General features: G+C 68.7%; 47 protein-coding genes, 1 tRNA gene and 1 pseudogene. 22 read left to right on the top strand and 27 right to left on the bottom strand.

Annotated features, from left to right (window positions below; genetic code table 11):
• Positions 1-1,649 (bottom strand): AfsR/SARP family transcriptional regulator (locus tag E1294_RS27015; protein WP_132512825.1); only part of this gene is annotated, 1,649 nt, incomplete at its 3' end.
• A gap of 409 nt (positions 1,650-2,058) precedes the next feature.
• Between E1294_RS27015 and E1294_RS52965 the strand changes: the two genes are divergently transcribed.
• A complete protein-coding gene (locus tag E1294_RS52965) occupies positions 2,059-2,256 on the top strand; it encodes a hypothetical protein (protein ID WP_165977496.1) in 198 nt (65 codons plus the stop codon).
• Between the two features lie 548 nt (positions 2,257-2,804).
• Here E1294_RS52965 and E1294_RS27010 read toward each other — a convergent pair.
• Entirely contained in the window at positions 2,805-3,566 is a 762-nt protein-coding gene (locus tag E1294_RS27010; protein ID WP_132512823.1) for an rRNA methyltransferase, read from the bottom strand.
• Positions 3,566-4,417, bottom strand: coding sequence for a TrmH family RNA methyltransferase (locus E1294_RS27005; RefSeq protein ID WP_132512821.1), 852 nt, complete (start codon positions 4,415-4,417; stop codon positions 3,566-3,568). The genes E1294_RS27010 and E1294_RS27005 overlap by 1 nt, the downstream gene beginning before the upstream one ends.
• Positions 4,418-4,602: 185 nt before the next feature.
• On the opposite strand from E1294_RS27005, the gene E1294_RS27000 reads away from it, so the two are divergent.
• Positions 4,603-5,526 carry an endonuclease/exonuclease/phosphatase family protein gene (locus E1294_RS27000; protein ID WP_132512820.1) on the top strand — a complete coding sequence of 308 codons (924 nt, stop codon included), beginning with the start codon at positions 4,603-4,605 and terminating at the stop codon, positions 5,524-5,526.
• On the opposite strand, the gene E1294_RS26995 is transcribed toward E1294_RS27000, so the two are convergent.
• Both E1294_RS26995 and E1294_RS26990 read right to left on the bottom strand, forming a co-directional pair.
• The gene (locus tag E1294_RS26995; protein ID WP_165977495.1) at positions 5,508-6,527 is read right to left on the bottom strand and encodes a phosphotransferase family protein; all 1,020 of its coding nucleotides are present in this window, start codon (positions 6,525-6,527) and stop codon (positions 5,508-5,510) included. The genes E1294_RS27000 and E1294_RS26995 overlap by 19 nt on opposite strands.
• Positions 6,528-6,595: 68 nt before the next feature.
• Positions 6,596-7,237, bottom strand: coding sequence for a LysE family translocator (locus tag E1294_RS26990; protein ID WP_132512817.1), 642 nt, complete (start codon positions 7,235-7,237; stop codon positions 6,596-6,598).
• 95 nt (positions 7,238-7,332) lie between these two features.
• Here E1294_RS26990 and ypfJ point away from each other — a divergent pair, with 95 nt between their 5' ends.
• Positions 7,333-8,274 carry a KPN_02809 family neutral zinc metallopeptidase gene (ypfJ, locus tag E1294_RS26985; protein ID WP_132512815.1) on the top strand — a complete coding sequence of 314 codons (942 nt, stop codon included), beginning with the start codon at positions 7,333-7,335 and terminating at the stop codon, positions 8,272-8,274.
• A 134-nt stretch (positions 8,275-8,408) separates the two neighbouring features.
• Complete coding sequence (locus E1294_RS26980; protein WP_132512813.1) at positions 8,409-8,705, top strand: type II toxin-antitoxin system VapB family antitoxin; 297 nt, start codon at positions 8,409-8,411, stop codon at positions 8,703-8,705.
• A 75-nt stretch (positions 8,706-8,780) separates the two neighbouring features.
• Here E1294_RS26980 and E1294_RS26975 read toward each other — a convergent pair.
• The 4 genes from E1294_RS26975 to E1294_RS26960 form a co-directional block, all read right to left on the bottom strand.
• Positions 8,781-8,870 (bottom strand) — tRNA-Ser (locus tag E1294_RS26975).
• Positions 8,871-8,880: 10 nt separating this feature from the next.
• Entirely contained in the window at positions 8,881-9,336 is a 456-nt protein-coding gene (gene tadA, locus E1294_RS26970) for a tRNA adenosine(34) deaminase TadA (protein WP_220447961.1), read from the bottom strand.
• The gene (locus E1294_RS26965; RefSeq protein WP_132512811.1) at positions 9,333-9,809 is read right to left on the bottom strand and encodes a tRNA adenosine deaminase-associated protein; all 477 of its coding nucleotides are present in this window, start codon (positions 9,807-9,809) and stop codon (positions 9,333-9,335) included. Before E1294_RS26965 ends, tadA begins: the two co-directional genes overlap by 4 nt.
• Before the next feature lie 17 nt (positions 9,810-9,826).
• Positions 9,827-10,342 carry a tRNA adenosine deaminase-associated protein gene (locus E1294_RS26960; protein WP_425465227.1) on the bottom strand — a complete coding sequence of 172 codons (516 nt, stop codon included), beginning with the start codon at positions 10,340-10,342 and terminating at the stop codon, positions 9,827-9,829.
• A 166-nt stretch (positions 10,343-10,508) separates the two neighbouring features.
• On the opposite strand from E1294_RS26960, the gene upp reads away from it, so the two are divergent.
• From upp to E1294_RS26935, 6 genes are all read left to right on the top strand, one after another.
• Positions 10,509-11,147: a uracil phosphoribosyltransferase gene (gene upp / locus E1294_RS26955; RefSeq protein ID WP_132512807.1), complete on the top strand. Its 639-nt coding sequence runs from the start codon at positions 10,509-10,511 to the stop codon at positions 11,145-11,147.
• Between the two features lie 166 nt (positions 11,148-11,313).
• Positions 11,314-11,538: a hypothetical protein gene (locus tag E1294_RS26950; protein WP_132512805.1), complete on the top strand. Its 225-nt coding sequence runs from the start codon at positions 11,314-11,316 to the stop codon at positions 11,536-11,538.
• 96 nt (positions 11,539-11,634) lie between these two features.
• Positions 11,635-11,793 (top strand): hypothetical protein, encoded by a 159-nt coding sequence (locus E1294_RS52960; RefSeq protein WP_165977494.1) that lies wholly within the window; start codon positions 11,635-11,637, stop codon positions 11,791-11,793.
• Positions 11,790-12,323: a PH domain-containing protein gene (locus tag E1294_RS26945; protein WP_132512803.1), complete on the top strand. Its 534-nt coding sequence runs from the start codon at positions 11,790-11,792 to the stop codon at positions 12,321-12,323. The genes E1294_RS52960 and E1294_RS26945 overlap by 4 nt, the downstream gene beginning before the upstream one ends.
• 96 nt (positions 12,324-12,419) lie before the next feature.
• A complete protein-coding gene (locus tag E1294_RS26940; protein WP_132512801.1) occupies positions 12,420-13,763 on the top strand; it encodes a helix-turn-helix domain-containing protein in 1,344 nt (447 codons plus the stop codon).
• Positions 13,764-13,862: 99 nt separating this feature from the next.
• Complete coding sequence (locus E1294_RS26935; RefSeq protein WP_132512799.1) at positions 13,863-14,537, top strand: FadR/GntR family transcriptional regulator; 675 nt, start codon at positions 13,863-13,865, stop codon at positions 14,535-14,537.
• A 25-nt stretch (positions 14,538-14,562) separates the two neighbouring features.
• On the opposite strand, the gene dnaN is transcribed toward E1294_RS26935, so the two are convergent.
• From dnaN to E1294_RS26920, 3 genes are all read right to left on the bottom strand, one after another.
• Positions 14,563-15,660, bottom strand: a complete 1,098-nt coding sequence (dnaN, locus tag E1294_RS26930; RefSeq protein ID WP_132512797.1) for a DNA polymerase III subunit beta — start codon at positions 15,658-15,660, stop codon at positions 14,563-14,565.
• An 85-nt stretch (positions 15,661-15,745) separates the two neighbouring features.
• Positions 15,746-16,399, bottom strand: a complete 654-nt coding sequence (locus tag E1294_RS26925; protein WP_132512795.1) for a response regulator transcription factor — start codon at positions 16,397-16,399, stop codon at positions 15,746-15,748.
• Positions 16,399-17,826: a sensor histidine kinase gene (locus E1294_RS26920; protein ID WP_220447960.1), complete on the bottom strand. Its 1,428-nt coding sequence runs from the start codon at positions 17,824-17,826 to the stop codon at positions 16,399-16,401. Before E1294_RS26920 ends, E1294_RS26925 begins: the two co-directional genes overlap by 1 nt.
• A gap of 108 nt (positions 17,827-17,934) precedes the next feature.
• Between E1294_RS26920 and E1294_RS26915 the strand changes: the two genes are divergently transcribed.
• The gene (locus tag E1294_RS26915) at positions 17,935-18,840 is read left to right on the top strand and encodes an ABC transporter ATP-binding protein (protein WP_132512791.1); all 906 of its coding nucleotides are present in this window, start codon (positions 17,935-17,937) and stop codon (positions 18,838-18,840) included.
• Between the two features lie 5 nt (positions 18,841-18,845).
• Positions 18,846-19,568, top strand: coding sequence for an ABC transporter permease (locus E1294_RS26910; RefSeq protein ID WP_246083308.1), 723 nt, complete (start codon positions 18,846-18,848; stop codon positions 19,566-19,568).
• Between the two features lie 2 nt (positions 19,569-19,570).
• Here the strand turns inward: E1294_RS26910 and E1294_RS26905 are convergent, their stop codons facing one another.
• On the bottom strand, positions 19,571-20,485 hold the full coding sequence (locus E1294_RS26905) for an SMP-30/gluconolactonase/LRE family protein (RefSeq protein WP_132512787.1): 915 nt from the start codon (positions 20,483-20,485) through the stop codon (positions 19,571-19,573).
• Positions 20,486-20,541: 56 nt separating this feature from the next.
• Here E1294_RS26905 and E1294_RS26900 point away from each other — a divergent pair, with 56 nt between their 5' ends.
• The gene (locus tag E1294_RS26900) at positions 20,542-20,973 is read left to right on the top strand and encodes an Lrp/AsnC family transcriptional regulator (RefSeq protein WP_220447959.1); all 432 of its coding nucleotides are present in this window, start codon (positions 20,542-20,544) and stop codon (positions 20,971-20,973) included.
• A 9-nt stretch (positions 20,974-20,982) separates the two neighbouring features.
• Entirely contained in the window at positions 20,983-21,477 is a 495-nt protein-coding gene (gene soxR / locus E1294_RS26895) for a redox-sensitive transcriptional activator SoxR (RefSeq protein WP_132512785.1), read from the top strand.
• Between the two features lie 19 nt (positions 21,478-21,496).
• On the opposite strand, the gene E1294_RS26890 is transcribed toward soxR, so the two are convergent.
• Positions 21,497-21,949 carry a universal stress protein gene (locus E1294_RS26890; protein WP_132512783.1) on the bottom strand — a complete coding sequence of 151 codons (453 nt, stop codon included), beginning with the start codon at positions 21,947-21,949 and terminating at the stop codon, positions 21,497-21,499.
• 258 nt (positions 21,950-22,207) lie between these two features.
• On the opposite strand from E1294_RS26890, the gene E1294_RS26885 reads away from it, so the two are divergent.
• Together E1294_RS26885 and E1294_RS26880 are read left to right on the top strand one after the other, a co-directional pair.
• Positions 22,208-22,843, top strand: coding sequence for a TetR/AcrR family transcriptional regulator (locus tag E1294_RS26885; RefSeq protein WP_220447958.1), 636 nt, complete (start codon positions 22,208-22,210; stop codon positions 22,841-22,843).
• A 4-nt stretch (positions 22,844-22,847) separates the two neighbouring features.
• The gene (locus E1294_RS26880; protein ID WP_132512781.1) at positions 22,848-24,026 is read left to right on the top strand and encodes a GDSL-type esterase/lipase family protein; all 1,179 of its coding nucleotides are present in this window, start codon (positions 22,848-22,850) and stop codon (positions 24,024-24,026) included.
• A gap of 36 nt (positions 24,027-24,062) precedes the next feature.
• Here E1294_RS26880 and dnaB read toward each other — a convergent pair whose 3' ends face one another.
• On the bottom strand, positions 24,063-26,921 hold the full coding sequence (gene dnaB, locus E1294_RS26875; protein ID WP_132512779.1) for a replicative DNA helicase: 2,859 nt from the start codon (positions 26,919-26,921) through the stop codon (positions 24,063-24,065).
• Positions 26,922-27,202: 281 nt separating this feature from the next.
• On the opposite strand from dnaB, the gene E1294_RS26870 reads away from it, so the two are divergent.
• Positions 27,203-28,504, top strand: a complete 1,302-nt coding sequence (locus E1294_RS26870) for an MATE family efflux transporter (RefSeq protein WP_132512777.1) — start codon at positions 27,203-27,205, stop codon at positions 28,502-28,504.
• A gap of 65 nt (positions 28,505-28,569) precedes the next feature.
• The gene (locus E1294_RS26865; protein ID WP_246083306.1) at positions 28,570-30,042 is read left to right on the top strand and encodes an APC family permease; all 1,473 of its coding nucleotides are present in this window, start codon (positions 28,570-28,572) and stop codon (positions 30,040-30,042) included.
• A 1-nt stretch (position 30,043) separates the two neighbouring features.
• Here E1294_RS26865 and E1294_RS26860 read toward each other — a convergent pair whose 3' ends face one another.
• The 7 genes from E1294_RS26860 to rpsF form a co-directional block, all read right to left on the bottom strand.
• Complete coding sequence (locus E1294_RS26860) at positions 30,044-30,787, bottom strand: amino acid ABC transporter ATP-binding protein (protein WP_165977493.1); 744 nt, start codon at positions 30,785-30,787, stop codon at positions 30,044-30,046.
• On the bottom strand, positions 30,784-31,623 hold the full coding sequence (locus tag E1294_RS26855; protein ID WP_132512775.1) for an amino acid ABC transporter permease: 840 nt from the start codon (positions 31,621-31,623) through the stop codon (positions 30,784-30,786). The genes E1294_RS26860 and E1294_RS26855 overlap by 4 nt, the downstream gene beginning before the upstream one ends.
• A gap of 7 nt (positions 31,624-31,630) precedes the next feature.
• A complete protein-coding gene (locus E1294_RS26850) occupies positions 31,631-32,482 on the bottom strand; it encodes an ABC transporter substrate-binding protein (RefSeq protein ID WP_132512773.1) in 852 nt (283 codons plus the stop codon).
• 278 nt (positions 32,483-32,760) lie between these two features.
• On the bottom strand, positions 32,761-33,207 hold the full coding sequence (rplI, locus tag E1294_RS26845; protein WP_132512771.1) for a 50S ribosomal protein L9: 447 nt from the start codon (positions 33,205-33,207) through the stop codon (positions 32,761-32,763).
• A 14-nt stretch (positions 33,208-33,221) separates the two neighbouring features.
• Positions 33,222-33,458, bottom strand: a complete 237-nt coding sequence (gene rpsR / locus E1294_RS26840) for a 30S ribosomal protein S18 (RefSeq protein ID WP_020543048.1) — start codon at positions 33,456-33,458, stop codon at positions 33,222-33,224.
• A 71-nt stretch (positions 33,459-33,529) separates the two neighbouring features.
• Positions 33,530-34,075 (bottom strand): single-stranded DNA-binding protein, encoded by a 546-nt coding sequence (locus E1294_RS26835; protein ID WP_132512769.1) that lies wholly within the window; start codon positions 34,073-34,075, stop codon positions 33,530-33,532.
• A gap of 89 nt (positions 34,076-34,164) precedes the next feature.
• Positions 34,165-34,455 carry a 30S ribosomal protein S6 gene (gene rpsF, locus E1294_RS26830; RefSeq protein WP_026214314.1) on the bottom strand — a complete coding sequence of 97 codons (291 nt, stop codon included), beginning with the start codon at positions 34,453-34,455 and terminating at the stop codon, positions 34,165-34,167.
• Between the two features lie 191 nt (positions 34,456-34,646).
• Here rpsF and E1294_RS26825 point away from each other — a divergent pair, with 191 nt between their 5' ends.
• Complete coding sequence (locus tag E1294_RS26825) at positions 34,647-34,964, top strand: hypothetical protein (RefSeq protein WP_246083305.1); 318 nt, start codon at positions 34,647-34,649, stop codon at positions 34,962-34,964.
• 60 nt (positions 34,965-35,024) lie between these two features.
• Here E1294_RS26825 and E1294_RS26820 read toward each other — a convergent pair whose 3' ends face one another.
• Positions 35,025-35,204, bottom strand: coding sequence for a hypothetical protein (locus E1294_RS26820; RefSeq protein WP_132512767.1), 180 nt, complete (start codon positions 35,202-35,204; stop codon positions 35,025-35,027).
• A 72-nt stretch (positions 35,205-35,276) separates the two neighbouring features.
• On the opposite strand from E1294_RS26820, the gene E1294_RS26815 reads away from it, so the two are divergent.
• Complete coding sequence (locus E1294_RS26815; protein WP_181958557.1) at positions 35,277-36,020, top strand: deoxyribonuclease IV; 744 nt, start codon at positions 35,277-35,279, stop codon at positions 36,018-36,020.
• A 62-nt stretch (positions 36,021-36,082) separates the two neighbouring features.
• Here the strand turns inward: E1294_RS26815 and E1294_RS26810 are convergent, their stop codons facing one another.
• From E1294_RS26810 to E1294_RS26795, 4 genes are all read right to left on the bottom strand, one after another.
• A complete protein-coding gene (locus E1294_RS26810; RefSeq protein WP_132512765.1) occupies positions 36,083-37,147 on the bottom strand; it encodes a mannosyltransferase family protein in 1,065 nt (354 codons plus the stop codon).
• A complete protein-coding gene (locus E1294_RS26805; RefSeq protein ID WP_132512763.1) occupies positions 37,144-38,466 on the bottom strand; it encodes a glycosyltransferase family 87 protein in 1,323 nt (440 codons plus the stop codon). Before E1294_RS26805 ends, E1294_RS26810 begins: the two co-directional genes overlap by 4 nt.
• Entirely contained in the window at positions 38,463-40,922 is a 2,460-nt protein-coding gene (locus E1294_RS26800) for a transglycosylase domain-containing protein (protein WP_165977492.1), read from the bottom strand. The genes E1294_RS26805 and E1294_RS26800 overlap by 4 nt, the downstream gene beginning before the upstream one ends.
• A 232-nt stretch (positions 40,923-41,154) precedes the next feature.
• On the bottom strand, positions 41,155-41,541 hold the full coding sequence (locus tag E1294_RS26795; RefSeq protein WP_132512759.1) for a DUF5318 family protein: 387 nt from the start codon (positions 41,539-41,541) through the stop codon (positions 41,155-41,157).
• 133 nt (positions 41,542-41,674) lie between these two features.
• On the opposite strand from E1294_RS26795, the gene E1294_RS26790 reads away from it, so the two are divergent.
• Positions 41,675-42,259, top strand: a complete 585-nt coding sequence (locus E1294_RS26790) for a PadR family transcriptional regulator (protein ID WP_132512827.1) — start codon at positions 41,675-41,677, stop codon at positions 42,257-42,259.
• Between the two features lie 13 nt (positions 42,260-42,272).
• Positions 42,273-42,414: pseudogene (locus tag E1294_RS56080) on the top strand (inositol-3-phosphate synthase); the annotation flags it as partial.

Here is a 42,414-nt window from a genome sequence, read left to right as displayed (position 1 = left end):
GGGGTGTGGGAGGGCAGGTCGAGCAGGCCGAGCAGGGGCAGCAGGTGGGCGGCGTCACGGCCGGCGGGTTCTTCTTGCAGCTGATGATGGCTGACCGCGACGCTGGCGCGAATGGCCAGGTCGGCGTACTCCAGCACGTCCAGGCGGCGAGTGGCGTCGGCCAACCGCACTTCCAGGTCGGACAGGGCCCAGTCGGGGCGGGCGGCCAGGCGGGCGCCGACGATCTGCAGAGCGAGGGGGACGCCCCCGCACAGGTGAACGATCCGCTCGGCCGCCTGCGGTTCGGCGTTTACCCGGTCGGGTCCGGCCAGCCGCGACAGCAGCGCGGCGGCGTCGGCGGCATGCAGCGCGCCCAGGTGGAGGTGGCGGGCGTTGTCCAGGATGACCAGCGGGTCCCGGCTGGTGATCAGGACCCGGCAGCCCGAGCCGGCGGGGATGAGCGGGCGGATCTGGCGGACGTCCCGGGCGTTGTCCAGGATGACCAGCAGATCGCTGGTCGCGGTCAGGGACCGATAGCGGGCTGCGGCCTCGCCGGGGTCGGCTGAGACTGCGGCGCCGTCCAAGCCCAGGGAGCGCAGCAGATGGCGCAGGGCTTGGGCGGGGGTCAGAGGGTCGAGGCCGGGGGTGGATCCGTGCAGGTTGAGGTAGATGACGCCGTCGGTGAATCGGGCGGCCATGGCGTGGGCGACGTGGACGGTCAGGGCGGATTTGCCGATGCCGCCGGGTCCGTCGATCACGGTGACGAGCGGCCCGCGGGCTGGGCTACCGTCGAGGCCGAGTGCGGTGCGCAGGCGGTGGGTCTCGGCGGCGCGGGCGGTGAAGGCGCGGGTGTCGGCAGGCAGTTCGGCCGGGATGTACGGCTCGCGGACCGTGACCTGTTGGGCCGGGGTGGTCAGGTCGAGGGCGGGGTCCTTGGCCAGGACGGCCTGGTGCAGGCGGCAAAGTTCGATGCCGGGTTCGATGCCGAGTTCGGAGATCATGACCCGGCGGGTGTCCTGGTAGACGGCGAGCGCTTCGGATGGGCGGCCGGCGCGGTGCAGGGCGAGCATGAGCTGGGCGGCGGCGCGCTCGCGTAGTGGATGGGCACGCACGTGGACGGCCAGCTCGGCAGCCATCGCGTGGTGGTCCCCTGCGGCGAGGCGGAGATCGGCGTGGTCTTCCAGGACGTTGAGGTGTTCTTCTTCCAGGCGGGCGGCTTCGATTCGTGCCCAGGGGGCGGTCAGTTCGGCCAGTGGTTCGCCTCGCCACAACTGCAGCGCTCTGCGGAACAGGGCGTCCGCGGCGGCACCAGCCCCCTGTGCCTGGCCAGTCCGGGCTCGTTTGGCCAGGCGCAGGAACAGGTGGGCGTCGATGTGGTCTGGCACGAGCGCGAGCCGGTAGCCGCCGGGCACGGTCTGGATGATCTCTTCGGCGGTGTGGGGTCCGAGAGCTCGGCGTAGTTTGGAGATCACGATATGGAGCTGTTTGGCCGCGGTCGCCGCGGAGCTGTCTCCCCATATGTCGGTGAGGATCCGCTCGGCGTGGACGGGCTGCCCCGCGTTCATGGCGAGTCTGGCCAGCACACCGATGCGTCGATGCCCGACGAGCCGGACCGGTGCGTCAGCGGCCAGGACCTGCAACGGGCCGAGGAAACTGATCTCCAGCGTCACGAGGAGCGCTCCCCCCTCAACGAAATCGGCAGTTCAATGGGATGAGGGCTTTTCTCGCCGATGGCGGACGAAACGCTGTCTGTGCGTACTTCCGGCATCGTGGGTCACCTGTGCATGTATAGACGTGCAGGCTTACAGGTGCCTTGCACATGAGCCACCAGGCCACTGATCACGGCGCTTGGAGCGTATGAGTGCGACCAGCGCAGTCTCCTGGGCGGGCGGGCTGTAGAGACCCATCCTCGTGAGCGCGTCCGCCCCTCGACCTCATGCCTGAAGATGCCGCTCCTCAGAGATGTCGCGCGCTTGTCCAGAGAGACCAAAATAGTCGGGTGTTCACCTGACGCCGTCACATTCCTGCCGTACATAGGCTTGAACCCCGGCCTCACCTGGTGGAGTGTGTCGTGATCTCTTGCCCAATATCATCACCGCTGCAGCTTCGCATCGCGTGGGAGAACTCATGAAGCATGTCAGACAGCTCAAGAAGCTCGCTGTTGTGGCCGCAGCCGGTCTTCTCGCGCTCGGCCTTGGCGCTGCCACCGCCTCGTCAGCCTCCGCCGGCGGACCCTCCGGCGAAATCGCCACCAGCCCGGGCACCCTTCAAAAGTGATTCTACGGTGCCGCCGGTCTTCAGCGGTCAGGTAGACCACCAGATCGTGCTCCGTGGGCTACTGCCGTTGACGCATCGGTGACGCGATGAGATCGCCGGCTGCGACGATGGGACGCGTACCCGACAGGCCCGAGACGCTGGGTTTCGACCGCAACCCAGCTTGCAGATCCGCGTCGGTGCAGCACCCTTTCGTGGGCTACGTAGTCGAGCTATCGCCGTTGACTGCGGGCTCGGACGGTTAGCTGACCAAGCCGACTGGGCCCGCCGCACCCCGACCGACGAGATGACCACCGAGGCGGTCAACACCTCAGGCGTTCGGCTGTTCGCGTCCAGAGTCGGCGTGGCCCAGCACACAGAGCAGGTCAGCCGCCAGCATGTGCCGACGGGCCCTGTCGGCCGTGTTCCGTACCGCCGGCTAAAGGGAGACCGAACACCGTCGACATCGATGGTTGCCGGACCAGCACGTCGGCGGGCTGGTCACCGAGATGGGCCAGACACCACGCTGGCAGCAAGTCCGGCAGATCGTCAAAAAGGCACGGTGAACTCTGTCATGCCCGGCGGTCGGTCCCTTCAGGAGACACCGGAGTCTGGAACAGCGCGACGGCCCGGGTGCCGATCTTGAAGGAGGTTCGGGGGCGTGGCCCGCGGTCCAAGGGGACCTTGCGGCCTCGTACCGTCACCGCGATCACGCTGCCCCACGAGAGCACGGCCGTCAGAGCCGCGACCATGCCGGTGACTCCTGCCGCCGCCCCGGAGCCGTGCCAGTGGGTCTGTTCGCCGTAGGGGACGTCGGTGATCACGATGTCCGGTGCATGATGTCCGAGTGCCCGCCGGAGCTGGCCGGGGTCGAACACGTCGGCTTGGCGCACCGCGTGCGGCACATCCCCTCCGACGGCGGCGAGCCCGGCGGCGAGGCGGTCGGCAGCATGCGCCGCCGCGCCATATGCCGGCTTGGCGAAGCGGACGGAGCGCGCCTTGAGATCGGCGGCGCGGGCGGCCAGGCCGGCCCGGCTCAGCAAGGCGAGATTGCGTTCGGCCAGGCCCAGCGCTTCGGGGTCGACGTCGGAGGCCAGCACAGAGGCGATCCGGCGCCGGTGCGACAACGCCAGAACGGTCAGGAGGTAACCGCTGCCGCAGCATGGGTCCCAGACCGTGGCGGGCCGGTCGCCGCCGCGCAAGGCCAGCGCGCGCTGGAAGATCTCGCTGGCCAGCCGGACGGGGAATGCGGGAAACCCGGCGGCGGAGTGCAGCACCGAGCCGCTGGACAGGTCCCGATAGTCGGCCCGGACGGTCGCGTGGCGATAGCTCATCAGGTGCGGCTCGCCCCGTTGTTGCGTTGGCGGGCGGCCTCGTACAACACCACGGTCGCCGCGCTGGCGGCGTTCAGGGAGCTGGCCGAGCCGGCCATCGGGATGCGCGCCATCGTGTCGCACGCCTGCCGCCATCCCGCGCTCAGCCCGGTGGTCTCGTTACCGAAGATGAGCAGGGTGGGGCCGGTCAGGTCCAGGTCGGCGACGTCGAGCGTGCCGTTCTCGTCGGTGCCCACCACCGTCAGTGGCAGCCCCCGGGCGCGTAGCTCCGCGACCCACGCCAGCACTTCCCGGTGCGAATGGGACCGCACCACCGGCAGTGCGAGCAGCGACCCGGTGGAAGCCCGCACGGATCGGGGGTCGTAGGGGTCGGCGGCGTGGCCGGTGATGATCAGCCCTCGTCCGCCGAACGCGTCCAGCGAGCGTGCCATCGTCCCGATGTTGCCGGGGTTGTTCGGCCGGTCGAACACCGCGCCCAGGAAGGACGGCCCCACCTGGATACGGGACAACTCATCGTCCGGCAGCTCGGCTACCGCCACCAGCTCGGGGACGTCCTCGTCCTTGCCGCCCAGCTCCCGCAACAGCTCGGCGGCCATGGCCACCCGCCCCCCGCCGGCCGCCTTCAGCATCTGCTTCGCCCAGTTCGACAGCGGCCGCTCGGCGTCATAGATGAGCGCATGCACCGGCCAGCCGAACTCGACCGCCAAGCTGATCGGGCGCACACCCTGAATCAGGAACTGCCCGGCCCGCTGCCGCTTGGCCCGGTTTCCCAGCAGCGCCTGCCACTGCTGAAAGCGCGCGTTCGCACGCGTGATGTGCAGCTCCCCCGATACGGATCGTCCCCGGTTCATCACGCTCTACAGAATAGGATCAGTTCCCCAAGCGACGACCAACCTGTCGGCACCGGGGAGTAGTGTGGGCCATCCCCCTCCACACAGCAGTTTTCCGGCCTGGGGCCACGGAGTGCCGCTGTCTTGCGCGGCAGGGGTCTGCCGACAAAAGCGAATCGAAATCGCTCTTCTCTACGCTGCGCCCCATGTTCGAACGAGCGAAACCCCTTTGGGCGGCGGCGGCCGTGGTGCTGGCCATCCCGCTTCTCGCCCTGCCCGCCGCCGCCGCGGCGTCGGAGCTCCGCGTCATCTCCTGGAACATCTGCGGCGAGGCGGGCGGCAAACGCGGCGACGCCGGCTACTGCGCGTACCGCAATGAACCGGACAAGAAGGTGGAGCAGATCGCCGGCCTCGTGTCCGAGCACCGGGCCAACGTGGTGCTGCTCCAGGAAGTTTGCGGCGTCGCCGCCGACAGCCACATGGAGATGTTGAAGGCGGCCCTCGGCCCCGGCTGGTCCTTCGCCCGAGCCGACGGCGCACGGCCCGACGGCCGCGTCGACTGCCGTGGCTCCCTGTCAGGCAACCTCGGCCTCGGCATCGCGGTCAAGTCGCGGATCACGGGAACCAAGGTCACGCAGACGCTGCCTCCCGACACCACGGGAAAGAGCAAGCAGACCCTGCCGACGCTGTGCGTACGCACGGCGGACTGGACCGGCACCCGGATCTGCACCACCCACGTGCTCGCCGACCCCGCGGACCCACGCCGTCCACAGCAGATCAGGAACATCAAGACCGCGGTGTCCGCGGACGGCCTCGACGTGATGCTCGGCGGCGACTTCAACCTGTTCCCCGGCTCGACGGAGCTGCGGCCGCTGTCCAGCGCGTACGAGGAGTGCGACGCCGGCGGCGCGAAGCGCAACGAGGTCACCCACCACGCCTGGACCAACGGGAAACACGTCTACCGCAAGCGCGACCACATCTTCGCCACCAAGACCGGCACAACCAGGCTCTTCACCGCCTGCGACGCCGACCAGTCGCTCATGGACCGCACCGCGAACGAGCCGGACAGCGGCCCGCCGAACGGATACTCCGACCACGCGCCCCTGATCGGCTACCTGCGAGGAGCATGAGACGGGAGCACGTTCGGCACGCGGTGGCGTTCCGCTGGAAGAACCGTCCTGCCGTGGACGCCGGGACCCGCTCGGACCAGATCTGCCCAGGGCGATGGCGGGTCGGCCGCGAAGAAGCGCAAAAGTCCCAGGAGCCGACTGGCAGGCGGCGCGGTCCAATGGCGCTCGCCCGGCTTAGGTACGGGATCCGCCAGGCGGGCGAGGGCCCAGGTGAGGTGAACCCACAACACGCGCGCCTCCCAGGAGCGCAGGTGCTCGGCGGTGCCCTCGCCGGCCTCCTGGGCGTATCCGTCGAGCATGGCGGGCACGGCGGTCAGCGGTGTCTTGGCGAACTCGATCGCCGGGTCGGCCCACTGCGCGTCGCCCCAGTCCACGATGCCGGTCAGTACGGCCCCTCGTTCGGCGGCCAGCAGGTTCTGCGGGGAGATGTCGCCGTGCACCAGCACCATGGGCGGCTCGGCGGGAAGGTACGGGCTGAGCGCGTCGAACCGGCTGGTGAGCCAGCGGGCGGCGTCGGCGTCGATCCAGCCGTCGGCGCGGAGCCGGTCCACCAGTTCCCGGGGATCCCCGGGGCTCTCGTCCCGGGGAACGGCGGACAGGCCGGCTTCTCCGGACAGCCGGTGCAGCTTGGCGAGCTCCCGGCCCACCTGCCGGTAGACCTGCTCCGCCCGGTCCGTGGGCAGGTCGAGCCGTTCGAGGTCGGCGCCCTGCACCCGATCAAGGACCATGTAGGGCACGTCCACCTCGGCGCAGGTGTCATCGAAGGTCACGACGCCGGGAGTCCGTACGCCGAGGCGCCGGGCAGCGGGGATGACCGCCGCCTCCTTCACGAGGTCGGCCAGGAACTGCTTGGTGCGCGGGATCCGCAACACCAGGTCGTCGCCGAGCAGGTAAGCCCGGTTGGCGACACCGGAGTGCGTCGGGCGTACGGTTTCAGCGGTGCTCCCGTGCCGGGCGGCGATGGCGGCCAGGGTCTCGTGGGCCGGCTCGAAGTCGTTCATGAGCGTGCATGCTGACAGACCTCCGCTCCGAGGTCGCATCCTTTTCCCGCGCTCCGTGACCGCGTGTCTCAGGCGGGGGCGAGGGCCTTGGAGCGGTCGGTGGCCATGAGGACGGCGAAGCCGCCGAGCAGGCTGCCCATGATGTAGCGCTGCACGCGCAGCCAGGCCGGGCGGCTGGCCAGGAACGCGGCCAGCGCCCCCGCCGAGATCGCGATCAGGCCGTTGACCGTGGTGGCGACCACGATCTGCACGGAGCCGAGCGCGAGGCTCTGCAGCAGCACATGACCCATCGACGGGTCGATGAACTGCGGGAGCAGCGACAGGTACAGGATGGCGATCTTGGGGTTGAGCAGGCACGTCAGCAGGCCCATGCCGAACAGCTTGGCCGGCCGCTCCACCGGGAGGTCGCGCGTCTGGAAGGCCGACGTGCCGCCGGGCTTGACGGCGTTCCAGGCCAGCCAGAGCAGGTAGGCGGCGCCGGCCAGCTTGAGCGCGGTGTACGCGGCCGGCACGTACGCGAAGACGGCCGTCAACCCGAGGCACGTCGCCGTCAGGTAGACGGTGAAGCCGAGGACGACTCCGGCGAGGGAGATCAAGCCGGCCCTGCGGCCTTGGGCGATCGAGCGTGAGATCAAATAGACCATGTTGGGGCCCGGTGTGAGAACCATGCCCAGCGAAACCAGCGCAATCCCGACCATTCCTACCGTCATGTCCGCAGATTATCCGTCATATCCCGAAAAATCACCTCCTTTTGCGCACCCTGCGTATTCGCCAAACTACTGGGGATGACATTTGCGGAGGTGACATGCAATTCGATGACGACGCGCCTCTCGACCCGTCGCAGGTCGAGGACGCACGGGCCACGCGCCCGCGACCGGGCGGGGGCGGCATGCCCGGCGGCTGCATGGCACCCATCGGGCGGCGCGGCGGCTGCCTGACACTGGCCCTGGCGGTGGCGGGGCTGCTCCTGTTCGGGGTCGTCCCCTCGCCGTTCGGCGGGGACGAGAGCGGCCGCCAGAGCGGCGGGCAGGCGCCGAGCGCCCCTCCGGCCCTCTCACCGAGCGGCAACCTGGCCGAACGCTGCCGGACCGGCGCCGACGCCGATCAGTCCGAGGACTGCCGCATCGTCGGCACGGTCAACAGCATCCAGTCGTACTGGCGGGCGGAGTTCGGGCGGCAGGGCCGGATGGTGTACAGGCAGGCCAGGACCGTGCTGTTCTCCCGGACGGTCAACACCGGCTGCGGCGCGGCGAACTCCGCCGCCGGGCCCTTCTACTGCCCGCCCGACCGCAAGGTCTACCTGGATCTGACCTTCTTCGACGCCCTCCAGCGCGACTACGGCGCCGAGGGCGGGCCTTTCGCCCAGGCGTACGTGGTCGCCCACGAGTACGGTCACCACGTACAGAACCTGCTCGGCACCATGGAACGGCTCGGCGGCGCCGGCCTGCCCGGCTCCGGCAGCGCGTCCGTACGCCTGGAACTTCAGGCCGACTGTTACGCGGGCGTCTGGGCGCGCAACGCGGTCAGGACCGGCTTCTACCAGGAGCCGTTCTCCAAGGCCGACATCCACCAGGCACTCAGCGCGGCCGCAGCGGTCGGCGACGACAGCATCCAGCGACGCTCTCAAGGCCGGGTGAACCCCGACGCCTTCACGCACGGCACCTCGCGGCAGCGCGCGAAATGGTTCAGCAGAGGATATGAGAGCGGCCAACCCCGGCGGTGCGACACCTTCTCCGGGGACATCTGAGCCTGAAAAACCGATCAAGGAGCGCAGGAAACCCCTTTTCCCACAGGACCGGGAAAACCCGTACGCGCGGGCTCAGCTGGGCCGACGCAACCCGGATAACGCGAGGATTCGGATTCTCTCCTAAAATCAGGGGGGTGATCTTCAAGCTTGTCGGCGACGGACGCCCTTATCCCGAACACGGTCTGACGCCCCGAGAGTGGGCGCAGATCCCGCCACGGCAGGTCCGGCTCGACTCCTTGATCACCACGAAGGCCATGCTGGACCTGCATTCGCTGCTCGCCGCCGACTCCACGTTCTACGGTGATCTCTTTCCGCACGTGGTGCAGTGGCAAGGCGAGCTCTATCTGGAGGACGGCCTGCACCGCGCGTTGCGCGCCGCGCTCCACCAACGATCGATCCTGCACGCCAGGGTCCTGGAGCTGCCCGACTGAGCGCGAGCCGCGCGGCTCGCTCAGGTGTGCGGGCACGCGAAAGGGCCTCCGAAAATCTCGGAGGCCCTTGGGCGATGGCGGTGGTGGTGGGATTTGAACCCACGGATGAGTTGCCCCATCACACGCTTTCGAGGCGTGCGCCCTCGGCCACTAGGCGACACCACCGCGCACGAGCTTACCGGATCCTGCGAGTAGCGAAGAACCGCTTTAGTACGGCGGAGCACTCGGCGGCCAGGACCCCCATGACGACCTCGGGCCGGTGGTTGAGCCGGCGATCGCGTACGACGTCCCAGAGCGAGCCCACGGCGCCGCCCTTCTCGTCGACGGCTCCGTACACGATCCTGTCGACCCGCGCCAGCACCGCGGCGCCCGCGCACATCGTGCAGGGCTCAAGGGTCACCACGAGCGTGCAGCCGGTCAGCCGCCACTGGCCGCGGCGGGCGGCGGCCCGGCGGAGCGCGAGCACCTCGGCGTGGGCGGTCGGGTCGGCGGACGACTCACGGTCGTTGCCGGCCGCGGCCAGGACCTCGCCGAGCTGGTCGAGGACGACGGCCCCCACGGGGATCTCTCCCCTGTCGCCCGCCGCGGCGGCCTCCGCCAGGGCCAGGCGCATGGCCTCCTCGTGGGTCACCGCAGCCGGTCGAGCTCGTCGGCGAACGACAGCCGCTCGGCGATCACCGACAGGATGTCGGCGGGCAGCATGCCCTCTTCCACGCTCAGCTCCAGCAGCTCTTCTGAGCTCAGCCCGAGGTCGCTGAGCAACTCGAAGTCGCCGGCCGGGCGCACGCCGAGGCCGTTGCCCTCCTTTTCCGGGACCACGCCGGCGAACTCGGCGAAGAGCTCGCCCAGGCTGTCGGAGACGACCGCGTGCACGTCGGACAGGAAGACGCGCGGCTCGTCGTCGCCCCGGTAGCGGACGAGGGCGAACCACTCGTCCTCCACCTCGACGCAGAGCAGGGCCAGCTCGTCGCCCGTGAGCCCCAGCGTCTCCATGACGGCGTCGCCGAAGTCGTCGACGATCTCGGCGTCATCCAGATCGACCTCGGCGCCACTCCAACCATCGGAGGTCCTGACAAAAGCCGCAGAAAAGGTGTTGGACGCCATGTCCGCGCTCCAGGGGGTCAGCCGAAGACCGATTCGATGGCACGCTCGAACGGCTCGGAGAAGCCGAGCCGGGCGGCGATGCTGGACAACACGTCTTCGGGCAGCAGGTCAATGTCGCCGGAGAGGATGCCCAGCTCCATCTCGTCCAACCCGAGATCGGCGAAGATCGACAGATCTCCTGCGGGAAGCACGGTCTCCTCGTCCTGGAGAATCTCGTCGAGCTCCTCTTCGTCGGGGACGGGCACGTCGAGGTAGTCGAGCACCTGCTCCGCCAGCGGGAAGTCCCACGAGGCGGCGATGTCGGACAGGAACACGTCGACCCGCTCGCCCAGGACCCGCAGCGCCACGAAGAACTCGTCGCCCACCGCGACCAGGCCGATCGTGCTGCTCTCGCTGGGCTGCTGCCTGAGGGCGTGGATCAGCCCCTTCAAATCAGACGTGAGCGTGCTGGGCAGCAGCCCGGCGTCCCAGCGATCGTCCTCGCGATAAACCACGATGGCGAAGTCGAGAGCGTCTTCGTCTGTCATCGCCATCTCCACCCGACCTCTGACACGACAGATATCACCAACACCTAATCGTTCCAGAGTCGGCCACTGGTCGTGTGCCTCTCCGACCAAATTGTGATCAAAACCGATGAGGTGAGCGGCCCTACGCAGCAGGATCTGCGGCCTCGGCCGTCACGAGATAGCGTGGTCCTCCATGGAAACCCTCGTCGTCGACCATCCGCTCGTGGCACACAAGCTGACCGCGCTGCGTGATGTCCGCACCGACTCGCCGACGTTCCGCAGGCTCGCAGACGAGCTGGTGACGCTGCTCGCGTACGAGGCCACCCGCGATGTGCGCGTCACCGACGTCACCGTCGACACGCCGGTCGCCCCCGCCCACGGCGTCCGGCTGGCCAAGCCGCACCCGCTGGTCGTGCCCATCCTGCGCGCGGGGCTCGGCATGCTCGACGGCATGACCAGGCTGCTGCCGACGGCCGAGGTCGGGTTCCTCGGCATGATCCGCAACGAGTCGACGCTGCAGGCGGAGACGTACGCCACGCGGCTGCCCGACGACCTGTCCGGGCGGCAGTGCTTCGTGGTCGACCCCATGCTCGCCACCGGCGGCACGCTGGCGGCGGCCGTGCAGTTCCTTTTCGACAGGAGGGCCGTCGACGTCACGGCCATCTGCCTGCTGGCCGCGCCCGAGGGCCTGGCTCACATGGACAAGGTGTTCGCCAACTCCGGCAAGCCGATCCGCGTGGTGACCGCCGCACTCGACGAACGCCTCAACGGCAACGGCTACATCGTGCCGGGGCTCGGCGACGCGGGCGACCGGCTCTACGGCGTGGTCTGAAGCCATGTGATCCGAAGCACCGGCGCGAAAAGTCCTTTATCCGTCACGCGGAGTCGTCACTTCGTTACATACTGTGGTTGAGTGGGTACGAAGAGACAGGAAGGCAACTTCCGCATTGCGCGTGGGGGAGCACGATGAGCGACATGCCCAGTGCCGAGGTGTTCTCGTGAACGATCACACCAAGGCCGATCCGACTCCGTATGCGGAGGTGGAGGCGCTGCTGCGCGACGAGTTCGCCAGCATCCATTCCTCGACCACCGTAACGCGCTGCGTCGAAGCAGCGCACTACGGCGCGCTGGAGGTCACAGGCTACGCCCATCCCAGCCTCGTGGAGCGCATCGCGCGTAAGCACCTTCACGTGCTGGCCCTGGTGGCCAGCGAGCGTGGTTAGCAAGATCCGAACATACCCGCCAAGTTACCTTTACTCCGGCACCCGGGTGGGTAATGTAGACGGTGGGTGGAGTGGGTAAGTGGCACGGAGGCGACAGTGCAGGTCAAAAAAGTCCTCACATACGGTGGTATCGCATTTGTCGCGTACTACCTGTTCGCGCGACCAGCTGACGCCGCGGACGCGGTGAGAGGAGCGTTCGACACGGTGTTCAACGCGGCCGACTCGCTGGCTCAATTCGTGAACAGCCTCGCATGAGACTTGTGACCCACGGGGACTCCGCTCCGTCGTCGGTCAACCGCTACCTCCTCCCCCACGAACAACAGGTCCTCATGGTGCGGCGGCACCCTGCCATCCTGCTCCGTCCGGTCGCCGAGGTCTTCGGCGGCCTCGTCGTCGCCGGGCTGCTCAGCAGCTTCTTCGGCGGCGCAGAGGCGGGTGGCACGGCGCTCGTCGTCGTCTGGTGGTTGTGGCTCCTGCTGCTGATCCGTTTCGTGTGGAAAGTGGCGGAGTGGTCGGTCGATTACTTTGTGGTGACATCCACACGAATGTTGCTGACCACCGGGCTCATCACCCGCAAGGTCGCGATGATGCCGTTGGGCAAGGTCACCGACATGAGCTTCCAAAGATCTCTGCTTGGGCGCATGCTCGGTTACGGTGAGTTCATCCTCGAGTCGGCCGGCCAGGACCAGGCACTGTCAACGGTCAAGTACATTCCGTATCCAGAGACCTTGTACCTCGAGGTCTGCCAGATGCTTTTCCCCGGCAAGGACGACGGCGACGATTAATCTCCCTGCGGGGAATTCTTCACGTGGGGATACCCGATTCGGCTACTTCATGCAATCATTGCGTGTTGTTGACCCTTCCCCGCCTTGAGAGATGAGATGCCGAGTCAGGGAACCATCGGTGACCGCGTCCGAGGACTGCGGCTGAACAGGCGGATGTCCCAGGCCCAACTGGCCGGGCCCGACCTGTCTGACAGTTATGTCTCGCTCATAGAGTCGGGCAAGCGTACGCCGACTCCTGTCGTGGCCCGGCTGCTCGCCGAGCGACTCGGCTGCACGACCGAGTTCCTGCTGCACGGGATCGAGCCCCGCCAGCGCATCGACACCGAGCTGGGGCTGCGCCACGCCGAGCTGGAGTTGCAGCACGGCGACCCAGCCATAGCCGCCGACCGTTTCACGGAGATCGTGAAGGCGGCCGACGAGGACAACGCCATGCTGACCGCGCACGCCCGCTTCGGCAGAGCGCGCGCTCTGGAGGCGCAGGGCCGGCTCGGCCAGGCCGTCGAGGCCTTCGAGCGCCTGCGCAGGGAGGCGTCGGCCCACCCCGAGCGGCTGGCCGACCTGCCGCTCGCCATCTCGCTGAGCCGCTGCTACCAGCGGGCGGGCGACCGGCTGCGCGCCCATGACCTGGCGGTCTCCGCGCTGCGGCAGGCCAAGCGGCTGTCCATCACGCAGGGTGAGATGGCCGTCGACCTGGCCACCGCGCTGGTGGAGGCGCGCAGCGAGCGCGCGGACGACTCCCCCGAGCTCGACTACGTCAAGAGCGTGCTCGACGTGACCAGCGTCCCACAGATTGTGGACCGTTCCGGAGAGATCAGGTCACTGTGGGAGGCGAGCTCGGCCGCCGCCGCGGGCGAGGACTCCGCGCTGGCCGTCAGCCTGGCCGACGACGCGATCATGGCCGGGCGCGAGACGCGGCTGGCGCTGCAACTCGCGCGGGCCGCCATGCACTGGTCGCGGCTGCCCACGGCGGACATCGGCGAGGCCGAGAGGCTCGTCACGGCCGCCTCCGAGGCGTTCGCCGTCTTCCCCGCCACCATCCGCGAGCATGGCGAGGGCCTCGTGGTGCACGCGCGGGTCCGGTTGCGGGCCGGCGACCCGGCGCGCGCCGGAGAGCTCGCCACCGTGGCCCTGGGGCTGTCGCACGACCGTTCTGGCACGACGCCCGCCGAGGCGCACCTCGTGCTGGCCACCGTCGCGCTCGACCTGGGCGGCGACGCCGCGGCCCACGTGCGCACCGCGCAGGAGCTGCTCGCCGGGCTCGACCGGCCGGTGTTCGGCTCCGATCGGCAGGCCGCACGCTGCTGGCGCGAGCTGGGCGACCTCTACGGCAGAATCGGATCCGTGACCCAGCAGACCGTGGCCTACCATAAGGCTCTCGAGTCGGCCGGAGTCCGCTCCGCCATGGCGGGGGTGACGGTCGACACCACGGTTTCTCGCTGAACCTCCGGGAGCTCCAGATTTGGCTTTTCGAGTCTGGAATAATTAGGGTCTACCAGTCATTCACTCATAGGATGATTGGTTTCCCGGAGGAGGCGGACTGTGAGTCTGCGTACGGCGCAGCGAGCTTCGCTCGTCGACCAGGTGATCGATCAGCTCAAGGAGCAGATCACCTCAGGGACGTGGCCGATGAACGGCAAGATCCCTACCGAGACGGTGCTCGCTGAGCAACTCGGTGTTGGCCGCAACACCGTTCGGGAGGCCGTACGCGCGCTCACGCACGCCGGGCTGCTCGAATGCCGCCAGGGCGACGGCACCTACGTCCGGGCCACCAGCGAGTTGTCCGGCGCGATGTTGCGGCGGTTGCGCCAGGCCGAGCAGCTCGAGATCTTCGAGGTGCGCCGCGCGCTCGAGGTCGAATCGGCTCGCCTGGCCGCCACCCGGCGCACCGATGACGACATCCAGCGCATCGAGGCGGCGCTGGCCGAGCGTGACCGGGCCTGGGAGCTGGACGATCCCGACCTCTTCGTCGAGGCCGACCTGGCCTTCCACATGGCGGTCGCGCACGCCACGCACAACCTGGTGCTGATCGACCTTTACGAGGACTTCTCGGCGGCGCTGCGGGCCAGCATCACGGCCGCGGGCACGTCGCTGAACAAGGGCTATATCCCCCACGACGCGATCGCCAGGGCCATCGCCGCCGGCGACGCCTCGGCCGCCGAGCGGGCCGGGCACGCCTGCATGGAGCACATCCTCATCGCCCTGACCGAATCCTGAATGGCGTCAGGAGCGGCCGGGGGGCTCATGACTGGCGCAGCGACATGACGAGGTAGCGGAAGGCCGGCTGGGCGTCACCTGGCACGTCCTGAATGAGGGCTGGCCTGGTGGGCGACTCCATGTTGATGCACGCCAGCTCGCTCTCGATGCCGGTCAGCCCGTCGAGCAGGAACTGCGACTGGAAGGCGATCTGGATGTCGTCGCCGCGCAGCTCGCACTCGACCACCTCGGCGCCGCGCCCGATGTCGCCGCCGCCGGCCTGGATGAGCACCTGGCCCTGGCTGAACGACAACCGGATCGCGGTGTTGCGCTCGGCCACCAGCGCCACCCGCTTGATCGCGTTGACGAACGGCGCCACGGCCACGTCGGCCCTGATCGACCAGTCGTTGGTCAGCCTCGCGCGATAGTCGATGAACTGCTCGTCGAGCAGGCGGACGGTCGTGCTGCGGCCGACGCTCTCGAACCCGGCGACCCCGTCGCCCATCGAAACCGACACCTCGCCGCCGCGCAGCGACTTGGCCACCTCGACCAGCACCCGCGCCGGCACCATCGCGGAGACGGCGACGCCGGGGGCGACCGGGCGCCAGGTGAAGTCGCGGGCGGCGATGCGATAGCGGTCGGTGGCCGCCATCGCCACCGACTCGCCCTCGATGTCGACCCTGATGCCGGTGAGCATGGGCAGCGTGTCGTCGCGGCTGGCCGCCGGCGCGACCTGTCCGACGGCGGAGGCGAACACGCCGCCACCGATCGCTCCGACGCTCGGCGGCATGGCCGGCATGGTCGGGAAATCCTCGACGGGCATCGTGATCAGCCCGAACTCGGCGCTGCCGCAGGTCAGCACCGCCTCGGCGCCCTCGGTGACGATCTCCACGTCGTCGGCGGGCAGGCTCCGGCTGATCTCGGCCAGCAACCGGCCGGGGATCAGCACGCTGCCCGTCTCGGCCACGTCGGCGTCGACCGTGGCCCGCGCGGAGACGTCGTAGTCGAACGCGGACAGGGTGAGCTCGTCACCTGCCTCCAGCAACAACCCGGACAGGACGGGCACTACAGGGCGACTGGGCAGGACTCGGGCAGCCCACGCCACCGCATCTGCCAAAACATCGCGGTTAACCCGGATCTTCACCTGTTACCACCTCTTCGTCGCCGTGCCCCTACGAAAATAGCCGCTACGACTGACAACTCGCGGCGGGCGTCCGCGGTCGATACGGCTAACGGCTGTTGAGGTAGGCGAGCACGGCCAGCACCCGCCGGTTGTCGTCGTCGGACGGCGCCAGGCCGAGCTTGGCGAAGATGGAGGCCGTGTGCTTGGCCACGGCGCTCTCGCTGAGGAAGAGGCGCTGGGAGATGGCCGCGTTGGACCGGCCCTCGGCCATGGCCTCCAGCACCTCGCGCTCGCGGGGCGTCAGCGCGGCCAGCGGCTCGTCCCTGGCGTTGCTGGCCAGCAGCTTGGCGATCACCTCAGGGTCCATGGCCGTGCCGCCCTCGGCGACCCGGCGTACGGCGTCGACGAACTGCTCGGCGTTGAAGACGCGGTCCTTCAGCAGGTAGCCGATCCCGCCCGAGCCGTCGGCCAGCAGCTCGCGGGCGTAGAGCTGCTCGACGTGCTGGGACAACACGAGGACCGGCAGGCCGGGCACCTTCTCCCTGGCCGCGAGCGCCGCCTTCAGGCCCTCGTCGGTGAACGTGGGAGGCAGCCGTACGTCGACGATCGAGACGTCGGGACGCAGCTCCACCAGGCCCTTGAGCAGCTCGGGCCCGCTCTCCACGGCCGCGACGACCATGAAGCCGTGGGCCTGGAGCAGGTGGACCAGCCCATCTCTGAGCAGGTAAAGGTCTTCGGCGACGAGCACGCGGTTCTTCATCAGCACAACACCTTGGCCACCGGCTTGCCGGCGAGCAAACGCTCACGGTTGTGGGCGGCCGGGATCCGGATGGCCAGGACGTGCATGATGAGACCCACCGTGATCATGCCAAGGATCGTAGGCCACTGCCAGACCTCGGGGAGGTGCAGCGCGAGGAACCAGGCCTTCTCCTCGAAGCCGACGACCTTGAAGACGCCCGCCACGACCCCCTGCGGCATCGTCGGGCACCAGGCCGTCGCCCACAACATGACGACCGCCACCGTCTTCCAGCGCGGCATCTTGTTCAGCTCGCCCGCCCAGTGCTCGGGCAGCACCCGGGGCAGCTCCATCGTCACGGTGGTGGGCCCGCCCGGCGGGCTGTTCAGGGCGAGCACGCCGTCGAAGGCGGCCAGCCGCCGCTCGATGCCCGACAGGCCGGTGCCCTTCGACGGGTCGGCCCCGCCCATGCCGTCGTCGGCGACCGAGATTCGCAGGTGAGGGCCGTTGGCGCTGATGTCGACCGTCGCCTTGCGGGCGTTGCCGTGCCGTGCCGCGTTGGAGAGCAACTCGCTGACCGCGAAGTAGACCGCCGCCTCCACCGGCGCATCGGGCCGGTGCGCCAGGTCGATGTCCACGGTGACGTCCATCGGGCTGTCCATGGCGAGCGCGCGGATCGCGTCGGCCAGCCCGCGCTCAGCCAGCACCGGCGGATGGATGCCCCGGATGACCCGGCGCAGCTCCGTCAGCGTCTCGGAGGAGGCGTCCCGGACCTTGGCCAGCAGCGCCTTGGCCGCCGTGGGGTCCCTGTCGACGAGCTCCTCGACGGCGCCCAGCGTCATGCCGATGGCCACCAGCCTGGCCTGCGTGCCGTCGTGCAGGTCGCGCTCGATCCTGCGCATCTCGGCCGCCTGGGAGTCGTTGGCCAGGTTACGGGTGCGCTTGAGATGGCTCACCTGGCCCGCCAGGCGGCTGGCGGTGGTCGCGCCGAGCAGCAGCTCGCTCCACTGGGCGTAGAGGCGCAGCCCGCGCGCGGGAAGCACGATGAACAGCGGCACCAGCAGCGGCTTCACCACGGCGTCGAGCGCCAGCCAGAGCAGGTCCCGCCACGAGCCTGGGTCGGAGAGCAGCCACTTCCACCGGTTGTTCCAGGCCGGGATCCGTGGCGTCTTGTAGAGGGTGCGGTCGGAGCGGTACATGCCGTCCGGCTGCGGCACCGGAGGCGGTGGTTTGGGCAGGTAGGGCGGCTCGATCTCGATGTCCGTCCACGTGCGCATCAACCGCCGGTTCAGCTCTGCCAGGCGCCGGACCATCATCACCTGCGGCGGGAACAGGAAGACCACGCCCATCCCGAACGTCAGCAGCAGCATGAGCCCGGCCAGCAGGATCGCGGGCACCTCAAGGACAAGGAGCGCGAGAAGCACCAGAATCCGGCCGAAGCTTCGAAGCATGCCTATAGTCTGCGGCAACGCCGCGTCACGGTCACTGCATCTAAGTACACCCTTGGCGGGCATCCAGCCGGATTCCCCGGCGGACCACAGCTTTCTAGCGTCGATGACATGAAAATCATCGAGGTCAGGAACCTGCGCAAGCAGTATCCGAACCACGTGGCGGTCGAGGACGTGTCCTTCGAGGTGGCGGAGGGCGAGATCTTCGGCATTCTCGGCCCGAACGGCGCCGGAAAGACCACGACGGTGGAGTGCGTCGCGGGCCTGCGGGCGCCGGACGGCGGCACCGTACAGGTGGCCGGGCTCGACCCTCAGCGTGACCGGACCGAGCTGCGCCGGGTGCTGGGCATGCAGTTGCAGAGCGCCGAGCTGCCGGAGAAGATCAAGGTGCGGGAGGCCATGGACCTCTACGCCTCCTTCTACCCCGACCCTGCGGACTGGTCCGACCTGATCGAGCGGGTCGGGCTCGGCGGCAAGCGCGACACCATGTTCAAGAAGCTCTCCGGCGGGCAGCGCCAGCGGCTGTCGGTCGCGCTCGCCCTGGTGGGCAGGCCGCGCGTGGCGGTGCTCGACGAGCTGACGACAGGGCTCGACCCGCAGGCCCGCAGAGACACCTGGGAGCTGGTCGAGCAGGTACGCGATTCGGGGGTGACGATCGTGCTCGTCACCCATTTCATGGAGGAGGCCGAACGCCTCTGCGACCGGCTCGCGCTCATCGACGCCGGCAAGGTCGCCGCCACCGACACGCCGTGGGGGCTCATCTCGCAGGTGGGCGATGAGCAGCGGGTGAAGTTCCGGCCCTCCGCGCCCGTCGACGACGCCGTGCTGCTCGCCCTGCCCGAGGTGAGCGGGGTCACCAGGAGCGGCGACCAGGTCGTGGTGACCGGCTCGGGCAACCTCGCCCCCACCGTCACCCTGGCGCTCGCCCAGCAGCAGATCGTGCCCGAAGACCTGCGCATCGAGCAGGCCACGCTCGACGACGCGTTCCTCGCGCTCACCGGAAGGAAGCTCTCGTGAAGAAGATGCTGATCGTGGAGACCCGACTCTACCTGCGGGACTGGCCGTCGTTGTTGTTCACCATCGGGCTGCCGGTCGGGCTCCTGCTCGTGCTGGGCCTCAGCATCCCGGTCATGACCGAGGCCGGGACGTCGGGCGAGCGGATGGTGGACGCGCAGCTGCCCAGCATGATGACGCTGCTCGCGCTGCTCACGCTGGCCTGCAACATCGTGCCCGCAGTGCTCACCACGTACCGCGAGCGGGGTGTGCTCAGGCGGATGTCCACCACACCCGTGCATCCGGGGCGGCTGCTCGGCGTGCAGCTGCTGATCAACCTGGTCGTCGGCGTGGTGTCCGCGGCCATCCTGATCGGGGCCGGTGCCGTGGCGTTCGGCTCCCCGCTGCCGCGGCAGCCGGTCGCCTTCGTTTTCGTGTTCCTGCTCGGCAGCGCGGCGCTACTGGCCATCGGGCTGGTGATCGCCGCCCTCGCGCCGAACGGCAAGACCGCTCCCGGCATCGGGGCCGTGGTGATGTTCCCGCTGATGTTCCTGGGCGGGATGTGGGTGCCGCGCGAGATCATGCCGGACGCGCTGCGCGCCGTCAGCGACTTCTCCGTGGCGGGGCCGTTCGCCCAGGCGCTCAAGGACGCCTGGGCCGGACAGTCTCCCGAGCTCGGGCACCTCGCGGTGGTGGCCGCCGGACTGGTGATCTTCGGTGGGCTGGCCGTACGGCTCTTCCGGTGGGAGTGAGGCTAGCGCGCGGCCCAGACAGGCGGCGCGCCGGTCACGTTGCTCATCAGCGAGTAGAGCGAGGTCGAGGCCGTGATGAACATGCGGTTGCGCTTGGGCCCGCCGAACACCAGGTTCGCCGTGAACTCGGGCAGCCTGAGGCGGCCGATCAGCGTGCCGTCGGGGTCGTAGCAGAGCACCGCCTTGCCGGCCGCGGTCCAGACGCGGCCGGTGTTGTCGAGCCGGATCCCGTCGAAGTTGTCACCCTCGCTGCCCTCGGCGAACACCCTGCCGCCCGCGAGGGAGCCGTCGTCGCGCACGTCGAACACCCGCACGTGCCTGGCCCGCGTGTCGGCGACGTAGAGCCGGCTCTCGTCCAGCGAGAAGGCCAGGCCGTTGGGCCGTACGAAGTCGTCGGCCACGACGCGGACCTCGCCCGTCACCGGATCCGCGCGATAGACGTGGCAGCCGTCGATCTCCTGCTCGGCCGCGTGGCCCTCGTAGTCGCTGAGGATGCCGTACGGCGGGTCGGTGAACCAGACGGAGCCGTCGGAGCGGGCGACCGCGTCGTTGGGGCTGTTGAGCCGCCTGCCCTGCCAGCGGTCGGCGATCACCGTGATCGAGCCGTCGTGCTCGGTGCGGGTGACCCGGCGGTTGCCGTGCTCGCAGGTGATCAACCGGCCTTCGCGGTCGAGGGTGTTGCCGTTGGAGTAGCCGGACGGCTGCCGGAAGACTCCGACCGCGTCCGTCGTCTCGTCCCAGCGCAGCATGCGGTCGTTGGGGATGTCGCTCCAGACGAGGAACCGGCCGGCCGGGAAGTAGACCGGGCCCTCCGCCCAGCGGGTGCCGGTGTGGAGGCGTTCGACCCTGTCGTCTCCTCCGAAGGCGGCGAACCGCTCGTCGAGCACGTCGAACTCAGTGGGGATCGTGTCCGTCATGTCATCCACCATACGTAGTTCGGATCAGCCGACCAACAACGGTATATCATCTTGTCGTGGACGATATCGACAGAATGCTGATCGACCTGCTCCAGGACGACGCGACGCGGTCGTACGCGATGCTCGGCAAGGCGGTGGGGCTGTCCAGCGGCGCCGCGCACGAACGTGTGCGCAAGTTGCGCGAGCGCGGCGTCATCAGGCGCACGACGATCGAGGTCGACCAGGAGGCGCTCGGGCGCACGCTGACCGCGTACGTGCTGGTCGACGGCAGCACGTGGATGGGCGACAGCGGTGACAGGCTGGCCGCGATCCCGGAGATCGAGGAGGCGCACGTCATCGCCGGGCCCGCGTCGGTGCTGCTCAAGGTGCGTACGAGCGGGCCCAAGGAGCTGCAGGACCTGCTGCGTCAGGTCTTCCAGGTGGACGGGGTGACGGGCACGCAGACGGTCGTCGTCCTGCAGACCCTCTTCGAACGGGCCCTCAAGTAAACTCCAGGTATGACGAAGGTCGCCTGGAACACACGAGAGCTCACCGTAGGCCAGCTCGCCGAGCGCAGTGGCGTCGCCGCCTCCGCCCTGCACTTCTACGAGGCCAAGGGCCTCATCACGAGCCGCCGCACGTCCGGAAACCAGCGCCGCTACACCCGCGACAGCCTCCGCAGGGTCGCCTTCATCAGGCTGGCGCAGCGCATCGGCATCCCCCTGAAGACCATCAAAGACGCCCTCAGCCGCCTTCCCGACGAGCGCACCCCAACCCGCGACGACTGGGCCAGGCTGTCGGCCGCCTGGCGCGGCGAGCTCGACGACCGCATCGAGCAGCTCCAGCGGCTGCGCGACGACCTCACCGAATGCATCGGGTGCGGGTGCCTGTCGCTGGACCGCTGCCCGGTGGCCAACCCGTACGATCGGCTGGGCGACGAGGGGCCGGGCGCGCGGCGCATCGACACCCGGCTGTGCCCTCCTCAGACGCTCTGCTGCGTCCCGCCCGCTTGAGCTCCTGGCCCAGGGCCTTCTACGACGGCTCCTTCTGCGGCGGGACGATGAGCGTGGGCCGGCCCGCGTGGTGCAGCACATGGTTGGAGACGCTGCCGAGCAGCACAGACCTGACCCCCGCCAGGCCGCGCGAGCCGGTGACGATGAGCGAGGCGTCGATCTCGTCGGCCACGTCCACGATCTTCTTCCAGATCGACTCGTTGTCGGCCACCGCCCGATAGGCGACGTCGGACATCCCGCCCGCGATCGCCAGCTCGGCCCCCTCCTTGGCGTGCTGCTCGGCCTGCGCGTGGGCCGCGTCCTCGGCACCCACGTCGAACGCCGCAGCGGCCAGCGGGTATCTCTTGATCTGGAGGAGCAGCGGCTCCCACACCGTGACCACGACGGTGGGCTCGGCGGTCAGGTGTTTGGCCGCGAACTCGATGGCGGCGCGCGAGTCGGCCGAGCCGTCGTAGGCGACGAGGATGGTCATGGCGTTCTTCCCTTCGCTTCGCTCTTCAGCAGAGCACCGAAGCTCCACCGGTGAAGCACCGCATCGATCAGGCGCCATTCCGGAGCCCGCTGTCTGCTTGGTCACACCGAGCGGAAGTGCGCCTCTCATCGACCGCCGGCCGCCGGCCGCAAACGCCCCGCCGTGCTCCCCTGACCAGGCCGTTCCTGAGCGGCAGCGAATACTGGCTAAAGCTATTAGGAAAATGCCTTATAGTTGTCGGCGAACAGGAGGAAGCTTATGGTCAGAGCAGGGCTTACCCCGGAACGCCTGACCCGGGCGGGGGCCGAACTGGCCGACGAGGTCGGCTTCGACCAGGTGACCGTTTCGGCGCTCGCCCGGCGGTTCGACGTCAAGGTCGCGAGTCTCTACTCACACCTGAAGAACTCCCATGACCTCAAGACCAGGATCGCCCTGTTCGCCCTGGAGGAACTCGCCGACCGGGCGGCCGCCGCCCTGGCCGGACGGGCCGGCAAGGACGCCCTGGCCGCGTTCGCGGACGCCTACCGCGACTACGCACGGGAGCACCCCGGCCGCTACGCCGCCGCCCGGCTCCGGCTCAACCCCGAGACGGCGGCCGCCAGTGCCGGCGTACGGCACGCACAGATGTCGCGGGCGATCCTGCGCGGCTACGACCTGACCGAGCCGGACCAGACGCACGCGGTCCGGATGCTGGGCAGCGTCTTCCACGGCTACGTCAGCCTGGAGATGGCCGGGAGCTTCAGCCACACCGCCGTCGGCACACAGGAATCCTGGGCCTGGATCCTGGATTCCCTCGACGCTCTGCTGCGGAGCCGGGGGCCGGCGGCGGGCCGCACCGCCGGAGGCGGCTCGCCGATGCCCGTGAGCGATCCCGAGTTTGATCGACAAGGTTGAGAGAATGATCACCGAGCCCGACTGGATCACCACGCCTGTCACCGCGGACATGTTGCGCGGTTTCCTCGACGTGGAAGCGACCGCGCACGGCCTGCTGCCGCATCGGCTGCCCGCCCGGGCGCGCCGGCAGATCCCCGACGACCGACTGGCCGTGGCCGAGGCGCAGGCCTCCGGCGTGCGGTTGTCCTTCCGCACCCGCGCCACCACGATCGAACTGGACACCCTGCCCACCAAGCGGGTCTACCGAGGTTTCCCGCCCCCGGCCGACGGCGTGTACGACCTGCTGGTCGAGGGACGTCTCGCCGCCCAGGCCACGGTGGCCGGCGGCCGAGTCCGTACGATCACCGACATGGTCACCCAGTCCGCCGACGTGCGTGAGGGGCCCGCCGGCACTGCCCGGTTCACCGATCTGCCGGCGGGTGACAAGGACGTCGAGATCTGGCTTCCGCATACGGAGATCACCGAGCTGATCGCCTTGCGCACCGACGCCCCCGTCGAGCCGGCACGCGACAGCGGGCGCAGGGTGTGGCTGCACCACGGCAGTTCCATCAGCCACGGCTCGAACGCCGCCCACCCGACCGCGATCTGGCCGGCCCTGGCAGCCGCACAAGGCGAAGCGGAGCTGGTCAACCTGGGGTTCGGTGGCAGCGCGCTGCTGGACCCGTTCACTGCCCGCGCGATGCGCGACACCCCCGCGGACCTGATCAGCGTCAAGCTCGGCATCAATGTCGTCAACGGCGACGTGATGCGTTTGCGCGCCTTCGCCCCTGCGGTCCACGGCTTCCTGGACACCGTCCGCGAGGGGCATCCGACCACTCCACTGCTGGTCGTGTCGCCCATCCTGTGCCCGGTCCAGGAGGACACCCCCGGCCCGCTCGCACCCGACTTCGACGGCGTGACCTTGCGGTTCAAGGCCACGGGCGATCCGGCCGAGCGCGCCGCCGGGCGCCTGACGCTGAACGTCATCCGCGACGAACTCGCGCGGATCGTCGAGCAGCGGACGGCTGACGACCCGAACCTGCACTACCTCGACGGCCGTGACCTTTACGGCGAGACCGACTACGCCGAAATCCCGCTGCCCGACGAGGTCCACCCTGATCCCGCAGGGCACCGCCGCATCGGCGAGAACTTCGCGCGGCTGGTCTTCGGCGACGGCGGCCCTTTCGCCGCCAAGACCGGCTGACGGTACCGGCCCGGCCGCGCGGCCCTTGGCGAGCCGCTAGTGCTGGGCCATGTCGACGAACCGGCTGTAGTGGCCCTGGAACGCCACCGTCACGGTGGCGGTGGGGCCGTTACGGTGCTTGGCCACGATCAGGTCCGCCTCGCCCGCCCTGGGCGACTCACGCTCGTAAGCGTCTTCCCTGTGCAAAAGGATCACCATGTCGGCATCCTGCTCGATAGAACCACTTTCGCGCAGATCGCTTACTTGAGGGCGTTTGTCGGTGCGTTGTTCGGGGCCTCGGTTGAGCTGGGAGATCGCGATGACGGGGACCTCGAGCTCCTTGGCCAGCAGCTTGATGGCACGGGAGATCTCCGAGACTTCGTTCTGGCGGCTCTCGACCCTCTTCGGCGAGCTCATCAGTTGGAGGTAGTCGATGATCACGAACCTGAGGTCGTTGCGCTGTTTGAGCCGCCGGCACTTGGCCCGGATCTCCATCATCGACATGTTGGGCGAGTCGTCGATGAACAGCGGCGCCTCCGCCACCTCGCTCATCCGGCGGGCCAGGCGGGTCCAGTCGTCGTCGCCCATCATGCCGGAGCGCATGGCGTGCAGCGCCACGCGGGCCTCGGCGGACAGCAGACGCATGGTGATCTCGTTACGGGACATCTCCAGCGAGAAGATGACCGTGGTCATCCCATGCTTAATAGCCGCAGACCGGGCGAAATCCAGACCGAGCGTGCTGTTATGCGTCGGTATACATGATCTGCTCGCAAGGTACATGTGGTCGGCGTTGTCCACTTCAACGCATCGGACAGGGCGCGATGGGACAGGGCGGACGTCGACGATGTAGCGGACCAGCGTGGTCGGGTGTGCGGTGCCGACCTGCCTGGACGCCTTGCGGGACAGCCGGAAGACCTTGTCAGGAGTGGTGAAGTTGATCATGTAGCAGGTGGAGGAGTCCTCGGTCCTGCCCTTGACCGGCTTCGTCCGCATGGTGGCCTTGTAGCCGAGGCTCAGGATGAGCTCGAGGGCGTCATGGGCGAGCCTTCGGTTCGTCAGCGCGAGCTGGATCTGCCCGGCTGCGCTGACATAACCGTCAGTGTCGAGCAGGCCGGCCAGCAGTTCACGCCTCTGCTGTTCCGACCCACGCAGGTAGACCCGCGGGATGTGCTTGTCACGGAGGACTCCGAGCGTACGCAGAATGCCCTGGACGGTGCCATGATTCCTGTGGCAGTCCTGACAACGTCGCAGGCCGCTCGTGGGCCGACCACAATCAGGACACGTCGGTGCCGCCACGGGCGCCGAGACGAATCGCGCCTTGCCTCCACAGGTGCGGCCGCAAGTGCGCACCTCGGCAGTCCGCGGGACGAGCGTGGAACCGCACACCACGCAGGCACGGACGCCGGCGGGTTCCGGCTCGGGAAGACTCATGCGATAGGTGATGGTGGAGCCCGCTCGCGTGATGCGCAGCCCTTCGGCCCTCAGATTGGCGATGATCTCCGGATCGGTCGTGGTGAAGCGTGCCGCCGCGCTCTCGCCGTCACCGAGCCAAACCCCGAGCGCGTACGGCGCCAGCGGCACATCCTGTGGCGCGAGATCGAAGGGCGCCGCAACCGCCACCGCGTGGTTGGGCCGGTTGTCAGACGCACAGCGCAACGAAGCCGCGATCTCCTCGGTGGTGACCACGCTCTTGTGCTCTGCCGTCAGGGCTGCGTGCTTCGGCGTCGTGACGCGTGCGTAGAGGGCTCCGAAAAGCTCCGCCGCCGGATAGGCCGGGAGGTGTCGTACGTAATCGGTGCGGATCGGCCTGCCCACGCGGGCAGGGATCTTGCCGACGGACCGGATCTCCTTCTGCACCGTGTGCAGGACATGGCGGAACTCCTCCCCCACGACCACAAGCGCTTCGCGGTGAGTGACCGGCTTGTCAGGCTCGGTACAAGCCGACCGGCAGGCTTCTTCCACCCGCCGTACCGCTGCGTCGGACCAGTAGAGAGCGCGGCCGGCGTGCGCGGCCCGCCTGGACGCGCGGGTGGTGGTGCGCCACTGGTGCTGAGCGTCCGCGACGATCACGGTGCCGTCGCTGAACTCCACCTCATAGCACGGCCGGGCGTACATGATGTCCGTTGCGGCGACCATCCGCGTCGGGCGTCCGTCGGCTCCGATCAGCTGATCGCCAACCTTGACCTCACCCATCGTCGTCCAGCCCGTAGGCGTGGGCAGCGGGGTGTCGAGCGCGAGCGCCTTGCCGATGGCCGGCCGGGCGGCGACGACGATCATCTGGCCGGGGTGGAGGCCGTTGGTGAGCTGGTCGAGGTCCTGGAAGCCGGTGGGCACACCGACCATCTGGCCGCCGCGGCTGCCGATGGCCTCCAGCTCGTCGAGGGCGCCGGGCATGATGTCGGCCAGCGGCGCGTAGTCCTCGGACGTGCGGCGCTCGGTGACCTTGTAGATCTCGGCCTGGGCGCGGTCGACGAGGTCGTCGACCTCTTCGTTCTGGCCGCCGTAGCCGTAGGAGACGATGCGGGTGCCGGCCTCGATGAGGCGGCGGAGGATGGCCTGCTCCCGGACGATCTTGGCGTAGTAGCCGGCGTTGGCGGCGGTGGGGACGACGGCCGTAAGGGTGTGGAGGTAGGCGGCGCCGCCGACCCTGGCCATCTCGCCGCGCTTTTGCAGCTCGTCGAAGACGGTGACCGCGTCGGCGGGCTCGCCCCGGCCGTAGAGGTCGGTGATGACGTCGTAGACCATCTGGTGCGCGGGGCGGTAGAAGTCGTCGGAACGCAGGATCTCGACGACGTCGGCGATGGCGTCTTTCGACAGGAGCATGCCGCCGAGCACCGACTGCTCCGCGTCGATGTTGTGCGGCGGGGTGCGCTCGAAGCCTGGACCTGCGCCACCGGTCTCTTCGTCAATGCTCACCGCGCCCCCTCGAACCTCGCAGGCGGTCGCACCACCCCCACTTGTAGTCGACCGGTCTGACAGTTTCGCGGAGTCGCGGTCAGTCGGCAACGTGGCCTGTGGACAACCTTGTGGTCAAGCTGTGCACTATCGCCCCCAGCCTGTGAAAGGCCTGTGGACGGGGCTGGGGATAACTCTTTCGTATTTCCGCAGAAGCCGTCCTGAGCTGGGAGAAGACCGTCCACCGGCTGTGGAGGGAAGAAAGTTTCCCCGACATGCCGTGTAAGGCCCATAATGGACCAATGCCCATTACCTCCAGAGACCGGGAGATCCTGCGACTGGCCGTGCCCGCGTTCGGCGCGCTGGTCGCCGAGCCACTGTTCCTGCTGGCCGACTACGCCATTGTGGGGCACGGCCTGGGCACCACGGCGGTGGGCGCGCTGGGCGTGGCCGGCGCGGTCCTCACCACGCTGGTCAACCTGTGCGTCTTCCTCGCCTACGGCACCACGGCCTCCGTGGCTCGGCAGACGGGCGCCGGCAACCACGAGCGGGCCATGCGCAGCGGCGTGGACGGGATCTGGCTGGCGCTGGGCATCGGCGTCGCGCTGATCGCCGTGTGCTGGCCGCTCGCACCGGCCATCGTGGAGGTGTTCGGAGCGGCGCAGGAGCAGAGCGCGCAGGCGGTGACGTACCTGCGGATCAGCCTGCTAGGCGCGCCCGGGATGCTGGTCGTGCTGGCGGGCACGGGCGTGCTGCGCGGCCTGCAGGACACGGTCACGCCGCTGGCGGTGGCCGTGGGCTCGTTCGGGCTGAACGCGGCGCTCAACGCGTGGTTCGTGCTGGGGCTGGGGTGGGGCATCGCCGGGTCGGCCTGGGGCACCGTGCTCGCGCAGACGCTCGGCGCCGCCGTCTATCTCGTCGTGGTGGTCAGGGGCGCGCTGCGGCTGGGGACGGCGCTGACGCCTCGGCTCGAAGGGCTCAGGCAGGCGGGCACGGCCGGGTTCGCGCTGCTGATCCGTACGGCATGCCTGCGAGCCGCGCTGCTCGTGGCCACCATGGTCGCCACCAGAATGGGCCAGGCCGAGCTGGCCGCGTTCGCCATCGCCACCCAGGTGTGGACGATGCTCGCCTTCGCCCTCGACGCCATCGCCATCGCCGGGCAGGCGATCACGGGGCGCTCGCTCGGCGCGGGCGACGTAGCCGCCACCAGGGCCGCGACCAGGCGCATGGTCCAGTGGGGCGCTTGGTCGGGCATCGTCCTCGGCGGGCTGGTCATCGCGGCGCGGCCACTACTGCCCGGGTTGTTCGACGCCGACCCCGCGGTCACCGCGCTGCTGCTGGCCGTGTTGTGGCCGGTGGCCTTGTTCCAGCCGGTGTGCGGGGTGGTGTTCGTGCTGGACGGCGTGCTGATCGGCGCGGGTGACCAGCGTTACCTCGCGTGGGCGGGGGTGTGGACGACGCTGGCCTACCTGCCTGCCGCCCTCCTCGCCGCCGGTTTCGGCGTGGTCGCTCTCTGGTGCGCGCTCGGGGTGTGGATGTTCGCACGCCTGATCACCCTGGTACGCCGAGCCGCCGGCACTGCCTGGCTGGTGACCGGGGCGTGACCTGCTCGTGCTTGCCGTTGTCCATGTGGTGAGACATGGTGGGCGAGGTCCCCGAGGGGTGTTCCGTGTCCACGATTCTGCGACGACTGCCTCCTTCTGAGGCGACCGGGCTGCGCACAGGCGCCCGGCACAGCCTGGCCGAGGTCTACCGCCCGGCCGACCTCGTGGTGCTCGGCTTCGGTGTGATGATCGGCGCGGGCATCTTCAGCATCGCCGGCCAGCAGGCCGCCACCACGGCCGGTCCTGGCGTGATCCTCTCGTTCATGATCGCGGGGATCGCGTGCCTGCTCGCCTGCCTGTGCTACGCCGAGCTGGCGTCCACGATGCCGACCTCCGGCAGTGCCTACACCTTCACGTACGTCATCTTCGGCGAGGTCTGGGCGTGGATCATCGGCTGGGCGCTGATCCTGGAGCTGCAGTTCGCCGCGGCCGTGGTGGCCAGGGCGTGGGCGGCGATCGCGGTCGGAGCCATCGCCGCCTTCGGCGTGCGTGTGCCGAACGCGGAGCTCGTGGGCGACGTGCTGGTGCTCGTGATCCTGCTGCTGCTCACCGGCATCGTCGCGCTCGGCGCGCGGATCGGGCTGCGGGCACTGTGGATCATGGTGTCGGCCAAGCTGCTGGCCGTCGGCGCGGTCATCGTCGTGGGCCTGACCCAGGTCGACGTGGCGAACATCGGCGAGTTCCACGTGCCGCCCACGACGCTGCCGACCCCGCCGGCCACCGTGCTGGAGATCGCGGTCGGGCAGAGCCAGGCGTTCGGCTGGTTCGGCATCTTCGCGGCGGCCTCGGCCATCGCGTTCGCGTACATCGGGTTCGACGTGCTCGCCACCGCGGCAGAGGAGACCGTCAACGCCTCCAGGGCCGTGCCCAAGGGCATGATCCGCAGCCTGGTGCTCACCACGGTCATCTACCTCGCGGTCGCCCTGGTCATGGTGGGCATGGTCTCCTACACGCGGATCTCGGTGGAGGCGCCGCTGTCCAGCGCGTTCCGTGCGGCGGGCGTCGACTGGATGGTGCACGTCATCGACGTGGGCGCGGTGCTCGGTCTGACGACCGTGATCCTGGTGCTGATCGTGGGGCAGACCCGGGTGTTGTTCTCGATGGCCCGCGACGGGCTGATCCCCCGGGGCCTGGCGTCCGTCAGCCGCCGTTACCACACGCCCACCAGGGTGACGCTGCTGATCGGGTTCGTGGCGATCATGCTGGCGGAGTTCGTGCCGGTGCTCACGATGCAGGAGCTCGTGGTGATCGGTGCGCTGTTCGCCTTCTTGTTCGTCTCGGCGGGGGTGATCGTGATGCGGCGGCGCATGCCCGGCCTGGAGCGCGGGTTCAAGGTGCCGCTCTCGCCGCTGCTGCCCGCGCTCTCGCTGGTGGCCACCCTCTGGCTCATGGTCAACCTGCGGGTGCTGACCTGGGCGTGGTTCGTCCTGTGGATGGCCTTCGGCCTGCTGGTCTACCTCGCGTACGGCCGCCGCCACAGCCTGCTGGCCCGGCCCCGCGACCCGGTCGAGCCGCCACGCGGGCGGCACCGGCGCTGACTCAGAACCGGCCCGATTCGAGCACGCTGCGCAGGAACTCCCGGGTACGCGCGTTCTCCGGCTCGGTGAAGATCTTCTCGGCCGGCCCCTTCTCCAGCAGCACGCCCCCGTCGAGGAAGCACACCGTGTCGGAGATGTCGCGGCAGAAGCCCATCTCGTGAGTGGTGAGGATCATCGTCATGCCCGACTCCTTGAGCTCCCTGATGATGCCCAGCACCTCGACCACCAGCTCGGGGTCCAGCGCCGAGGTGACCTCGTCGAGCAGCATCAGCCGCGGCTGGGTGGCCAGCGCCCTGATGATGGCCACCCGCTGCTGCTGGCCGCCGGAGAGCTGGTCGGGGTAGGCCCGCGCCTTGTCCGCCAGTCCGAACCTGGCCAGCAGGTCGTGCGCCTGCTCCTCCGCCTCTCCCCTGGCCACCCGGTGCACCTGCCGGGGCGCCAGCGTGACGTTGTCGAGCACGGTCATGTGCGGGAACAGGTTGAACGCCTGGAACACGATGCCCAGCCGCTTGCGCACGTCATCGACGTTCACGCGGGGATCGGTGATCTCCTCGCCGTCGAGGTGGATCGTGCCGTCGTCCACGGTCTCCAGCAGGTTGACGCAGCGCAGCAGCGTGGACTTTCCCGAACCGGACGCGCCGATCAGGCTCACCACCTCGTGCGGGTCGACGTCCAGGTCGATGCCGCGCAGCACGCCGTGCCCGCCGAAGAACTTCCACACCCCGTCGATCGAAAGGACGCTCATGCGCCACGCCTCCTGCGCGTACGGGCGGCCAGATGGTCGGTGAACCTGGCCATGGGGATGGTGAGCAGGATGAACAGCAGCGCGGCGGCGAGGTAGGGCGTGTAGTTGAACGTGCTGGCCGCGTGGATCTGCGCCTGCCTGAGGGCCTCCAGCGGTCCGATGGTGGCCACCAGCGCCGTGTCCTTCTGCAGCGAGACGAAGTCGTTCAGCAGCGGCGGCACCACCCTGCGGGTGGCCTGCGGCAACACCACGAACCGCATGGTCTTGGCATGGCTCAGCCCGAGCGAGCGGGCCGCGGCCACCTGGCTGGGATGGATCGACTCGATGCCGGAGCGGAACACCTCGGCCACGTACGCGCCGTAGGAGAGGGTCAGCGCGATGATGCCCAGCGTGGCCAGGTCGGTGGGGATGCCCTGCAGGCTCAGGGCGGGCAGCCCGAACCCCACCAGATAGATCACCAGGATCGTCGGCACGCCGCGGAAGATGTCGGTGTAGAGCGTGGCCAGCGCCCGGATCGGGAAGAACGCGGGCGTCCTGATGCCCCTGGCCAGCGCCACGAGCAGCCCCACGATCAGGATCAGCGGCTCGGCGATCAGAAAGATCTTGATGTTGAGCAGGAACCCGCTCAGCACGTCGGGCAGCGCCTCGCGGAACTGGCCGAAGTCGAAGAACGTCTCCTCCACCCGCGGCCAGCCCGGCGAGCGCGTGACGACCCACGCGACCAGGACGACGAAGACGACCGTCGAAGCCGTCGCGATGGAGGCCGTGCGGCGGCCCCGCGACCTGCGGATGCGCTCGCGCTCGGCCTGCCGCTCCGACGTGACCCACTCGCTCACCGAGGGATCACTTCAGCTCGGGCGCGCCCGCCGCCGAGCCGAGCCACTGCTGCTCGATCTTGGCCAGCTCGCCCTTCGACTTCAGCGCGTCCACCGCCCGGTCCACGCAGGACTTGAGCGCGCTGCCCTTCTCCATGACCAGCCCGAACTCCTCAGGCGTGCCGCCCGTCGAGCTGAACTGGCCCACGATCTTGGAGTTCTCCACCTGCGCGGCCGTCACGTAGAACGCCGTGGGCAGGTCGACGACGATCGCGTCGACCTGCTTGTTCTTCAGCGCGTTCACGGCGTCGACCTGCTCGTTGTAGACGTTGGGGTCATCGCTGGGCTGGATGACGCTCTTGACCGCCTCAAGCGAGGTCGTCCCCACCTGTACGCCGATCTTCGCGTCCTTCAGCTCGGCCAGGCTCTTCGCCCCGGCCACCTTGCTTCCGTCGACCGCCACGACGGCCTGCTTGACCGTGTAGTAGCCGTTGCTGAAGTCGACCGCCTTGGCCCGGTCAGGCGTGATCGAGACCTGGTTGACGTCGAAGTCGAACTGCTTCTTCCCCGGGGCGAACGCCGAGTCGAACTTGACCGTGCTCCACTGCACCTCGGTGCGGTCGAAGCCGAGCTCACCCGCCACGGCGAACGCCACCGCGCTCTCGAAACCCTGCCCGTTGCTCGGGTCGTCGTCCTTGAACCACGGCTCGTAGGCTGGTTTGTCGGTGCCGACGGTCAGCTTGCCGGGGTTGACGAGCTGGAGTTGCTCCTTGGCACAGGCGGTGGACCCGGTCGGGGCGGCCGTGGTGGCCGTGTCGTCGGCGGGTGCGCAACCAACGACCGCCACCGCGAGCGCGAGCAGCATCAAGGGACGGGCCATGGCCGAGCCTCCAGGGGGACGTGCGAAAGAACGACGGCATTCTACGCTGCCCAAATAGGGAATATCGCCCACGGGTCCCCTGTACCACGGCAATCGGGCCACGTGAGCTCGCTTCACGGCGCTCGGCCGGTGACGGGTCAGAGGCCGTTTCCTGGAGGGCCCTCAGCCGGAGTGCGGCGGGTGGCGGGCCCACGCAGCGCGTAACGGAAAGGGCGCTGTGCGGCGGGAAAGCGAAAGCCCCCCTCCGCGGCATCGGGAGAGGGGCCTCTGCGAGCAGGTCAGCCTGCGACGACCTCGACGTCGATCGAAGCGGACACCTCGGGGTGCAGCTTGACGGTGACCTTGTGCGAGCCGACGCTCTTGATCGCATTGACGATCTCGATGCGGCGGCGGTCGATGATCGGGCCGCCGGCGGCCTTGACGGCCTCGGCGATGTCGCCCGTGGTGATCGAGCCGAACAGGCGGCCGGACTCGCCGGCCCGGGTGGCCAGGCGCACGCGCAGGGCGCCGAGCTGGCCGGCGACCTCCTTGGCGGTGCCGAGGTCGCGGATCTCGCGAGCGTCGCGGGCCTTCCTGATGGTCTCGATCTGCTTCTCGGCGCCGCGCGTCCAGCGCATGGCGTAGCCGCGCGGGATGAGGTAGTTACGGCCGTAGCCGTCCTTCACCTCGACGACGTCGCCAGGGGTGCCGAGGCCGGAGACCTCGTTGGTGAGGATGAGCTTCATGTCGACATGCCTCCTTAGCGCGCCGTGCTCGTGTAAGGCAGCAGGGCCACCTCACGGGCGTTCTTGATAGCGGTCGCCACGTCGCGCTGGTGCTGGGTGCAGTTGCCCGTCACCCGGCGGGCACGGATCTTGCCGCGGTCGGAGATGAACTTCCGCAGCAGCGCCGTGTCCTTGTAGTCGACGTAGGAGATCTTGTCATGGCAGAACAGGCAAACCTTCTTCTTGGGCTTGCGCAGTGCCGGCTTGGCCATCGTGGTGCTCCTCTCAGAGCCCCGCACCAGGGCGGGAATGGACAGTCATCCGCTTGCGCGGATCTTGGGTGTTAGAAAGGCGGTTCGTCGCTGAAGTCGTTGCCGCCGCCGCCGAAGCCGCCGCCCTGCTGGCCGCCTCCGCCACCGAAGCCGCCGCCGCCACCGCCGCCGCCCTGGGGCGGGGCGGGCGTCGCGGAGGCCCACGGGTCGTCGGCCGGGCCGCCGCCGAAGCCGCCGCCCCCACCCTGGCGGGAGGTGCGGTTGACCTTGGCGGTGGCGTTGCGCAGGGACGGGCCGACCTCGTCGACCTCGACCTCGTAGACCGTGCGCTTCTCGCCTTCCTTGGTCTCGTAGGACCGCTGCTTGAGCCGCCCCTGCACGATGACCCGCATGCCGCGCTGGAGGCTCTCGGCGGCGTTCTCCGCCGCCTGCCGCCACACGTTGCAGGTCAGGAAGAGGCTCTCGCCGTCTTTCCACTCGTTGGTCTGACGATCCATATACCGCGGAGTGGATGCGATGCGGAATCGAGCCACCGCTTGCCCCGTCGGGGTGAAGCGCAGCTCCGGGTCGTCGACAAGGTTGCCGACAAGGGTGATTACGGTGTCGCCTGCTGCCATGGCTAGCGCTCGCCTTCCTGCACGCCTTCGCTTGGGTTTCGGCTCAGACTACGGCCGCCGCCCGACAAAATGCCGGGCAACGAGCTTGCTCAGTGCACGTCGGGACGCAGGACCTTGGTGCGGAGGATGCCCTCGTTGAGGTTCATCTGCCGGTCGAGCTCCTTGACCGTCGCGGGCTCCGCGGACAGGTCGATGACGGCGTAGATGCCTTCGGACTTCTTGTCGATGTCGTAGGCGAGACGGCGACGGCCCCAGACGTCGACCTTCTCCACGGTGCCACCGTCGTTGCGGACCACGGTGAGGAACTGGTCGAGGGACGGCGCGACGGTGCGCTCATCGAGCGAAGGGTCCAGAATGACCATTACTTCGTAACGACGCATGCGGGACTCCAACCTCCTCTGGACTCTTGCGGTCACGACACTCTGCCGTGACAGGAGGACGCTGACGTCTGAGCCCTGACGCCCCTTTCGGCGCCCGGGGGTGATGGGTCATCCATCACGACGCAGCGTGCCCAAGGTTACCAGCATCGACAAGGTGGGAAAGCCTTTAGGAAACCGAGGGGGTGGTGATTGTGCCACATGTGCTTCAGCCCTCCGAACAGGAGCGGTTCCGTCTCACGCTCAACACCGACGGACGTTCGCACCCGATGGAGAACACCCTGGCCGTCGTCACACTGGTCTGCGGCGTGGTGGCGTTCGTGGCGACGTTCTGGGACTCCGCGCACATGATCGCGTCCTGGTTCGGCACGCTGGGGTTCGGCGTCGGTCTCTACTCTCAGTACGTCTCGGCGACCACGCCGCAGCGCACGCTGAACGTCGTCGGGCTCGTGGGGGCGTTCGTGGGTGCCGCGCTCGGCATCGCCCACGGCGGCTTCCTCCCGCATCCGTGAGCCCTTCGCAAGAGCAACGGCCCCCGGCGCCCGCGCCTGGGGCCGTTGCTCTATATGGGCTTATCCGCTGATGTGCAGGTCTATCCCGAGCAGCACCAGGAACCAGAGGAAGACGGAGAGCAGCGCCTCGGCGAGATCCTTGAGGAGTCCTGGGGTGATGTAGTCGTAGACCCATGCGACGTATATGCCGATGGCCACGTAGATCACGATGATCAGCGCTCGTAAGCGCCAGCGGCTCATGGTTTCTCCTCGGATCGGGGGTGCCAGGCGACTTCCCCGGCGCGCCCTGGCCAAACGGATAAGCTCGGTGACATGGTGCGCATCGGAGCTCACGTCGACCAGGACGACCCCGCCGCTCACGCCGAGGAGGTCGGGGCGGAGGTGGTGCAGTTCTTCCTCGGCGACCCCCAGGGCTACAAGAAGCCCGTGCTGCCCGCCAAACCGGTCAAGGGCGTCGACATCTACATCCACGCCCCCTACCTCGTCAACGTGGCCACCACCAACAACCGCATCAGGATCCCGAGCCGCAAGCTGCTGCAGCAGCACGTCACGGCGGCCGCGGGGATCGGCGCCAAGGGCCTGATCGTGCACGGCGGTCATGTCGGCAAGGACGACGACCCCCAGGCCGGGTTCGACAACTGGCGCAAGGTGTTCGAGCGCATGGAGTGCCCCATCCCCGTGCTGATCGAGAACACCGCGGGCGGCGGCAACGCGATGGCGCGCAAGCTGGAGCGCATCGCCCGGCTGTGGGACGCGCTCGACGGGTTCGACGTGGGCTTCTGCCTCGACACCTGCCACGCCCACGCGGGCGGCGAGGAGTTGGTCGACCTGGTCGACCGGGTCAAGGCCATCACCGGCCGGATCGATCTGGTCCACTGCAACGACTCCCGCGACGCCTTCGACTCCGGCGCCGACCGCCACGCCAACCTGGGCAAGGGGAATATCGACCCGGAGCTGATCCTGGCGGTCTGCCGGGCGGCCGCGGCGCCTGTCGTGGTGGAGACGCCGGCCGAGGGCCAGGCCGACGACATCGCCTTCCTGAGGAAGAACCTCTAGGGAAACACACAGCCTGTGGATAACTTCCCTGGATTACCGAGGAAAGAAAGGGGGTAGAAAGATCAGCCCGCCCACGCGCCATCAAGGAACCGGGCGGCGTTGACCAGCATGAGCGGCCCCGAAATCAGGACATAGAGGGCCAGCACCCATGCCTTCCTGGTCATGACCTTGGCGACCAGCACCCACACCGGAAACCACAACAACAGCGAGCGCGGGATCGAGAGATAGTACGCCGACGTCATCAGCGCCGCCGCCTGCGCCCCCGTGTAGACCAGCTCGCTCCACCGGCGCAACACGAGCAGCCAGACCAGCGCCGCGACGGCCACCACGGCCCCCACGATCTCCATCCTGAAGGCCACCGCGAAGTCGTCGGCGCCCATGGCGGAGTGCCAGGTCGTCTGCCACGCCTCCCACGGCCACACGAAGTCGCGCCCCCACCCGGTCTCCTGCGCGTGCTTCCAGGCCAGCCAGTCACCCGTCCTGCTGTAGTGGTAGGACGAGTACGCCACCAGCGGGACGAGGGGCACCACCAGCCACCCAGCCCGGCGCGGCGCCTCCTTCTTCGTGACGAACTCCACGATGAGGGCGACCGCCAGGAACAGCCCGGTGATCCGCACGCAGGAGGCGCCCACGGCCAGCAGCGCCGCCGCAGGCCAGCGCCCCTGCCTGGCGGCCAGCCACGCGGGGATGGCGAAGGCCAGGAAGAGCGACTCGCTGTAGCCCGCGGCCAGGAACACCGCCATCGGGAAGAGCAGCAGTGCCAGCACCGCCATCCAGCCGGAGGCGCCCTCGAACTCGGCCAGCCGGGCCAGCGCCATCATGGCGACGGCCCCGGCGGCCAGCGAGACCAGCAGCCCGGCCGCCGCCCAGTCGGGGACGACCAGGTAGACCATGCGCAGCGCCGCGGGCAGCCCGGGGAAGAACGCGGGCAGCCCTTCGTCCACCGGTTTGCCCGGCTCGCCGTCGTAGCCGTACTGGGCGATCGTGATGAACAGCGTGGCATCCCACTTACGCCACTTGTCCAGATATTCGCCCAGTGTCACGCCGAGCACGGTCGCCAGCAGGAGCCCGGCCCGCGAGCCGCACCAGAGCAGCAGCGCGTCCCGGCCGGACGAGCGTGTGATCATCGGGCGATGGAGGCCAAGGTGAAGCGGTCACGCGCGCCGGCGAACACGCCGCCCGCCTGGTCGTCGAGCCCGGCCTGCCGCACCACGTCCTTGTCGGGACGCAGGATGTCGCGCACCACGAACGCCATCATGATGCCGATCGTGATGACCCGCCCCCAGACGGCGGTGAAGTACGTGTCGTCGCCGATGCCCAGGTCGTCCCTGCTGAGCGGCGGCTGCGCGAGCAGGTAGAGCCAGATGGCGACGAAATACCACACCTCGGCGAGCTGCCACAACGCCAGCGGCTTCCAGTTGGGCCTGGCCAGCACGGCGAACGGCACCAGCCACAACACGAACTGCGGCGACCACACCTTGTTCGTTATCATGAACGCGGCAAGCGCCAGGAAGCAGATCTGCGCCAGCCTCGGCCGCCGCGGCGCGGCCAGCGTGAGCACGGCGATGCCGAAGCACAGGATGGCCAGCGACGCCATGCCGAGCGTGCTGACGTCGGCCTCGCCCAGGACCGGCCAGCCCTTGTTCTGGAAGAACAACCACGGCGAGCCCCAGTCGACGCCGCGTTCCTGGGAAAAGACGTAGAACCGGCGCCAGCCGTCCCACGCGAAGACCATGAACGGCAGGTTGACCACGAGCCACGCGCCGGCCGCCGAGCCCATGGTGACCAGGAACGGCCGCCATCGCCCCGTGCGCCAGGTGAGCAGGAACAACGCGCCCACGAACATCAGCGGATAGAACTTCGTGGCGATCGCCAGCCCGAGCAGCACCCCGGCCAGCACCTGCCGCTTTCGTGCCCAGGCCAGCAGCATGCCCATGGACAGCGCGCCCGCGATGAGGTCCCAGTTGATGTACGCGGCCAGCACCACGGCGGGCGCGACGGCGTACCAGAGCGGGTCCCACCGCCGCGTGGGCCCGGCCACCGCGGCCATCAGCAGCACGCCGGCCACGAGGGAGACGCCGAGCAGGATGACCGTCAGGTCGTAGAACCTGACCGCCTGCGCGACCTGGTCGGGCTCCAGCCACCGGGCGATCCAGCTGAACGCCTGCATGACCTCACCCAGTACCACCGGGTATTCGACCTGCTTGTCGAACGGCACATCGGCGAAGTAGGGGTTCTGGGTGGCCAGCTGCCTGTCGAAGTAGAGCGGGTAGATGTCGGTGTAGCAGAAGTTCGTGTACGTCGAGATCTGGTCGTTCCAGCCGCCGGTGCGGCACGGCAGCCGCACGACGTACGCGAGAGACGCCCCCAGGGCCGCGAACAGCCCCAGGGGAAGGTACGGGATGGCGCGCGCCACCAGCGGCGAGCGCACCTCCGTGCTCGTCATTGGTCCTCAAGCCTGCCGTTGACCGGCCCCTGGCCTCCGCCTCTCCGGTCGGGCCCGGTGTCGCCGCCCGCCACGTTCGGGTCGTCGATCTCGGGGAACCCGTCGTCGGCCGGCGGCGGATCGTCGATGGTGGGCTCGTCGCCGGTGTCGCCGTCGCAGCCGATGAGGCAGTCGGGATCGTCGCCGCTCTCGTCGTCGAAGGGGTTGTCACCGTTGTCGAACGGGTTGTCCGGCGTCGTCGTCGGCGTGGGCGTCGGGCTCGGGACGATGTTCTCCGGCGTGCCGATCTCGGCCTTCTCGGGGAACTGCTCGACCGGCTTGCCCTCGTGCGCGGCCAGCATGAAACGTTGCCAGGCGATCGTGGGCGGACCTGCGCCTTCGAAGCCCAGGGACACCTCGAACGGTCTGGTGTACGGGTTGTTGAGGTCGTACTTCTTGCTCGCCTTGCCCTTGGGCGTGATGGGGCAGTTGGAGTGGATCGGCGGGACGACCTTGCCGCTCTTCGTCCTGCACTGCTCGCGGTAGAACCCGACGGCGGTGGAGATCTGCGGCGTGTAGCCGACGAACCAGGCGCCGTTCTCGTCGTTGTTGGTGCCGGTCTTGCCGGCGGCAGGCCTGTTGCCCAGACCCTTGCCCGCCGCGGTGCCGCTGCGCAGCACCTCCGCCATGGCTACGGTGGAGTCGGCGGCGACGCCGGGGTCGATGACCGACTTGGTGATCTGCTGCTCGGGATAGGCGACCTGGTTGTTCTGCTCGACCTTCTGCACGACGTGGTAGCGGGTGTATTTCCCGGCGTTGGCGAAGATGGAGTAGCCGGCCGCCTGCTCGACGGGCGTCACCGGGGCACTGCCGATGGCGAACTGGTACTGGTGTTCCTCGATGTCGGCTTCCATGACCTTCGGGTTGAACCCGGCCGCCACGACGAGATTCTTCACGTCGTCGAGCTGGTTGGGCAGCGCGTAGGCCATGGAGACGAAGGCGGTGTTGACCGACTGGGCGGTCGCCTTGACGACGTCGACGGCCCTGCCGACGTTGTGGCTGTTGGTGATGCCGCCCTCCTGCTGGCCCGGCAGCTCCTTCGGCACGGTCTGGTTGCCCGGCACGAAGCTCTTGAGCGAATATCCGGCCTGCAGCCAGGCCGCCAGCACGTACGGCTTGAACGCCGACGCGGCCTGCTTCTTCGACTCGAAGGCCTCATTCCACGGGTCGTTGACGTAGTTTTCGCCGCCGTAGAAGGCGAGCACGCGGCCGTTCTTCGGGTTGACGGCCGCCAGGCCGCCGTGGAACTCCTTCGACATGCCCTGCATCGTGGTCTTCATCGTCTGCCGGGCGGCCTTCATCAGTTTCCTGTCGAAGGTCGAGGTGATCTTGTAGCCGCCGCTCTCGACCTCGTCGCGGGTCAGGCCGCGGGACTCCAGCTCGTCGAGCACCTGCTTCACCATGTAGCCCCTGTCACCGCCCAGGGAATTGCTGGTGTTGGCCTTCTTCGTCTTGGGGAACTCCGCGGTCTTCGGGAGCTGACCGTACTTCTCCGGCCAGAGCTCGGCCATCCTCTTGATGACTTCGCCGAAGCGGTATTTCAGCCCGTCGGCATCGGGTTCCCAGGCCGGCTGCTGGATCCGCGCGGCGAGGTAGGCGCCCTGCACGGGGGACAACTTCGCGGCGGTCATCTTCTTGCCGAAGTACGCCCGCGCGGCGGCCTGGACGCCGTACGCGCGGCCGAAGTTGACGGTGTTGAGATAGTTGCGCAGGATCTCGTCCTTGGTCAGCGTGTCGTCGAGCTTGACCGCGACGAAGATCTCCTTGATCTTTCGTTCGATGGACACTTCCTGGCTGAGGCCGTCGTAGTAACCGCGGGCCATCTGCTGGGTGATGGTCGAGGCGCCCTGCAGCTGCTGCCCGGTCGCGGTCATCCACACCGAGCGCGCCATGCCGGAGAAGGAGATGCCGGAGTCCTCGTAGAACGTGTCGTTCTCGATGGCGATCGCGGCGTCCTTGACGCTGTCGGCCATCTCGTTGATCTCGACGCTCTCGCGCGGCATGCCCAGCCTGGCGATCTCGGTCTTGCCGTCGTTGTAGTAGATGATGCTCTGCTGCGCGGTCGCCTCGGCCTGCACGGTCGTCGGCACCGGCGTGTTGGCGTACGCCACCATGACCATGCCGAACATGCCGGCCGCGAGCACCACGATGCCGGCGACGACGACTTTCCAGCTCGGCACGAACCTGCGCCAGCCGCCCCGGCCGCCGCCCTTCTTGACGGGCGGTCCTGGGGGCTCGGGCGGCCCGCCCTGCCCCCTTCTGCGGCGCCGCGGCGCGTCGCTGACCATGGTCTCCTGGTTACCGAGCGTGCGCGACTCCTCGCGGGAACGGGAGCGGGAGCGCGGCGGCGGCTGGTCGCCGCGCTCGCCCGCCGGGTCGCCGCGTCTGGGAGGCTCGTCGTAAGGCTGTGCGGCCATGGCCCCGGTCTGCTCGTACGCCGCCTCAGGACGTCGATCCGCCGGTGCCTCGCCCCAGCCGGGTCCGCCGGTTTGGCGAGAGGAACTTTGGGGCACAGAACGGGATGAGCTGGAACGACGGCGCCTTCCCTGGCGTGCCGTCCCCTCATTCATGCTGTTACTCACACGTCCTCGCAACGTCGTCGGAACTGAAACGGCGGTAGGGCGTGAGGCTCCTCGCCGCCCTCGGTCTTCACGCTTGGCCGACGAGGTCAGGCGGTCCGTTCCCGAGTACGTACGAAACCGTCAAGTGGTTCCAGGAACAACCTTGGCAGACCTCGACAACGTACACCCGGAACTCATCGTAATCATGAGCCATGGCTATGAGCTCTGATGTGACTTTTGCCTGGCCGGCATGACGCCCGAGGCACTCACCGTAAACATAAGTCACATGGGTGACGTTCTCCCTTTCGCAGACCGGGCAGGGACGTTCGGTCGGCTCGCCGAAGTGGCGTGCGGCGCGAAGGAGGTAGGGCTGTGCGTCACAGACGTCACCGCGCGAAGCTCGCCCGGAACGCAGGGAGCGGACTGCCGCTCTCTTCGCGAGACCGTAATCCACCACCCTTCGCTGTGACCACATGAGCGCCAGACTACGGCGTTTTGAGTGTCCGTCCCAACGACTCGGCGGATTCATAGATTGCGGCGATATAGCGCTCCGACGTATCCTCAAGATGTATCGGCTCGATACATCGACGCGAGAGGGGGCGGTTCCCATGGCCAGCGGACAGGGCAGAGTCTTGGAACTGGCCGTGCTCGGGTCGCTGCACGAGACGCCGCTACACGGCTACGAGCTGCGCAAACGGCTCAACGCCCTGCTGGGGATGTTCCGTGCGTTCTCCTACGGGTCGCTGTACCCCTGTCTGCGATCACTATTGGCCCAGGGCCTCATCGCGGAGGAGCAACCCGCTCCCGCCACGATCGTCGGCGGCCGGTCGAAGATCGTCTACAAACTGACCGCCGAGGGCAAGGAACGCCTGCAGGACATGCTCACCCAGGCAGGTCCTTCCGCATGGGAGGACGAGAGCTTCGGTGTGCATTTCGCTTTCTTCCGGCACACCGAGGCCGAAGTCCGTCTGCGCATTCTCGAAGGCCGCCGCAGCCGGCTGGAAGAGCGGCTCGACGCGGTGCGCACGGCGCTGGCGCGCACCAGGGAGCGCCTCGACAGCTACACGCTCGAGCTGCAACGTCACGGGCTCGAGTCGGTGGAGCGCGAGGTGCGCTGGCTCAACGAGCTGATCGCAACGGAGCGCCGGGCCTCGGAAGAGCCCGGAAGAGACACCACGTCAACTGATGAGTAAGGGAGCGAGTGCGATGGGTTCGGTTCGCGTGGCCATTGTCGGTGTCGGCAACTGCGCGTCGTCGCTGGTCCAGGGCGTTCACTATTACAAGGACGCCGACCCGGACGTTCGGGTCCCGGGCCTGATGCACGTGAAGTTCGGCGACTACCACGTCG

Origin of the sequence: Nonomuraea diastatica (genome assembly GCF_004349015.1) — a bacterium.
Taxonomy (GTDB): domain Bacteria; phylum Actinomycetota; class Actinomycetes; order Streptosporangiales; family Streptosporangiaceae; genus Nonomuraea; species Nonomuraea diastatica.
This window is presented reverse-complemented; position numbering and strand designations above follow the sequence as displayed.

Bases quoted from the DNA above. Each gene is read 5' to 3' on its own strand.
- E1294_RS26800 (WP_165977492.1), bottom strand. From the start codon at position 40,922: ATGGCCGCACAGCCTTACGACGAGCCTCCCAGACGCGGCGACCCGGCG.
- E1294_RS26820 (WP_132512767.1), bottom strand. From the start codon at position 35,204: ATGAGCCGCTGGCGCTTACGAGCGCTGATCATCGTGATCTACGTGGCC.
- upp (WP_132512807.1), top strand. From the start codon at position 10,509: ATGGAAACCCTCGTCGTCGACCATCCGCTCGTGGCACACAAGCTGACC.
- ypfJ (WP_132512815.1), top strand. From the start codon at position 7,333: ATGCAATTCGATGACGACGCGCCTCTCGACCCGTCGCAGGTCGAGGAC.
- E1294_RS26885 (WP_220447958.1), top strand. From the start codon at position 22,208: ATGGTCAGAGCAGGGCTTACCCCGGAACGCCTGACCCGGGCGGGGGCC.
- E1294_RS26860 (WP_165977493.1), bottom strand. From the start codon at position 30,787: ATGAGCGTCCTTTCGATCGACGGGGTGTGGAAGTTCTTCGGCGGGCAC.
- E1294_RS26965 (WP_132512811.1), bottom strand. From the start codon at position 9,809: ATGGCGTCCAACACCTTTTCTGCGGCTTTTGTCAGGACCTCCGATGGT.
- E1294_RS26905 (WP_132512787.1), bottom strand. From the start codon at position 20,485: ATGACGGACACGATCCCCACTGAGTTCGACGTGCTCGACGAGCGGTTC.
- E1294_RS26795 (WP_132512759.1), bottom strand. From the start codon at position 41,541: ATGTGGTCACAGCGAAGGGTGGTGGATTACGGTCTCGCGAAGAGAGCG.
- soxR (WP_132512785.1), top strand. From the start codon at position 20,983: ATGACGAAGGTCGCCTGGAACACACGAGAGCTCACCGTAGGCCAGCTC.
- E1294_RS26910 (WP_246083308.1), top strand. From the start codon at position 18,846: ATGCTGATCGTGGAGACCCGACTCTACCTGCGGGACTGGCCGTCGTTG.
- E1294_RS26945 (WP_132512803.1), top strand. From the start codon at position 11,790: ATGAGACTTGTGACCCACGGGGACTCCGCTCCGTCGTCGGTCAACCGC.
- rplI (WP_132512771.1), bottom strand. From the start codon at position 33,207: ATGAAGCTCATCCTCACCAACGAGGTCTCCGGCCTCGGCACCCCTGGC.
- E1294_RS27010 (WP_132512823.1), bottom strand. From the start codon at position 3,566: ATGAGCTATCGCCACGCGACCGTCCGGGCCGACTATCGGGACCTGTCC.
- rpsR (WP_020543048.1), bottom strand. From the start codon at position 33,458: ATGGCCAAGCCGGCACTGCGCAAGCCCAAGAAGAAGGTTTGCCTGTTC.
- E1294_RS26940 (WP_132512801.1), top strand. From the start codon at position 12,420: ATGCCGAGTCAGGGAACCATCGGTGACCGCGTCCGAGGACTGCGGCTG.
- E1294_RS26920 (WP_220447960.1), bottom strand. From the start codon at position 17,826: ATGCTTCGAAGCTTCGGCCGGATTCTGGTGCTTCTCGCGCTCCTTGTC.
- E1294_RS26990 (WP_132512817.1), bottom strand. From the start codon at position 7,237: ATGACGGTAGGAATGGTCGGGATTGCGCTGGTTTCGCTGGGCATGGTT.
- E1294_RS26835 (WP_132512769.1), bottom strand. From the start codon at position 34,075: ATGGCAGCAGGCGACACCGTAATCACCCTTGTCGGCAACCTTGTCGAC.
- rpsF (WP_026214314.1), bottom strand. From the start codon at position 34,455: ATGCGTCGTTACGAAGTAATGGTCATTCTGGACCCTTCGCTCGATGAG.
- E1294_RS26890 (WP_132512783.1), bottom strand. From the start codon at position 21,949: ATGACCATCCTCGTCGCCTACGACGGCTCGGCCGACTCGCGCGCCGCC.
- E1294_RS27000 (WP_132512820.1), top strand. From the start codon at position 4,603: ATGTTCGAACGAGCGAAACCCCTTTGGGCGGCGGCGGCCGTGGTGCTG.
- E1294_RS26790 (WP_132512827.1), top strand. From the start codon at position 41,675: ATGGCCAGCGGACAGGGCAGAGTCTTGGAACTGGCCGTGCTCGGGTCG.
- E1294_RS26815 (WP_181958557.1), top strand. From the start codon at position 35,277: ATGGTGCGCATCGGAGCTCACGTCGACCAGGACGACCCCGCCGCTCAC.
- E1294_RS26850 (WP_132512773.1), bottom strand. From the start codon at position 32,482: ATGGCCCGTCCCTTGATGCTGCTCGCGCTCGCGGTGGCGGTCGTTGGT.
- E1294_RS26805 (WP_132512763.1), bottom strand. From the start codon at position 38,466: ATGACGAGCACGGAGGTGCGCTCGCCGCTGGTGGCGCGCGCCATCCCG.
- E1294_RS26925 (WP_132512795.1), bottom strand. From the start codon at position 16,399: ATGAAGAACCGCGTGCTCGTCGCCGAAGACCTTTACCTGCTCAGAGAT.
- E1294_RS27005 (WP_132512821.1), bottom strand. From the start codon at position 4,417: ATGAACCGGGGACGATCCGTATCGGGGGAGCTGCACATCACGCGTGCG.
- E1294_RS26880 (WP_132512781.1), top strand. From the start codon at position 22,848: ATGATCACCGAGCCCGACTGGATCACCACGCCTGTCACCGCGGACATG.
- E1294_RS26870 (WP_132512777.1), top strand. From the start codon at position 27,203: ATGCCCATTACCTCCAGAGACCGGGAGATCCTGCGACTGGCCGTGCCC.
- E1294_RS26915 (WP_132512791.1), top strand. From the start codon at position 17,935: ATGAAAATCATCGAGGTCAGGAACCTGCGCAAGCAGTATCCGAACCAC.
- E1294_RS26810 (WP_132512765.1), bottom strand. From the start codon at position 37,147: ATGATCACACGCTCGTCCGGCCGGGACGCGCTGCTGCTCTGGTGCGGC.
- E1294_RS26960 (WP_425465227.1), bottom strand. From the start codon at position 10,342: ATGGCGATGACAGACGAAGACGCTCTCGACTTCGCCATCGTGGTTTAT.
- E1294_RS26995 (WP_165977495.1), bottom strand. From the start codon at position 6,527: ATGAACGACTTCGAGCCGGCCCACGAGACCCTGGCCGCCATCGCCGCC.